Origin of the sequence: Providencia sp. PROV032, assembly GCF_028484875.1 — a bacterium.
GTDB classification, from domain to species: Bacteria; Pseudomonadota; Gammaproteobacteria; order Enterobacterales; family Enterobacteriaceae; genus Providencia; species Providencia rettgeri_E.
Window position 1 is genome coordinate 57,672 of record NZ_JAMPSX010000003.1, and the last position, 57,671, is coordinate 115,342.

48 protein-coding genes (2 of these 48 cut by a window edge) are annotated in these 57,671 nt (G+C 40.0%); 30 read left to right on the top strand and 18 right to left on the bottom strand.

Annotated elements, in window-relative coordinates; genetic code table 11:
- Both ttrC and ttrB read right to left on the bottom strand, forming a co-directional pair.
- Positions 1-781, bottom strand: partial view of a tetrathionate reductase subunit TtrC gene (gene ttrC, locus PSF42_RS01700; RefSeq protein ID WP_125890770.1) — the 5' portion only. The gene continues 266 nt to the left of window position 1, outside the view; only the first 781 of its 1,047 coding nucleotides appear in the window; the start codon lies at positions 779-781; the stop codon falls past the left edge of the window.
- Complete coding sequence (gene ttrB / locus PSF42_RS01705; RefSeq protein ID WP_036957869.1) at positions 763-1,500, bottom strand: tetrathionate reductase subunit TtrB; 738 nt, start codon at positions 1,498-1,500, stop codon at positions 763-765. The genes ttrC and ttrB overlap by 19 nt, the downstream gene beginning before the upstream one ends.
- Positions 1,501-1,754: 254 nt before the next feature.
- Here ttrB and ttrS point away from each other — a divergent pair, with 254 nt between their 5' ends.
- The 10 genes from ttrS to PSF42_RS01755 all read left to right on the top strand — a co-directional run bounded on the left by ttrS (position 1,755) and on the right by PSF42_RS01755 (position 13,869).
- Positions 1,755-3,512, top strand: coding sequence for a tetrathionate respiration histidine kinase TtrS (gene ttrS / locus PSF42_RS01710; protein WP_272679346.1), 1,758 nt, complete (start codon positions 1,755-1,757; stop codon positions 3,510-3,512).
- Positions 3,513-3,638: 126 nt separating this feature from the next.
- A complete protein-coding gene (gene ttrR / locus PSF42_RS01715) occupies positions 3,639-4,235 on the top strand; it encodes a tetrathionate respiration response regulator TtrR (protein ID WP_272679347.1) in 597 nt (198 codons plus the stop codon).
- 57 nt (positions 4,236-4,292) lie between these two features.
- Positions 4,293-5,237 (top strand): Kdo(2)-lipid IV(A) acyltransferase, encoded by a 945-nt coding sequence (locus PSF42_RS01720; protein WP_125890767.1) that lies wholly within the window; start codon positions 4,293-4,295, stop codon positions 5,235-5,237.
- Between the two features lie 210 nt (positions 5,238-5,447).
- Entirely contained in the window at positions 5,448-6,674 is a 1,227-nt protein-coding gene (gene mdtG, locus PSF42_RS01725) for a multidrug efflux MFS transporter MdtG (RefSeq protein WP_272679348.1), read from the top strand.
- A 383-nt stretch (positions 6,675-7,057) separates the two neighbouring features.
- Positions 7,058-8,587: a peptide MFS transporter gene (locus PSF42_RS01730; RefSeq protein ID WP_213914106.1), complete on the top strand. Its 1,530-nt coding sequence runs from the start codon at positions 7,058-7,060 to the stop codon at positions 8,585-8,587.
- Between the two features lie 155 nt (positions 8,588-8,742).
- Positions 8,743-9,531, top strand: a complete 789-nt coding sequence (locus tag PSF42_RS01735) for a PhzF family phenazine biosynthesis protein (RefSeq protein WP_248468129.1) — start codon at positions 8,743-8,745, stop codon at positions 9,529-9,531.
- Between the two features lie 271 nt (positions 9,532-9,802).
- A complete protein-coding gene (locus PSF42_RS01740) occupies positions 9,803-11,221 on the top strand; it encodes an NAD(P)/FAD-dependent oxidoreductase (RefSeq protein WP_125890763.1) in 1,419 nt (472 codons plus the stop codon).
- 484 nt (positions 11,222-11,705) lie between these two features.
- Positions 11,706-12,113: an acyl-CoA thioesterase gene (locus PSF42_RS01745; protein ID WP_004255881.1), complete on the top strand. Its 408-nt coding sequence runs from the start codon at positions 11,706-11,708 to the stop codon at positions 12,111-12,113.
- Between the two features lie 549 nt (positions 12,114-12,662).
- The gene (locus PSF42_RS01750) at positions 12,663-13,232 is read left to right on the top strand and encodes a tetratricopeptide repeat protein (protein ID WP_125890762.1); all 570 of its coding nucleotides are present in this window, start codon (positions 12,663-12,665) and stop codon (positions 13,230-13,232) included.
- 199 nt (positions 13,233-13,431) lie between these two features.
- Positions 13,432-13,869, top strand: a complete 438-nt coding sequence (locus PSF42_RS01755) for a universal stress protein (RefSeq protein ID WP_125890761.1) — start codon at positions 13,432-13,434, stop codon at positions 13,867-13,869.
- Positions 13,870-14,075: 206 nt separating this feature from the next.
- Here PSF42_RS01755 and PSF42_RS01760 read toward each other — a convergent pair whose 3' ends face one another.
- Complete coding sequence (locus PSF42_RS01760) at positions 14,076-14,540, bottom strand: GNAT family N-acetyltransferase (RefSeq protein ID WP_125890760.1); 465 nt, start codon at positions 14,538-14,540, stop codon at positions 14,076-14,078.
- 108 nt (positions 14,541-14,648) lie between these two features.
- Positions 14,649-15,902, bottom strand: a complete 1,254-nt coding sequence (agp, locus tag PSF42_RS01765; protein WP_125890759.1) for a bifunctional glucose-1-phosphatase/inositol phosphatase — start codon at positions 15,900-15,902, stop codon at positions 14,649-14,651.
- Between the two features lie 220 nt (positions 15,903-16,122).
- Here agp and PSF42_RS01770 point away from each other — a divergent pair, with 220 nt between their 5' ends.
- Both PSF42_RS01770 and PSF42_RS01775 read left to right on the top strand, forming a co-directional pair.
- A complete protein-coding gene (locus PSF42_RS01770; protein WP_125890758.1) occupies positions 16,123-16,563 on the top strand; it encodes a GNAT family N-acetyltransferase in 441 nt (146 codons plus the stop codon).
- Between the two features lie 2 nt (positions 16,564-16,565).
- A complete protein-coding gene (locus PSF42_RS01775) occupies positions 16,566-17,114 on the top strand; it encodes a GNAT family N-acetyltransferase (RefSeq protein WP_272679349.1) in 549 nt (182 codons plus the stop codon).
- Between the two features lie 104 nt (positions 17,115-17,218).
- On the opposite strand, the gene fdnI is transcribed toward PSF42_RS01775, so the two are convergent.
- From fdnI to PSF42_RS01795, 4 genes are all read right to left on the bottom strand, one after another.
- Entirely contained in the window at positions 17,219-17,875 is a 657-nt protein-coding gene (fdnI, locus tag PSF42_RS01780) for a formate dehydrogenase-N subunit gamma (RefSeq protein ID WP_125890756.1), read from the bottom strand.
- Positions 17,868-18,755 carry a formate dehydrogenase subunit beta gene (gene fdxH, locus PSF42_RS01785; protein WP_004909723.1) on the bottom strand — a complete coding sequence of 296 codons (888 nt, stop codon included), beginning with the start codon at positions 18,753-18,755 and terminating at the stop codon, positions 17,868-17,870. Before fdxH ends, fdnI begins: the two co-directional genes overlap by 8 nt.
- A gap of 10 nt (positions 18,756-18,765) precedes the next feature.
- A complete protein-coding gene (gene fdnG, locus PSF42_RS01790; protein ID WP_213914111.1) occupies positions 18,766-21,813 on the bottom strand; it encodes a formate dehydrogenase-N subunit alpha in 3,048 nt (1,015 codons plus the stop codon).
- A gap of 369 nt (positions 21,814-22,182) precedes the next feature.
- Positions 22,183-22,506, bottom strand: a complete 324-nt coding sequence (locus PSF42_RS01795; RefSeq protein ID WP_125890753.1) for a YnfA family protein — start codon at positions 22,504-22,506, stop codon at positions 22,183-22,185.
- 42 nt (positions 22,507-22,548) lie between these two features.
- Here PSF42_RS01795 and PSF42_RS20790 point away from each other — a divergent pair, with 42 nt between their 5' ends.
- A complete protein-coding gene (locus PSF42_RS20790) occupies positions 22,549-22,692 on the top strand; it encodes a helix-turn-helix domain-containing protein (RefSeq protein WP_442959217.1) in 144 nt (47 codons plus the stop codon).
- Positions 22,693-22,742: 50 nt separating this feature from the next.
- Here PSF42_RS20790 and PSF42_RS01800 read toward each other — a convergent pair whose 3' ends face one another.
- The 5 genes from PSF42_RS01800 to PSF42_RS01820 form a co-directional block, all read right to left on the bottom strand.
- A complete protein-coding gene (locus tag PSF42_RS01800) occupies positions 22,743-23,171 on the bottom strand; it encodes a TOBE domain-containing protein (RefSeq protein ID WP_213914114.1) in 429 nt (142 codons plus the stop codon).
- Between the two features lie 65 nt (positions 23,172-23,236).
- The gene (locus PSF42_RS01805; protein ID WP_272679350.1) at positions 23,237-24,130 is read right to left on the bottom strand and encodes a pirin family protein; all 894 of its coding nucleotides are present in this window, start codon (positions 24,128-24,130) and stop codon (positions 23,237-23,239) included.
- 32 nt (positions 24,131-24,162) lie between these two features.
- The gene (locus PSF42_RS01810) at positions 24,163-24,438 is read right to left on the bottom strand and encodes a GNAT family N-acetyltransferase (protein ID WP_213914128.1); all 276 of its coding nucleotides are present in this window, start codon (positions 24,436-24,438) and stop codon (positions 24,163-24,165) included.
- Between the two features lie 206 nt (positions 24,439-24,644).
- Positions 24,645-25,328 (bottom strand): hypothetical protein, encoded by a 684-nt coding sequence (locus PSF42_RS01815; protein WP_213914116.1) that lies wholly within the window; start codon positions 25,326-25,328, stop codon positions 24,645-24,647.
- 501 nt (positions 25,329-25,829) lie between these two features.
- Complete coding sequence (locus PSF42_RS01820) at positions 25,830-27,053, bottom strand: hypothetical protein (RefSeq protein ID WP_125890747.1); 1,224 nt, start codon at positions 27,051-27,053, stop codon at positions 25,830-25,832.
- A gap of 1,166 nt (positions 27,054-28,219) precedes the next feature.
- Here PSF42_RS01820 and tssB point away from each other — a divergent pair.
- From tssB to PSF42_RS01900, 16 genes are read left to right on the top strand one after another with little or no spacing between them, the layout of a single operon-like run.
- Positions 28,220-28,720: a type VI secretion system contractile sheath small subunit gene (gene tssB / locus PSF42_RS01825; protein ID WP_125890746.1), complete on the top strand. Its 501-nt coding sequence runs from the start codon at positions 28,220-28,222 to the stop codon at positions 28,718-28,720.
- 20 nt (positions 28,721-28,740) lie between these two features.
- A complete protein-coding gene (gene tssC / locus PSF42_RS01830) occupies positions 28,741-30,219 on the top strand; it encodes a type VI secretion system contractile sheath large subunit (RefSeq protein ID WP_096864201.1) in 1,479 nt (492 codons plus the stop codon).
- Positions 30,220-30,224: 5 nt separating this feature from the next.
- Complete coding sequence (gene tssE / locus PSF42_RS01835; protein ID WP_125890745.1) at positions 30,225-30,656, top strand: type VI secretion system baseplate subunit TssE; 432 nt, start codon at positions 30,225-30,227, stop codon at positions 30,654-30,656.
- A 7-nt stretch (positions 30,657-30,663) separates the two neighbouring features.
- Positions 30,664-32,439, top strand: a complete 1,776-nt coding sequence (gene tssF / locus PSF42_RS01840) for a type VI secretion system baseplate subunit TssF (protein ID WP_125890744.1) — start codon at positions 30,664-30,666, stop codon at positions 32,437-32,439.
- Positions 32,403-33,440: a type VI secretion system baseplate subunit TssG gene (gene tssG / locus PSF42_RS01845; protein ID WP_125890743.1), complete on the top strand. Its 1,038-nt coding sequence runs from the start codon at positions 32,403-32,405 to the stop codon at positions 33,438-33,440. The genes tssF and tssG overlap by 37 nt, the downstream gene beginning before the upstream one ends.
- 5 nt (positions 33,441-33,445) lie before the next feature.
- The gene (gene tagH / locus PSF42_RS01850) at positions 33,446-34,711 is read left to right on the top strand and encodes a type VI secretion system-associated FHA domain protein TagH (protein ID WP_213914120.1); all 1,266 of its coding nucleotides are present in this window, start codon (positions 33,446-33,448) and stop codon (positions 34,709-34,711) included.
- A 1-nt stretch (position 34,712) separates the two neighbouring features.
- The gene (gene tssJ, locus PSF42_RS01855; protein ID WP_125890742.1) at positions 34,713-35,264 is read left to right on the top strand and encodes a type VI secretion system lipoprotein TssJ; all 552 of its coding nucleotides are present in this window, start codon (positions 34,713-34,715) and stop codon (positions 35,262-35,264) included.
- A gap of 1 nt (position 35,265) precedes the next feature.
- Positions 35,266-36,624: a type VI secretion system baseplate subunit TssK gene (tssK, locus tag PSF42_RS01860; RefSeq protein WP_185746842.1), complete on the top strand. Its 1,359-nt coding sequence runs from the start codon at positions 35,266-35,268 to the stop codon at positions 36,622-36,624.
- Complete coding sequence (gene icmH, locus PSF42_RS01865; protein ID WP_125890740.1) at positions 36,617-37,372, top strand: type IVB secretion system protein IcmH/DotU; 756 nt, start codon at positions 36,617-36,619, stop codon at positions 37,370-37,372. Before tssK ends, icmH begins: the two co-directional genes overlap by 8 nt.
- An 8-nt stretch (positions 37,373-37,380) precedes the next feature.
- Complete coding sequence (gene tssH, locus PSF42_RS01870) at positions 37,381-40,002, top strand: type VI secretion system ATPase TssH (RefSeq protein ID WP_125890739.1); 2,622 nt, start codon at positions 37,381-37,383, stop codon at positions 40,000-40,002.
- A complete protein-coding gene (locus tag PSF42_RS01875; protein ID WP_125890738.1) occupies positions 39,999-40,787 on the top strand; it encodes a helix-turn-helix domain-containing protein in 789 nt (262 codons plus the stop codon). The genes tssH and PSF42_RS01875 overlap by 4 nt, the downstream gene beginning before the upstream one ends.
- Before the next feature lies 1 nt (position 40,788).
- Entirely contained in the window at positions 40,789-41,439 is a 651-nt protein-coding gene (vasI, locus tag PSF42_RS01880) for a type VI secretion system-associated protein VasI (protein ID WP_272679351.1), read from the top strand.
- Between the two features lie 5 nt (positions 41,440-41,444).
- Positions 41,445-42,893: a type VI secretion system protein TssA gene (tssA, locus tag PSF42_RS01885; RefSeq protein ID WP_272679352.1), complete on the top strand. Its 1,449-nt coding sequence runs from the start codon at positions 41,445-41,447 to the stop codon at positions 42,891-42,893.
- On the top strand, positions 42,893-46,441 hold the full coding sequence (gene tssM, locus PSF42_RS01890) for a type VI secretion system membrane subunit TssM (protein ID WP_125890735.1): 3,549 nt from the start codon (positions 42,893-42,895) through the stop codon (positions 46,439-46,441). Before tssA ends, tssM begins: the two co-directional genes overlap by 1 nt.
- 45 nt (positions 46,442-46,486) lie before the next feature.
- Complete coding sequence (locus PSF42_RS01895) at positions 46,487-47,830, top strand: VasL domain-containing protein (protein ID WP_254879908.1); 1,344 nt, start codon at positions 46,487-46,489, stop codon at positions 47,828-47,830.
- Positions 47,823-49,559, top strand: a complete 1,737-nt coding sequence (locus PSF42_RS01900; protein WP_125890734.1) for a type VI secretion system baseplate subunit TssF — start codon at positions 47,823-47,825, stop codon at positions 49,557-49,559. Before PSF42_RS01895 ends, PSF42_RS01900 begins: the two co-directional genes overlap by 8 nt.
- Before the next feature lie 402 nt (positions 49,560-49,961).
- On the opposite strand, the gene PSF42_RS01905 is transcribed toward PSF42_RS01900, so the two are convergent.
- Entirely contained in the window at positions 49,962-50,924 is a 963-nt protein-coding gene (locus tag PSF42_RS01905; RefSeq protein WP_272679353.1) for a hypothetical protein, read from the bottom strand.
- 3 nt (positions 50,925-50,927) lie between these two features.
- Positions 50,928-51,422, bottom strand: coding sequence for an HNH/endonuclease VII fold toxin-2 domain-containing protein (locus PSF42_RS01910; protein WP_272679354.1), 495 nt, complete (start codon positions 51,420-51,422; stop codon positions 50,928-50,930).
- 107 nt (positions 51,423-51,529) lie between these two features.
- On the opposite strand from PSF42_RS01910, the gene PSF42_RS01915 reads away from it, so the two are divergent.
- Positions 51,530-51,739: a hypothetical protein gene (locus PSF42_RS01915; protein WP_336313764.1), complete on the top strand. Its 210-nt coding sequence runs from the start codon at positions 51,530-51,532 to the stop codon at positions 51,737-51,739.
- A gap of 63 nt (positions 51,740-51,802) precedes the next feature.
- On the opposite strand, the gene PSF42_RS01920 is transcribed toward PSF42_RS01915, so the two are convergent.
- The 3 genes in view from PSF42_RS01920 to PSF42_RS01930 are tightly spaced (each overlapping or abutting the next) and all read right to left on the bottom strand, a layout consistent with a single transcriptional unit that may run on beyond the window.
- Positions 51,803-52,165, bottom strand: a complete 363-nt coding sequence (locus PSF42_RS01920; RefSeq protein ID WP_272679356.1) for a hypothetical protein — start codon at positions 52,163-52,165, stop codon at positions 51,803-51,805.
- Entirely contained in the window at positions 52,162-57,168 is a 5,007-nt protein-coding gene (locus PSF42_RS01925; RefSeq protein WP_272679357.1) for a glycohydrolase toxin TNT-related protein, read from the bottom strand. The genes PSF42_RS01920 and PSF42_RS01925 overlap by 4 nt, the downstream gene beginning before the upstream one ends.
- Positions 57,158-57,671: the final stretch of a DUF2169 family type VI secretion system accessory protein gene (locus tag PSF42_RS01930; protein WP_125892727.1), read on the bottom strand. Its footprint extends 545 nt past the window's final position; 514 of the gene's 1,059 nt are visible here — the last part of the coding sequence; the start codon falls outside the window, past its right edge; the stop codon is at positions 57,158-57,160. Before PSF42_RS01930 ends, PSF42_RS01925 begins: the two co-directional genes overlap by 11 nt.

Consider the following 57,671-nt stretch of genomic DNA (forward strand, 5'->3'; position numbering starts at 1 on the left):
CGGACATCGCAAAAGTGATTACCCACAATGCACAAACGCCCATCAGCATCCACCACCCAGGGCTTGCAGTATCTAACTGTTGGCGTACAGCAATACCTGAGGTGGTATCACCTGAGAGCCATAGCGCAAAACACACAGCGAATAGCAATAATGTCACCACTTGGAAGCGAGCTAAGCGGTTTTGATATTGAGGTTCACGGCGTGCACCTAGACTAATCAAAGCAGGTAAGACTTGCAGAGCACTCAGGAACATCAATACTGGGATCCACCAGCTATACCAAATTGGACGTGCATTTAACACTGAAGCTTCACGGCCGGTATATAACAATAGGCCGATGGCTGAAAGTGCGGCTAGCAAGGCAACCCAACGCGTTGCTTTGAATTCTTTTTTCCAAATCAGTTTCACCACTAATGCAACAAAATATAAACCAATAAATGTGGTGAATAATGGTAGCAACACAGAACCCCACCACATCCAAGACCATATTGTTGGATGTGCGTAGAAATGCCATACCCTTGCGGTTTGATGTAAATCTGCGGTTAATGCTAACGGTGCAGTGATACCCATCGTGATAGCAATAAATACAGCAATCATCTCTAAGCGGCTGTTTTCAGGTTTGTTTCTCCAATGAAGATAGCAAGCGTACAGTACCGCACAAGACGCAATTCCAATGAAGAAGAAATATTGTACCGCCCAAGGAAGCCAGAAGAACTCTTGTGGCTGAGCCATAATTTCTGAAATATAAGTCACTTGGCCATTCATCAGAACACCTCCTGCCATAATGCGGGCTGCCCTTTGCCTTGCAGCGGCTGAACGAATGCATCATCTAAACCAATATAGAAAACTTGTGGTAAGGTGCCACTTTCCGGTTTGAGTACTTTGATTTCAGCCTCGTGCTCCGTCAGCATTTTACGAATTGTACTGTTAGGATCTTTTAAATCCCCAATAATACGTGCGCCACCCACACAGGATTCAACACAAGCTGGCAATAAGCCCACTTCTAAGCGGTGAGCGCAGAATGTGCATTTATCCGCAGTTTGGGTAGAGTGGTTGATAAAACGCGCATCGTATGGACAGGCTTGCACACAATAAGCACAGCCAACACAGCGTTCGTTATCAACGACAACAATGCCGTCTTCCCGCTGGAAAGTCGCTTGAACTGGACACACCGGAACACAAGGCGGGTTATCACAGTGGTTACATAAACGGGGTAACAACACATTAGTGAACCCTTCTTCGCCTTTCACTGCGACTTGATATTGATTCACTGTCGTTCTAAATTGACCTTGTGGCGTTTGGTTTTCAACCGAGCAGCTTACTGTGCATGACTGACAACCGATACAGCGGCGCAAATCAATCAACATTCCATAACGTTTTTCTGGGTTGCCTTCTCGGCGTGTTGGGGAAAAATTGAGCCCTGCTTCTGCAATGGGAATTAATGATGCCCCTGCAGTTACGGCTCCAATTTGTTGTAGAAATTTTCGTTTACTCAGATCCATAATTGGCTCCAGTATTGACATTGCTAATGCGAAAATAAAAGTTATTAATCAATATGTTATTTGTATTACATGCGTTATTGACAATGGGTACAGTCTCGTTAAGATAACCATTGAAATTGTTATTTCTCTTTAAACCAGTTGGGTTACCTTGATAGAACTTGTAGTGCCATTGTAAGAAGAGTGGAGCCACTGCCCTATTGTGGTTTACCACATACCCGTAGCTAAATTGATCTAACGCAACGAATAACTCAAATATGTTAAAAAAATCGTCTAGGCCGTTGTATCACATACTGTTAATCATGCTACTGACGTGGTCTTTGCCGGCAATTTCGGCCCAGTGGACTATTGGGGTATTAGCCTTACGCGGCCCAAGCTCTACTCAATCTCATTGGCAGCCTTTGATTGATACACTCAATGAATCAATTCCTGGGGAGCGTTTTACATTACAGCCCCTCAATTTAGATGAGATGAAAGAGGCGATTTCCAATCGTAAGATTGATTTTTTGCTGACGAACCCTGCCCAATTTATTCAGTTAGATAACCGCTATCATTTACGTTGGTTGCTCTCCCTTCGCTCAGACGTGGAGCCCAACAGCACAACGCGTAATGTTATTGGCAGCTTAATATTAGTTCGTAAAGATAGTGATATTTCAGACGTTAAAAACCTAATAGGCAAAAAAGTCGGAGCAATTTCACCTGATGCTTTTGGTGGCTATTTGTTAGGTTACAAAGTGTTAAGGGATATGGGATACGACGCAGCCAAAGACTTTAAAATGCAATTTTTAGGCTTCCCTGCAGATGCATTATTATACGCTCTGCGTGATGATTCATTATCCGCTGCTATAGTTCCTGTCTGTTTATTAGAAAACATGCATAGCGAAGGGTTGATTGATAAAACACAATTTCTCCCATTAATTCAACATCCAAGCTCTCTCTCTTGTTTAACTAGCACAGAACTGTATCCAAATTGGTCTTTTGCCGCCTTAAGCGAAGTTCCAGACAATTTGGTCGACAAAGTGACCAAAACATTATTATCAACAGATAACGCTGCTATGCGTTGGGGAGCTCCAGCATCGGTGACTCAAGTCGAAACCTTGCTCAGAGACGTTAACCAACATCCACAACAGCGCCAGATTTGGCAGGATATCGTCAGTTGGACGATTCAAAACCAAATCACTATCAGCCTTGTCGCCTTATTTTTCGTTTTACTGGGTATTAACCATGTTTGGATTGCCTTTTTGGTCAGGCGCCGCAGCCGCCAATTAGAAGAAGCACATGACCGCTTACGAGAGCAAGAAGCTAATTTACAAAAGGCGCAGCGGTTAAATATTTTGGGGGAAATGGCTTCTGGATTTGCCCATGAATTGAACCAACCGCTGTCTGCAATCCGCCATTATGCCCAAGGGTGTATTCTACGCCTGACTAAAGAGTCTGAAAGCCATCCATTAATTAGCGCATTAACTAAAATCGACGACCAAGCTCAACGTGGGGCCGACATCATTCGTAACTTACGTCTCTGGGCGGGTAAACCGGGCCATGACCCCGCAGTCGCATTAAGCCCACAATCAGTTAAACAGGCTATTAACCATATTTGGCAATTATTGCGCGCAGACCAGCACTACCCCAATTCGAGGTTAATTTTACCTGAAACCCCTGACATCACCCTGATGTTGCCAGACACATTACTTGAGCAATTGCTCTCCAATTTAATCAGTAACAGTTTACAGGCAGGCGCAACCCTACTGCGTTTTGAGTTTCATTTTTCACAGCAGCATTTTTTACTTGTTCTGCAGGATAATGCGGGAGGAATGCCTTCCGAGCAATTAGAGCAAGGTATCACGCCATTTGCTACGACTAAAAAAGAAGGTTTAGGGTTGGGTTTGGTGATCTGCCAGCGTTTGATCCAAAGCCAAGGTGGGGATATTCGTATCGAAAACAACCTGAGTGATGATGGGTTGCGTGGCTTAATGGTGACTCTTATTTTCAATTATCACAATAAAATCGTGGATTAAGCATGTTTTGCCACGTAATTGATAACATTCATATTAACTATATGTGACAATGGCTTCATTACGATAATCAATGCTCATCATATAAAGCACCCTATTTTGTCACCCTCTACACGACGAGGTATATGTATGCCAGTGATCCATCTCGTGGATGATGACCCCGATGTAACGGATGCCTGCCAATTCTTACTTGAAACATTGGGCTATAGCGTCACTGTTTGGAATGATAGTGAAATATTTATCCAAAATGCAGCACTACACCAAGAGGGGGTGGTGTTATTGGATATGCGAATGCCAAAGTTAGATGGCCGGCAAGTTCACCAATACCTTAGAGAGCAGCAAAGCACATTAGCCGTGATATTTTTGTCTGGCCATGGCGATATCCCAATGGCGGTGGAACAAGTGAAACTCGGTGCTGTCGATTTTCTACAAAAACCTATAGATAGCCATCTGCTTGCCAAAACATTAAAACAAGCTCAATCACAAACCACCAAAGCCACTGAAAGGTATTTACTTCAGCAGCGCTACGAAACACTCACTCCTCGAGAAAAAGATATCTGTGGTTATGTGTTGCAAGGCTTAATTAACCGTGAAATTGCTGAGGCGGCCTGTGTTTCTGTGCGTACTGTTGAAGTTCATCGGTCCCGAGTCATGGAAAAAATGGCAGTTCGTAACTTAGCTGAGTTAATGAGCACCATGCAGGCAATTAACGCTTTAAACGAATAATTTGATATAGTTTAAGCATGCCTTTTATTAATTTATGACTAATATATTCGGATAACAATGATACTAGCTCCAAAATTTCAAAAACGGTTTCTCCACCCTCGTTACTGGCTAACTTGGCTAGGTATTGGCGTATTATATCTTCTTGTATTATTGCCTTATCCTGTCATTTATTGGATGGGAACGCGTTTAGGGTTATTTTCCAAGCGCTTTTTGAAAAAGCGAGTGAAAGTCGCAGAGCGCAATTTGCAATTATGTTTTCCAGACATGAGCGAGCAAGAGCGGCAACGCTGTGTCGACAAAAACTTTGAATCTGTTGGGATGGGCTTATTTGAAACGGGCATGGCTTGGTTTTGGCCTGATTGGCGCGTTCGTCGTTGGGTCAACGTCATTGGGGAAGAAAATGCGGCTGCTGCCCGACAAACAGGTAGAGGCATTATTGCCCTCGGCGTTCACTTTTTGACCTTGGAAATTGGTGCGCGTGCCTTTGGCATGTTAAACCCGGGGATCGGTGTATATCGCGCCAATGATAATGACCTGCTTGATTGGCTACAAACCCGTGGGCGGTTACGCTCCAACAAATATATGTTGGATCGCAAAGATATGAAAGGCATGGTGCGCGACTTAAAAAATGGGGAAATTTTGTGGTATGCCCCAGATCATGACTACGGCCCTCGCAATAGTACATTTGCACCGTTATTTGCTGTAGAAAATGCGGCCACGACCAATGGTTCACAAATTATTTTGCGTCTTGCTTCTCCTTTAGTGGTGCCCTTTACCCCAAGGCGCTTGCCTAACGGTAAAGGTTATGAATTAATCATTCAACCTGCCATTGATGATTTCCCAATTGAAGATAATGTAGCTACCGCAACCATGATGAACCAAATTATCGAAAAAGAGATCCTCAGAGCACCAGAACAATATATGTGGCTACATCGTCGTTTTAAAACACGTCCTGACGGCGAGCCTTCGCTATACGGGGATTTAGACAAAATCCATCATTAATTATTAACGTAATCAGATAAATTATGGCGTGATTTTTCAACTGTTTTTTTATGATGCTTTTCTTGCTGTTTTTCATACTGTTTTCCCTAAATAATCTGGTCTACAGCTAGGCGGCAAAATGAAGATATCCCGAGAAGCATACATAAACATGGGACTTGGAGAGCTGAATGAAGCCAACACTGCTGTAGAACTGAATATAACGGGAAAATTATGACGGGAAAAACAGAGTATTGGAAACGTAACCTATACGTCGTGTGGTTTGGCTGTTTTTTAACAGGCGCCGCCTTTAGCCTGATCATGCCTTTTCTCCCTCTCTATATTGAAGAACTTGGCGTCAAAGACCATGCTTCTCTGAATTTATGGACTGGCGCCGTTTTTAGTATCACTTTCTTATTTTCTGCTATTGCCGCTCCTTTTTGGGGACGATTATCCGATCGCAAGGGTCGAAAATTAATGCTATTGCGATCCGCGCTAGGTATGGCGATTGTCATGGTGTTAATTGGCTTTGCGCAGAATATTTGGCAATTATTAGCCTTAAGAGCCATATTAGGTTTATTGGGCGGTTTTGTTCCTAATGCTAACGCGCTGATTGCCACTCAAGTTCCCGTGAAAAAAAGTGGTTGGGCTATGGGGGTTCTTGCAACTGGTGCGGTCAGTGGCGCTCTTATTGGCCCACTCATTGGCGGTTTTCTTGCTGACCAATATGGCTTACGCCCCGTCTTTTTTATTACCGCAACAGTACTGTTTATCTGCTTTTTTGTCACACTTTTTTATGTCAGAGAACGCTTTACACCGGTTTCGCGCAAAGATGCATTAACGAGCAAACAAGTTTTTGCCTCTTTACGTAATAAAAATTTAGTCATCAGCCTCTTTTTTACCACCATGATTATTCAAGCTGCAATGGGCTCAATCAACCCTGTCATCACGCTTTATGTACGTGACTTATCCGTTTCCCTCGAAAACTTAGCATTTGTCAGTGGTGTGATAGCCTCCATTCCTGGTGTGGCAGCTTTAATCAGTGCGCCCATGTTAGGTAAACTCAGTGACCGAATAGGCCCTGAAAAAGTGTTACTTGCCGTTCTCGGCGCGTCTATTTTTGTGTTATTTCCAATGGGGCTAGTCAGTAGCTATTGGGAGTTAGGCTTTCTCCGGTTTATGCTTGGAGCCCTAAATGCGGCCTTATTACCGGCAGTGCAAACGTTAATTATCTATAATATTTCCCACCAAGTAACCGGACGTATTTTCAGCTATAACCAAGCATTACGAGACGTTGGAAACGTGACAGGACCATTAATGGGTTCTTTTGTCGCCGCAACTTATGGCTTTAGGGCCGTATTCTTTTTCACTGCAGCATTAGTTCTCTTCAACTTAATCTATTCGTGGCTAGTCATCCGGCGTCAATCTGATGGATTGCGAGCCACCCCTACCGACCAATAAACGTCTTGCTATTTTTTACACAAAAACCTGATGGTTTATAGGCTTTATTGTCTCACCTTGTCTAAAATCCAAATATAACAACCATAATTAATTGATTTAAAACAACTTAATCGATTCAAAACTCTTTCTTTTATTGTCAACTAAAATCCTGTATCTTCCCCTAGCTTATCGTGAGAAATGAGAGTGATATCGACTTTTCACCTTAAAAATACACCTTTTACAATAAATTCATTCTGTATATGGGTGATTCTATAATAATGTATGTTAAAAATATGTTTCATATATTCATGTTAACATATCAATAACAATTGACACTCGAGCGCACGGCTTGGTGTTTTATATCATGCACAACCTCTCAAGAGAGTATTTATGGGAGTTCACAGATGAATAATTCTGCGACTAAAACAAAAACTTTTTTTGGGCATCCATACCCATTGAGTTCACTTTTCCTCACAGAAATGTGGGAACGTTTCTCTTTTTACGGAGTTAGGCCGTTACTTATCCTATTTATGAGTGCGGCATTATTACAAGGCGGGATGGAATTACCTATTGAGCAAGCTTCCGCTATTGTTGGTATTTTTGCGGGCGGGGTTTATATCACCTCATTACCCGGCGGTTGGTTAGCCGATAACTGGTTAGGCCAACGTCGCGCTGTTTGGTATGGCTCATTAATCATTGCTTTTGGGCATTTGTCTATCGCAATGTCTGCGTTTTTATCAAATACTTTCTTTTTCGTTGGATTATTACTCATCGTATTGGGTACAGGGCTATTTAAAACCTGTATTACCGTGATGGTAGGAACCCTGTATAAGAAAGAAGATACACGTCGTGATGGCGGTTTCTCTCTGTTCTATATGGGAATTAACATGGGGTCATTTATTGCCCCGTTAATTATTGGTCCACTTCATGAAAAGTATGGTTGGCATTTAGGTTTTGGCCTTGGTGGCTTAGGCATGTTAATTGCGCTGTTAATCTTCCGTTTTTACGCCATTCCTCAAATGCGTCGCTATGATAAAGAAGTTGGCCTTGATTCCACTTGGAACCGTCCAACAGTTGAGCGTAAAAACGTGGGGAAATGGGTGACCTTTGCCATGGTGTTATTAGCCATACTGGTTGTCTTGATTGATAATGGTACGATCCCATTTAATGCCTCAATAATCGCGAAAAGCTCTGCTTATGTTATCTCGACCTGTGTGGGCATCTATTTCTTATTTATGTTCTTCCTTGGTGGCTTAACCAGCAGTGAACGTTCTCGATTACTAGCTTGCTTAATTTTACTGGTTGCAGCCGCCTTTTTCTGGTCAGCCTTTGAGCAAAAGCCCACTTCATTTAATATCTTTGCTCGTGACTATACTGACCGTCAAATGGGTAGTTTTGAAATCCCAACCATTTGGTTCCAATCAATCAATGCGCTGTTCATTATATTGTTAGCGCCAGTATTTAGCTGGTTCTGGCCTTCGCTGGCTAAACGTAATATGAACCCGAGCAGTATGACCAAGTTCGTCATCGGTATTTTATTTGCTGCGGGTGGCTTTGCCATCATGATGGTTGCCGCAAATCAAGTATTGGCAACGCAAAGTGGCGTATCTCCGTTTTGGCTAGTGGGCAGTATTTTGCTACTGACATTAGGGGAGCTGTGCTTAAGCCCTATCGGGTTAGCAACAATGACCTTACTTGCGCCACAAAAAATGCGCGGCCAAGTGATGGGCTTATGGTTCTGTGCGAGCGCATTGGGTAACCTTGCAGCGGGCATCATGGGTGGGAACATCCGTAAAGACCAATTAGATTCCATGCCTGAGCTTTTCTCTCACGTCTCTATTGCGCTGGTTATCTGCGCTATTGTATTGGCAGCGTTGATTATCCCTGTTAGAAAAATGCTTAAAAATGCAGATAAAAATGAAGCAAGTGCTTAATAACGGTCATTAATTGACCTCTATCCGGTAGCAGTTCACTCGCTACCGGACCTCCCCTGCATCATTATCCCCCTAATAATTTGCTTATTATATTTCATAGAATAGGCGCTATACTGCTCTCTCACCGTCCCATAATAACTTTAGGAAATCATTCAATGAGCCTATCCGCCCCTATTTACTATGTTGATGCCTTCACTGATACCCTTTTTCGCGGTAATCCTGCAGCGGTTGTATTACTCGATAACTGGCTACCAGATGAACAGCTCATTGCCATTGCCGCAGAAGTGAATTTATCAGAAACCGCATTTTTAGTCGGTCGTCATATCCGATGGTTCACCCCTAAAGTTGAAGTAAAACTGTGTGGTCATGCAACACTTGCCGCAGCCTTTGTGTTAAATCATGTGCGCCAACAAGATATTCATCCTTTAATATTTAACTCTCTATCTGGTGAGCTAGTTGTGACGCAAAATGGCCCAGGATTTACTCTAGATTTCCCAATATTAGGATCCGTACAAAGCGACCCAAACCAGTACCCACAACTCGCCGACATCCTTGGCGTTAAAATCAAAGAGCTTTGGATAGCGAAAGACCGTTACCTGTGTTTTCTTGAAAGTGCACAGCACGTTCAAGACTGTCAGCCGGACATGTTAAAACTTTCGCAGCTTTCTCTGCCTGGATTAGCAATTACAGCAGAAAGTGCTAATGGCGATTGTGACTTTGTTTCTCGCTATTTTGCTCCTGCAAAAGGGGTAGATGAAGACCCTGTAACAGGTACCTCACATTGTGCTATTGCACCAATTTGGGCAGACCGGCTGAATAAATTGCAGTTAGTTGGCCAACAAATTTCATCACGCGGAGGGGTAGTTCAATGTGATCTGACCGCTGAACGAATAAAGTTAACAGGTAAAGCCGTCTTATTTCTAACAGGTGAAATCCACATTTAACCTTACAAATCAAATTAGTATAAAAAATCATTTTTTTCTCTGCCTCCTCCTCTATCTAAATACTACTAGCGCTATTATTTTTCTTGAAAATAGTGGCGCCTATTTTATATCCCCAAAAAAAATATTTAACATTTCATTAAATATTTTAATTTCAAAGCAATTTGGTTTACAATTATAATTATTATTAAAGATATAATTACAATTATAAATATTTCTAATTGAAGCTTTGGTCAATTGTTAGAAACTCATTCGATATAAGGAACTTAATAAGATGGCTATTACTAGAAGAAAATTTTTGATTGGTGGTGGTGTTGTTGCCGTTGCCGCAGGGGCCGGAATTTTAACTCCAATGTTAACGCGTGAAGGCCGTTTCGTGCCTGGCAAACCGCGACATGGTTTTGTGGAAGGAACTGAAGGTTCTCTACCGCAACAAGCTGACGTCGTTGTTATTGGTGCTGGAATTTTGGGGATCATGACCGCAATTGAACTAGTTGGACGCGGTTTAGATGTTGTTATTGTTGAAAAAGGTAATATCGCAGGCGAACAATCATCCCGCTTCTACGGCCAAGTTATCACGTATAAAATGCCAGATGAAACTTTCTTACTACACCACTTAGGGAAACAGCGTTGGAGAGAGATGAACGCGAAAGTTGGTGCAGATACCAGCTATCGTACTCAAGGCCGCGTTGAAGTGCCATTCGATGAAGAAGATCTTGTCAATGTTAGAGAGTGGATTGATACTCGCAGTAAAAACGTCGGTTCAGATATTCCGTTCAAAACACGTATTATCGAAGGTGCTGAGCTCAATCAACGTTTGAATGGTGCACAATCTAAATGGACTATCGCTGGTTTTGAAGAAGACTCTGGTAGCTTAGATGCTGAAATTGCAACCTTTGTTATGGCTGATTACGCGAAAAAATTAGGTATAAAAATTTATACTAACTGTGCAGCTAGAGGCTTAGAAACCCAAGCAGGTGTCATTTCTGATGTCGTCACCGAGAAAGGGGCTATTAAGACTTCGCGTGTTGTTGTCGCTGGTGGCGTATGGTCAAGGCTGTTTATGCAAAACTTAGGTGTTGATGTCCCAACACTACCCGCTTATCAATCTCAACAACTGATCACCGGGTCACCGACTGCACCGGGGGGTAACGTTGCCTTACCTGGCAATATTTTCTTCCGTGAACAAGCTGACGGCACCTACGCAACATCTCCACGTGTAATTGTTGCCCCTGTTGTTAAAGATTCCTTCGTTTATGGTTATAAATACATTCCATTGCTGTCTATGCCTGATTTCCCTGTGCATATTTCATTAAATGAGCAGTTAATTAATTCATTTACTGAACCAACCAGCTGGAAATTGGACGAAATTTCACCATTCGAAAAACACCGAAATATGACGGCACTGCCTGATTTACCTGAGTTGAATGCATCATTTGAGAAACTAAAAACTGAATTCCCTGCATTTAAGGATTCTAAACTCATTGACCAATGGAGTGGTGCAATGGCCATCGCACCAGATGAGCATCCAATTATTTCTCAAGTTAATGAATATCCGGGTCTTGTCATTAATACCGCGACAGGTTGGGGAATGACTGAAAGCCCAGTTTCTTCTGAACTTACCGCTGACTTGTTACTGGGTAAAGAGCCATCATTGAATGTTAAACCATTTAGCCTGTACAGATTCAGCTAAATTGGCTTGAAATATTTACCCACAAAAACCCTTCATATTGAAGGGTTTTTTATTACTTATAGTGGCTTTATTTCTCATCATTCGAAACTTAAATCAAATTAAGTAGTTATGAGTAAATGACTATTGGCAATTGCTATTTCACTATTAAGTACTACGATTTCCACTGAAAAAGTTATACCGTAAAGCAATTAAAGGACATGATTGCTGGTAACAATGCAAAAACAATTCGCATAAGTGCCGAATATTTAGATAACTAACTCTGCTTTTATTGCTATTGCTGGGAAATAAAAGATTCATAGTCTAATTCTCAAGCTGTAATCTCCCTCCACTTGACTAAATACGGATATCTAAAAAACTTTTCCAACTGGAACGATTCACGTCACATTTATTGCTGAATTAATTTGAAAGGAGTATTACACTTAGCATCTAACATTATTGCTTTTAACAATTACTAACATACTAAGTAACACTTGTAAGGTAGACCATGAGTTCCATCGCTGACGATGTCATCGCACAAAAAATAGAGCAATCCATTTCTCGCGTCTCTAAAGTCGTATTTCCAACGACAACTAACCATCATAGTACCCTGTTCGGTGGTACAGCCCTAGCTTGGATGGATGAGGTTTCATTTATTACCGCAACGCGTTTTAGCCGTAAGCGTTTAGTGACCGTATCAACTGAAAAAATTAATTTCACCCATCCAATCCCTTCAGGCACGATTGTTGAGTTGGTAGGTAAAGTCATTCGAGTCGGAAGAACCAGTTTAACGGTTAATGTATCCATTTTTTTAGAGGATATGTATTCTGATGGTCGTGAAGAAGTGATACATGGCCAATTTAATTTTGTCGCCATTGATGATAACGGTAAACCGACGCCATTATTCGAGTCATAAGCTTTTTTAAACCATCAACAGGTCGTTTTTTATCATCTTGTTAAGGTGTGTATTCGGTAAGTTCCAATTCACACCTATCTAATAGAATATGTGTCACGCCTTATTTTATTTACTTTCTTCACCTTAGATGTGTTTTATGTCGATAATTTATTAATATTAAATACTTTTAAAAATAATCGTCTAAAATGCAACTTATCAATTAATATTTCATCCACTTATACTTTTGTCTGCTCATACTACTTTCAATCATTTTTTATTAATATCTTGTAACAACAGATACATAACATTACTAAAAGACATTAAACTTCATACTCAAATATATTGTATTTTTTATTATATATTGATATTTTTCAATTAAAATCGTAGAGTATGGGTAGTTACTAATTACCCTAAAAATGCGTAAAGACACATAGTATATCGCTTGTTTTATATTACGCATTTTGATGTGAATTTTCTTTATATAATATGCTTTACTTTGTTGACAATAAATCTCATTGAGACATCGTATTAATAACAGAAATAAATAACGCTAATATAAGATATCAAATCATGCTTAGAATTCTCTCATTTATTATTTTATGTGCCTTTTCAATTAACCTAAGTGTCGCTGCAGTTCCCAAAGAAGCTATCAAACGTATCGAGCAAGAGGCACAAAAAGGGGACATAAAAGCACAAGTCATGTTAGGGATTGGCTATTACCTTGGAAATGAGCTTAAACAGGACTATGGTAAAGCAAAAAAATGGCTAACAATGGCGTCGAATAAGGGCAACTCTGATGCTCAGTTGTTTTTAGGTGATATGTATTTAAATGGTAATGGTGTTGAAGCCAACCTTGAAACGGCCATGGACTTATTCGAAAAATCAGCGAATAAAGGCAATGTTGAAGCCCAAAACTATATGGGGCAATTTTACTATCAAGGTATTGGTGTAAAACAAAATTATATTATTGCGTTTGAATGGTTCAAAAAATCAGCCGATAAAAAATTCCCACCAGCACAATACCAAGTCGGTAAGATGCTAGAAAGTGGTGAAGGCGTTGAAATAAATGAGAAATCCGCGGCCGAATATTTAGCTCAAGCCTGCAAAGCTGGCTTAAAAGAAGCTTGCGTAAAAAAATAAACCTATCCTAATATTCCCTGCATTTTGCCTGATATTATTCATTGTAATGGCATCAGGCCTCTCTCTTTTTTTGATGAAAAATCTTATTACGGCTACTTGCTCACACCCTTTGGGCAATAAATCCATTACTATTAATAATCAAATTCACAATGTATGATATTGTTCTAAACTTATAATATAAAAGAAAAAGGGAGATATTATGTACAAGACAATTTTAGTTCCTATCGATGTAACCGAAGATGCTCTCACTAACTTATTAGTGCCTCATGTTAATTCGCTACAAAAATTGAATGATGCAACAGTACACTTTCTTGCTGTAACCGCACCAATTTCAAATTATTTACGCTACGGTGGCACTATCCTACCAGGGGACTTCCCTGATGACGAAAAACAAGCTGAAATTATTCTTGCCGAGTTAAAAGAAAAAATTAAATTATTTGATATCCCTGCAGATAAGATCAAGGCAAAAGCAACCGTCGGTTCAGTTAGAGACGAAATTCTCGCGACAGCAGAAGATATTAACGCTGATATTATTTTACTCGGTTCACGCCGCCCAAGTATGTCAACCTATTTACTTGGTTCGAATGCCGCTTCAGTAGTTCGCTATGCGAAAACTAGCGTATTAGTGGTTAGATAATCAGGATTAAAGCGACATTTTCAGCTAAACCAACGTATTTTACAAATAAAAGGTTTAGTCTTAATGATTGTTACAAAAAACAGCAAAGACATACACTTTATAAGGCTATTTGCCCGCTGATTTAGGGTAAATTAAAGGCTCATAAACATTTTCGTGATTTTCACGCCCTGCTTTTTAGCAGGGTTTTTTTATGCAACAAAACGGGTTCAATGGCTTAATCTAAAACGCTTAAAAGGAATACCGTCAAAATCAACAATAGCCTCTTCAATAAAACCATAACGCAAAATCGCTGATATTCTCTTACGCGTTAGCGGTAAGTGAATTGTAACGGACTCAACCTTCAGTGATGTAAAAGCTTTATGAATGATATTATCAACAATGTATTTTCCCTTTCCCCAAAACTTGGGATGTAAAACTAACGCTAAATCCGCGTCACCCGCTTCATTTTGTAACCCTCCCCAGCCTGCAAACTGACCATCAATCATAATGGCCCATACGCCATAGCCATGTTGCTCCCAATGCTGCTCTTTTCCTGCAACCCACTCATGACAGGCTTGCTCATCAAAAAGACAGCTACCTAATGGCATATGTTCAAGCACAGCTGGATGCGTATTTAATGCGATAAGATCTGCGATAGCAATTTGCTTTAGTTGAAGAAATTGAATAGGCATAGTGACTAATTTGTCCACATAAGATGTTAATAAACCAAATATATAATGTGGCTATCTTCCCAAAAAATGGTGCCCCACTCAAGTTAGTAGGGCATCAATATAGCGTGATTACTGTTCTAAGGCTGTCGCCATGACTTTCTGGAAATCTTCCCAAGAACAATAGCCGCTTTTATCTATTGGGCACCCTTTTAGTTCTAATGTGACATGCTTAGGAGGTGTTTGTAATGATAAATACGCGTTATCCCTAAGCTGATCAGAGGTTTGGTAAACATATTCTACTTTCATGAAATCTTTATTAGCTTGCTTATCCGTCCAGCGTTGGAATACTAATTTCCCCCCAATCGGGGTATGCTCATACTGCTCTGGTAATTGATATGGCTTAAAATCCATTGCTGACATCAATGACGCAATATTCGAATCATGGCCGACTAAGAATATAAATTTTGCAGTTTCTCCTTTATCGACAGAAACAAAGCCTTTATCAATATAATTCAGTATTGGATGAGCCACATTCTTAGCAATAATTTTTGGTGTAAACAACGTTTCTTGGTAAGCATTTTTTAACGTATTCAGTTTTTTCCATTTTTCAGGGGTATTCACCAGTCCCCAAGCCACATCATTAGCCGGAAAACCTTCATAATATTGCAGATCAATAGCGTCTACAGCTGAATTTGCAATTTTTAATGGGCCACTGACGCCCGGTTCTTTTTCTGCTTCAATAATAAAACTATTTTTTTGGCTGTTTAAATTACACAGTTTATCTGTTTTACATTTTTGGGAGTCTTTAATATTCAGAACCGCATCCAATTCATCATAACCCGCTGTAAGCGATAACCCGTTAAAATATTGCTCCATCTCCGCGAGTGCCTTTTGCTTAAATTCAGGGGAGTCATTCGTAATAATGGGGTTAAAAACAGGATCCATTTTGCCAATTTCAGGCTGATGATGAATACTCACCTTGCACCCAGGAAATGCACCTGCTGCAAAAAATTGGGCGGTTGCTATCGTTCTTTGTAGACTATTCGTATAAAGGTACACATCTTCATTACTCGTTGGGCACAGTTCATCTGCAAGTAATTTATTTTGATCGATCCATTCTCTAAAATAATGCCCCATATAGACTTCAAGTGCGCCGCCTTTCGTTGTGAGATAGCCACTTTGTGCATCCCAAGCTGGCCATTTTTTATCAGTCACTTCAGTAAGAATACCGGTATTTACGATAGGAGTACGTAAATTATGGCGGCTAAGGACTAAAACTTGGTCCAAAATCATATCTGATCCGCTGCCTGTATTCGCGAATACAGGTGCAATTGGTGTTAATAGTGCCGTAGATAAACAAAGAGTTAATAATTTATATTTCATTAAGATACCCCTACGATTAAATTAACAAAGAAAAGTACTTTTATCGCTATATTCAATAATTGGCGAAAAAATTACGCCGTAGCTAGTCTAATAATGAAGTAGTTAGCTTTTTTTTCTGCGATAAATATCTCAAAAACAACCTTAACGTAAATTTAAAATAAGCGATTGACATAAAAAAAACAAAAGCTAGGATTTCCAGTTAATACATGGAGATAATATAATGATAGTCCAAAGTGCTACGCGTGCACACGATGATGATATTATTCGTGTTTGGGAGTCTTCAGTTAGAGCAACCCACCATTTTTTAACTGAAGAAAAAATTGCAGAGCTGAAAGTTGCTATCAAACAGCTTTATTTACCACATTTAGCTGTTTTTGTGGCATTCGATAGCACAGGTAATATGACCGGTTTTCTAGGCTGTGATAAACACCGCCTTGAAATGTTGTTTATTTCCCAAGAAAATAGAGGCCAAGGTACTGGGAAAAAACTCCTTCAATATGCCATTGACACGTTAGGCATTACTGAACTGGACGTTAATGAACAAAACCCTCAAGCTATCGGCTTCTATCAGCACATGGGTTTTACACAATACGCACGTTCTGAACTCGATGGCGAAGGTAATCCGTTCCCTATTCTCCATATGCGCCTTAATAAAAAATAATCATGAAAATCATTGAATTAGAAACTGAACGTTTACGGCTACGTGGGTGGCAAGAAGAAGATAAACAGCCACTTTACCAAATGAATAGCCACCCCGATGTCATGCGCTACTTTCCTTCAGTGCTAAACGAACAGCAAAATGCACAGTTTATGGAAACCATCATAGATAAATTCGCTCAACAAGGGGGATGGGGACTATGGGCTGTAGAATTAAAATCCAACCAACAATTCATTGGGTTTATCGGTTTGAATATTCCCGCCGCTAATTTACCTTTTTCCCCTTGTGTCGAATTAAGTTGGCGCTTGTTGCCGGCATATTGGCATCAAGGCTATGCGACGGAAGGAGCCCATGCAGCAATTAAGTTTGCATTTGACCAACTAAAACTAGAAGAGATCGTTGCGTTCACCGCGGTGGTCAATTCACCATCAGAGTCTGTTATGAAAAGACTTGGAATGATAAAACTCCCCAATAACTTTTATCACCCAGCACTCCCTGATGGCCACTGGTTGCAAGAACACGTGCTATATCGATTAACGGCTGACAACCGTTAGTTTGCCACAATGAAATTGCTCACAATTCAAGCTTATTTCCCCCAATAAAAAAACCGCTGCCATGCTTAGTCACACAACAGCGGTTTCGTTAACCTAAAAATAAATTATTTTTTACTTTCAGCTTCGGCTTTGGCTTCTTTCGCTTCAACATCACGGTACCAACGAGGGTGATGTTTTCTCGCCCAACGGCGGCTAACTTTCCCTTCGATCATTCCATTAATTGAGCCTTTAACCCAAAATGCCATGTACATATGAATTAAAATGGCATGGATCAAGACAATCGCAGCAACAGCATGGATCAACAGCCCCCAACGCACCATCCACATTGGGAATAAATGCGCAAAATAAGGGCGCCAAATAATAATCCCCGTGACCAAGAGCACAAAAATTAGGCTCATGATACTCCAGAACATCATTTTTTGACCGGCGTTATATTTACCGACATCTGCCACTTCATGTTCATTACCTTTGAGTACTTCAACAATATTTTTAATCCAAGGTAAGTCTTTCTTATCTGGAATATTGTGTTTTACAAAGCGCACAAACATAAACATCAGCACGACGAAAATCAACACACCAAAGAAAGGATGTAAAATCCGTCCCATTTGTGGCGTACCAAAGGTTTCCGTCAACCATTTCAATGTTGGGAAAAATAACGCGATCCCCGACAAAGCAACCAAGAAGAAGCTGATGACAACTGTCCAGTGACATGCGCGGTCAATAAACTTAGTCCGCACAATCATTTTGCTTTTCTTACTCATGGTCATCTTTCTCCTCTTCATCACTCACTTCTTTGTTTGGACCAATTCCCACATAGTGGAAAATCAACCCTGCAAAGGTCGCGATAAATCCAACGACAGAAAGTGGTTTCAAGATGCCCTGCCACAGATTGATTGGTGTATCAATTTGTGGGTCTTTAGGCAGGCCATGATACAGTTCAGGTTTGTCAGCATGGTGAAGCACATAAACAACATGCGTACCACCCACACCTTCAGGATCATAAATTCCCGCTTGCGCATAACCCCGATTTTGTAATTTTGTTACGCGCTCTGCACCGTATTCCAACATCTCTTTTTTCGTACCGAAACGGATAGCGCCCGTTGGACACGTTTTCACACAAGCCGGCTCTTGGCCAACACTCACCCTATCAACACACAAGGTACACTTGTACACTCGATTATCTTTCGGGTTTAATCGAGGAATGTTGAATGGACAACCTGCGATACAATAGCCACAACCAATACAGTGCTCTGATTGGAAATCCACAATACCATTTGCGTACTGAATGATTGCTCCTGCTGATGGGCAAGATTTCAAGCACCCAGGATCGGTACAGTGCATACAGCCATCTTTACGGATCAGCCATTCTAGCTTGCCCATTTCAGTGGTTTCGCTAAAACGCATCACCGTCCACGATTTTGCACTTAAATCGGTTGGGTTATCATAAACCCCAACGCAGTGACCAACTTCGTCACGGATATCATTCCACTCAGAACATGCCACCTGACAAGCTTTACAGCCGATACAGGATGACACATCGATGAGCTTACAGACTTCAAGCTTATCATCACGCGCTTGTGGCGGAGGCGTAATGCTATTGGTCGCGGAACGTTTAATAATGTCTTGAGATTGCATGGACATGTTCCCTCCCTTACGCCTTCTCAATGTTAACTAAGAATGCCTTATACTCAGGTGTCTGAGAGTTAGCATCGCCGACAGACGGCGTTAACGTATTGGTGATAAACCCTTTTTGAGTCGCGCCTTCAAAGCCCCAGTGAATCGGTAATCCAACAGTTTCAATTGGTTTCCCATCCACCATCAGCGTTTGTAATCGAGGAGTGACAACCGCAACTGCTTTGATAAACCCACGCTTACTACTGACTTTGACCTTATCGCCTAACGCAATTCCTTTGGCTTTCGCTAGTGTTTCGCTGATTTCAACAAATTGCTCTGGTTGAGCAATCGCGTTCAAGCGAGCATGCTTGGTCCATGTGTGGAAATGCTCTGTTAAGCGGTACGTGGTTCCCACATAAGGGAAATCTTTGTGGTCGCCAAGACGTTTCTTGTCTTCATCAAAAATTCGCGCTGCTGGGTTAGAAACCACATTCGGGTGCAACGGGTTAGTGCCAAGTGGCGTTTCAAATGGCTCATAATGCTCAGGGAATGGCCCTTCTGCCATCTTATCGATAGCAAATAAACGACCTAAACCTTCTGGCTGCATGATGAATGGCCCTGTTCCTACTTCAGGTGCAGACGCATTAAAGTCAGGAATATCATTACCGACCCATTTTTTACCATTCCACTCGATAAGCACGCGGTCTTTATTCCACGGTTTACCTTGGGTATCACAAGACGCACGGTTATAAATCACACGGCGGTTCAGAGGCCATGCCCATGCCCAGCCCAATGTGTTACCGATACCGGATGGGTCGCTATTATCACGATTTGCCATCTGGTTGCCTTTCTCAGTCCAGCTACCGGTGTAAATCCAGCAAGAAGAGGCGGTTGAACCATCGGCACGCAATAAAGCAAATGAGCTAAGTAATTCACCTTTTTTCGCTTGTAAGTTGCCGTCGGCATCATAAAGATCAACCAGTGCAACACCGTTGTTTTCTTTTGCCACTTCTTCTGATTCAGGATGGAATTGTTGTTTATAATTCCATTTCATTTGCATCAGAGGATCTTGGCCTTGGCCACCTTCTTTCTCATACAATTCACGGATCTTATACAGAATTCCGGTCAAGATTTGGCCATCATTACGTGCTTCGCCTGGGGCATCTGCGGCTTGCCAGTGCCATTGTAACCAACGGCCTGAGTTTGCTATCGAGCCATCTTCTTCCGCAAAACAGGTCGATGGTAAACGGAACACTTCGGTTTGAATCGAAGCGGTATCAACGTCATTCATCTCACCGTGATTTTGCCAGAAATTAGCCGTTTCAGTGACTAATGGGTCTACAACAATCAGGTATTTCAGTTTACTGAGGCAGCTAACCACTTTATTCTTATCTGGGAATGAAGCCACTGGGTTAAAACCTTGACAGATATAGCCAGTCACTTGGTTTTTGCTCATCATGTCAAAATACTTCATCACATCATAAGCTTGGTCCCATTTAGGTAACCAGTCATAACCCCATTGGTTTTCTGCTTGCGCTGAATCACCATAAAAAGACTTCATCAAACTCACGAAGAATTTAGGGTAATTACTCCAGAAATTCACCTGATTCGGCAATGTCGCTTTTGGTGTATTCGCAGTCAAATAGCTATCAATGTCTTGATGCTTTTCAGAAGGCAGCGTCAAGTAACCCGGTAAACTGGTTGATAGTAACCCTAAATCGGTTAAGCCTTGAATATTCGAGTGCCCGCGCAATGCGTTCACACCACCACCCGCAACCCCCATGTTACCAAGCAGTAACTGGATCATGGCCATAGTTCGAATGTTTTGTGCGCCAACAGTATGTTGTGTCCAGCCTAATGCATACAGGAAAGTCCCAGCTTTATCTGCCGCACTTGTTGTGGCTAAAATTTCACAAACTTTCAAGAAATCGGCTTTTGGCGTTCCACAAATTTGCTCAACGATATCAGGCGTATAGCGTGATACGTGTTTGTGAAGTAAATTCCACACACAACGCGGGTCTTGTAATGTGTCATCACGTAATGCGTGACCATTTTCATCGAACTTATAGTTCCAGCTGGTTTTGTCGTAACTACGCTTATCAGCGTCATAACCACTGAATAAGCCATCGTTAAAGTCAAAATCATCTCTAACAATCAACGAAGCATTGGTATAGTTCTGAACATATTCCGCATTGATTTTTTGGTTTTCAATCAGATACAGTAAAACACCCGATAAGAAGGTAATATCGGTTCCTGAACGGATCGGCACATAATGGTCAGCAACTGATGCAGTACGCGTAAAACGCGGGTCTATGACAATCAGTGTGGCATCATTGTTATTTTTCGCTTCAATTGCCCAGCGGAACCCAACAGGGTGTGCTTCCGCAGCATTACCGCCCATAACGACGACAACATCGGCATTTTTGATATCAACCCAGTGGTTGGTCATCGCACCGCGACCAAATGTTGGAGCAAGACTTGCTACCGTTGGTCCGTGTCAGACACGCGCTTGGTTATCAACCGCTAGCATTCCTAGCGATCTGGCGAATTTTTGCGTCAACATTCCCGTTTCATTACTGGCAGCTGATGCACAAAGCATCCCTGTTGATAACCAACGGTTTACAGTTGTTCCTTCCGCATTCTTTTCAACGAAATTCGCATCACGGTCATCTTTCATTAAGCGTGCAATGCGTGTGAAAGCATCATTCCAACTAATGCGTTCCCATTTATCAGAGCCTGGTGCTCTATATTCTGGATAACGTAAACGATTTTCGCTTTGGATATAGTCGAGTAGGCCGGCCCCTTTAGGGCATAAAGCACCACGGTTTACCGGGTGGTCTGAGTCACCTTCGACATGGAATATCGCGGATTTAGCATTCATGGCACCATCGCCCATGCTATATATTAGTAATCCACAACCGACAGAACAGTAAGTACAAGTATTACGCGTCTCTTTAGAGCGAAGTAATTTATATTCACGTACATTAGCTATTGCCATTCCAGGCATAAAACCTAACGCAGCTACAGTTGTACCTGCCATCCCGCCAGCGCAGATTTTAAAAAACTTTCTGCGACTAACGTTCATTGCTACCTCTTTATATTTTTTGTATAAATCGATGAGAGAATAGCAGCCTAATATGATTAGATATTGCCTAAAATCAATGAAAGTGAAAATAAAAGTTTAATTAATATTAACTGAGTAGTTAAACATCAATTAAAATTACTACCAATAGAGTATTTATTGTTAAATTGACTTGGATCAAATGTTACATTTGAAAACATTTTAGTTAAATTACATTTTAATTAACATTTTTCAAAAAAACAAATCTCAAATTTAATTTGAAATACAAATATGGATTTATCCTTTGTTTAATAAAATTAATATAACGGAATAATATTAAAGTCACCTTAAAATAAATAATCCATTCTTTAAGGTGACAATATAACGTTTCTTCTATTTCCAACCGCTAATAATGATCCCTGCCCCTAGAAGTACAACAAGTGCACCAACCCAGTCAGTCACGGTAAGAGAGACACCATCAACCACTTTCAGCCAAATTAATGCGGTGACAATATATATCCCGCCATAAGTTGCATAAATTCGTCCGCTCGCTTCTGGGTGTAATGTCAGCAACCAAACAAACAGCATTAAACTTAAGGCTGCAGGAATTAATAACCAAGACCCACCTTGTTTTTTCATCCAAAGATAAGGAAAGTAACAACCTGCGATTTCAGCCAACGCTGTGATAAAAAACAAACCAATAATTTTTATCGACATAAAAAACCACTCAAGATAAAGCCCATAAATTTCACCTTTAAATTGGAAAGTCGCAATTCATTAGCCGCCATGCTTGGTGTGTCTGTCAGGCAACTAAACCGCACATTAATAAAACTAGTTGAAGGTAAGCTTATTGAGCTTAAAGATAAAAAAATTAAAATTATTAACCTAGAAAAGATTAACTGACTGAAAGTGAATTACAAAAGGCTGCCATAACAGCCTTTCAACAATTTTGACTACTTCTTAGTTGCCAAAATAACACTAGAAGCTTTAATAATGGCTGTCACTTTACTTTTAACATTTAATCCCAACTCTACGGTACTATTATTTGTTACCACTGCAGATAATAAAGTTCCTGCGTTGGTTTTTAAATTTACCACAGAATTAACGCTGCCTTTTTCAATGGACTCAATCACGCCATCAAATTGATTACGAGCTGAGAAATTATACTCTTCAGCATTAGAAACAAGTACAACCCAAGGTGCTTTTATTACTGCCGTTGCCAGTTTACCTTTTTCTAAACCCAGTTGTTGGGTGCTGTTTTTAGTAATCACTGCCGCAATACTTTCACCATTACCTAAATCGAGTATAATTTCATCATTTACTGAGCCCATGACAATAGACTCAACAACACCTGAAAGTTGGTTTCTTGCAGAAATAGCCATTAAACATCTCCTATACCTAATAGAATACGACTTCAATAAGATTATTTTTTAGTAACTTAAACTGATTATGGCATAATTGGAGCAGGTGTTGGCTCGCGCCTATCATTAAAAACACCCCCAAAACGAGAGCTTCCTTGGTTCCATTCCTCAACTGCAGCTTGAATATCAGCTTTAGTTCGACCAATAAAATTCCACCACATCAGCACTGATTCATTTAAAGGCTCGCCACCCAGTAATAGAATATGGCTATCTGTGGCGAGTTCTACAGAAATTTTAGTTATATTTTTGCCTAAATAAACTAATTCATTACTATTAACTTGTTGCCCTTCAATAACAACACCGCCACTTACAACAAAAATACCGTATTCAAATTCAGAGCGTAACGTTAAAATTTGTCGCGCGGTTTTCTTCGCAATAATATCGAGTCCAATCAACGGAGAAAATGTTAAGGTTGGTGCTTTATAAGTTCCATATTCCCCAACGAGTAAATTGAAGTGTGTTTCGCCTTCAGACCAACGTGGCAACGTAGGATAGTGGTCAAAACGGGGGGCAATATCTTTAACTGCTTCAGGTAAAGCAATCCACAATTGTACCGCATGTAACTGGCGACTTTCTCCATGGGTATCTTCAGAATGGCTGATCCCATAACCCGCAGTCATTAAATTGACCTGCCCTGGTCGAATAACCTGTTCATAGCCAAGGCTGTCCCGGTGTAATACTTCACCTTCAATCATCCAAGTGAATGTTTGTAAAGCCGTATGAGGGTGAGGTGATACCTTCATCCCCTCTGAATCACCTTTAAAAACTGTAGGCCCTGCATGGTCAAGAAAACACCAAGCACCGATTAATCTCCGTTCTCTTGTGGGTAAAACTCGTGCAACAGGAAGCCCCCCAACATCTTTTGAACGTGCTGTAATTAACTGTAAATCAGGTATTTTATCATCATGTTGAATACTCATGCTTACCTCATCTCATCAGTAACTAACAAATATTATTGGCGGATATCACTGTATTCAGGTGTTCTATCGAATATTGCTTTTGCAAAAGGACATAATGGGATAATTTTTCGCCCTTCTTCTCTCATTCGCTCAACAACCTTAGCAACTAATCGCTTTGCAATTCCCTGTCCTTTTAAGCTTTCATCAACCACTGTATGATCAATAATCACTAAGTCATCACCAGTATAAACAAAAGTTATCTCGGCAAGGCGCGTTTGCTTGTCATCAGATAAAATAAAAAAGCTATTGTGATCGGATTGGATATTCATCATAAATAACGCCTCTAAGTTAAATCCATTTGATTTAGAGTATGTGAGGTATGCTGAAAAGACAATATTCTTCAATTGCCGATGTGATCCAAATATTTTGAAGTTAGAATAAGAATAAAGTGAGAAAATATGCTGCGACAGCGCTTAACTAGAGGCTAATTTAGTTTAACGCTGTTTTTTCAACTAACTCATTAATATAATACACATTAATTGTCAGAAAAATTACTTATCACCGTATAGGTTAATGAATTTTCTGAACTATCAATGACTTTTAATTTCACGTTTCTATAGGAAATAATATCGCTATGTTTAAGATTATACTGAATGTTATCTCCAAACCCTTGATTCTCAATATTTGAACCTATTTTCTGATAACTCACATCGACAATCTTGTCATTTATCCCATTGAAAATTAAGGCTTGTTCAAATGAATTACCATCCGAATTATTTAGTTTTACCTGTTCGACTTGTGCTTTATCACTACAAACAGCGACATTCACATCTGTCACGATACAGATTTCATTAGGACCAGACCCTTTTTTAATTAACAGTGAATTCCACGGTTGCCCTAAAACCTCAACGACGACCGAGCCAGAATCAACGATTTGGTCTGGCATATAAAAATCGCCTTTATCACTTGAACCCACTTTCTTGAATACACCGGGGATAATTTTGTAAGCCAAATCTATCTGTACTGGGTTTAGTACTTTAATTCCATCTATTTTACTAATATTGCCTTCTCTTACTAAGGGTTGCCCTACAGTAATATGATTGACCTGGCCTATTTTAGGTTCACTGATTTTTTGTGAGTCAGGAACATAGTTATACTCAGTTACCGCACATCCAGATAAAGAAGCAATACAAAAAGCAGGAATTAATAATTTATTCATCTTGATAAATCCATGGAGTTAAGATGCTAAATAATATATTTATAAAACAGTTACAACAAGTTACTATTTATATCCTCTGATACACATCAAACCTTTGGTTCATCACTCCGTTTGAATTTTTCTCTACTTATATTGAATACTAAAAAATACTGTAACTATTCCGTCTTATTCATATTTAAATTAATAAAATGTTATAAACGAAGCATTAATAGTTATAAATACAAAAAACAACCATTTTACAGATGAATAACCCACCTTATGATATATTAATAATACAAGCGATTATTTTTAATACACATCTGCATTTTAATCAAAGAAAGCCACTCGAAGAAGAACTACGCGAATTAGAGCAATTACCCATGAAGCCACCGTAACTGGATGAGTAATAATTAGCCTTAAAACAATCAAAATATATTCATGACTTATTAAAATAACAGTTCGGCAATAATTTTAAAAAATCCGCCGAAGCGGATATTTCCATTTAAATTGAAAGTAAAGTGATTACTCTAAGAAAAATGAAACATCAATGCTTCCTTGATATCTTCCTGCTTTGATATTTCCATTATGACAAAGGTTGAAATATAATGTTTCTTTAGCACTACTATTTGACATAGTCCCTAACTTAACACGGTCATAATAGGGAATAGCATCATTATTTCCATTTCTGCAAATATCTGAGGAGGATATAGTTCTTGAGGTTACAATATATGGTCTTTCTGTTGAATCAGCCGTATTTCCACTAAGTGAATCCAAAGCCATCCCAGCCAAATTTGTATCTGAAGTATTTCCAGCACTACTTTGCCCATGTAGTTGCTGATTAGCGGAAACAACCATCAAAAGTTTACCAGCCGTTATACAATTAACATTTATACTTGCAGGCCTAGTTTCAAGTAATTGGTTCTGTTTCCGGCCTGCCATTTGATTACTAAAAATAATATTAGTTGTGGTAACAGGCGCTACAGTACAAGAGTCTAATGCCTCAACACTTAAACTTTCGTTATCTAAAAAGAAAGGGTATAAAAAAAACCATCCTGAATTACTTCTATATAATTCACCTTTATGTCCAAAAGCAATAGACTCACCAGGTAATAAAGAGTACCTACCTTTAACTACCGTGGCATTGCCGCCAGAAACGGAACTTGCATAAGCAGAGAGACTTGAAATGCTCACTTGGGTAAGGCCATCATTTCGTTTAGCGTTTGGATAAAAATAGTTTGGTCTATCTACACCACCACTTTCAAGAGCCCACGTCAAAATACCAGTTGGTACAAGATTTCCTGATACTTGTTTCGATTCTTTTAAGACTGCAGATTTTGTTACATCACTACCATAATACCCTTTAAATCTTGCAGTTACTGTGCCATTAAATAGCAATACAATAATTCGAGAGCTATCGTTCTCATTGACTAATCTAATTCCATACCCTGAATTATATTCAGCGAAAGAACCACCATTTGTAGTCATAAATTTTATATAGTCATTTACTTTCGGCAGCATAGGATAATTAACATTTGGATCTGTTGGAGCGGTAGATTCTATCGGATGCGAATTATTATCAAACACCCTTACTGATGGGTATATTTCGCCTAAATAGCCAGTTTGGCCGGCTCTTACTGTTAATTTATCTGCAGCCCCTGCTGATAAAGATATTCCAAACAATAGGATAGCGGTTAACCGTCTAGCTACTCGTTGGTAACACATTAAATTTGGTTGTTCTATTTTCATAATAATGCTTACGCCCAGAATACGTTTTTCTAAAAATACAAGACACTCATTCTCTATCAAGTATTATCATTATTTTACATGGTGGCCCATCTATACCTTATGTAAATTCAATTAGGATCATACCTCATTACTCTATATATGGGTGTTAAATTCACACTATAAATGTAACAATGTATTACTCCAAATGTGGGTTAATTTAAAATTAGACACTGAAAGCTTAGATATTTTAAAGATAATATAAACTCTAAAAATTACAATCCTTATCGCTAAATTCTGTCATAAAGCTAGAATCGTGGCATTGTCCACTCCACCCAACGAGGTAGATTTTATGGTGTAAATAATGTAAATGGTACTCATATGCAATGGTTTACTGTAAATATCCTCATTGCTTTTGGTATGCTAGAGAATGTTACTCATTTGTTCCTGACTCTTGGGAAGTTGGTGAAACACTTTTCGTTGAATGGCAAGTAATAAATGACCCACTTATAATAAAGAATTGAGTTTGCAGAATCAATTTCACCCACTATTCCTCCATCGGACCAAATCGATTTATTTAGAAAAAAATAAGATTTCCCCTCTCTATCAATGTAGGAGTCTTTAGATAAAAGACCTAATGAATGTCATATAAACCTGCAATAAGATAAATCCAGTTTTTATTGGGTAACATTAAATAGGTAATAATATTAAATCACTCAACACAAATGTGTAAATATGTAACACATTGTAAGCATATTAATTCCGCATCACAGACTTTTTATACTTATTCCATTGATTCACATACATTGTGATGTTAAAAATACTTATAGCCAATACTGTAAGAATACAAATAATAGTCATATAAACTGCGGGCACACATTAAATGATTAGCGGCAGCAATAAATACCAAAAATAAATACAAATAGAGTGAATTTATAAAATCAACATCACCAAATTATATTTAGATAACAATTTACTTGTTGATCCTAAGTTAAATTTGTATATCATAAAAAGCTGAAAAAAATAAAATATACAAATTGGCAGTTTAAACACCTTACTGGGAAAAAAAATCTTAACACAGAATTCATTCTGTGTAGGGAAATGTATGCTCTAAATTTATTATTAATTTAGGCATTTTAATTTATGGAATGAAGAAGTTATCGTATACTCATACAAGGAGATTCACTTAAATGAGTAAGAAAAATCTCGGTAGTGTTGCCCCTAAAGAAAGAATTAATATCAAATATACACCTAATACAGGTGGAGCTCAGGCTGAAGTTGAACTTCCCTTAAATATGCTGATAGTGGGAGATATGACAGGTAAAACTGAAGAGACCCCCATAGAAGAACGAAAAGCAATTTCAATTAATCAAAACAATTTCAATTCAGTTATGGAAAGTGCGGGTATTAATTTAAATATCAACGTCCGTAATACCCTTGAAAATACTAATGATTCTGAGCTTAATGTCAATCTTGATGTGAAATCACTACAAGATTTTTCACCCGATAGTATTGCTCGCCAAGTGCCAGAATTAAATAAACTTCTTGAATTACGAGAAGCTTTAGTTGCATTAAAAGGTCCTCTAGGCAATGTCCCTGCTTTTAGAAAGCGTCTTCAAGAATTACTTGAGAACAAAGAAACACGCGAACAACTTCTAAAAGAACTCGATATTGCCGCTAATCAAAAATAATGTTTATAGAGGATTATTTCATGTCACTAAATACTGAAGCTCTAGGCCAACAAGCCCCAGCATCTAATGGCTCTCTTCTAGATGAAATCATGGCTCAGTCACGTATGTCACCTGAGACTGAAGCGTATGATATTGCAAAGCAAGGCGTTGCCGCTTTCATCAGTAATCTTTTCGCTAATGAATCAGAAGATCAACAAATCAATAGATTATTAATTGATAAAATGCTGGTTGAACTTGATAACAAACTAAGCGCCCAAGTTGATGAAATTATTCACGCACCTAAATTTCAAGAAATTGAAGCATCATGGCGCTCCCTGAAGTTACTTGTTGACCGTACTGATTTTAGAGAAAACATCAAAATCAATATTCTTCATGCAACAAAAGAAGAGTTATTAGAAGACTTTGAGTTCTCTCCTGAAATCGTTCAGTCTGGTTTTTATCAGCACGTTTATTCTTCTGGTTATGGGCAATTTGGTGGTGAGCCCGTCGCAGCAATTGTTGGGAACTATGCATTTAACAACACCGCGCCTGATATGAAGTTAATGCAATATGTCAGCACTGTCGGAGCGATGGCACATGCACCATTCTTATCATCTGTTTCCCCTAATTTCTTCGGCATTAACAGTTATGCTGAATTACCGGCAATTAAAGACCTTAAATCTGTTTTCGAAGGCCCTGCTCATACGAAGTGGCGCTCTCTGAGAGAAGCAGAGGATTCGCGTTACTTAGGATTGACGGCACCACGTTTCTTATTACGCTTACCTTACTCCCCAACAGAAAACCCAGTGAAAATGTTTAACTATTCCGAAAATGTTAAACAAGACCATGAGCACTACTTATGGGGTAATACCGCATTCTTACTCGCAAGCTGCATCAATGATAGTTTCGCACAATACCGTTGGTGCCCAAATATTATTGGCCCACAAAGTGGCGGTACCGTCAATGACCTCCCTGTACACATTTTTGAAGCGATGGGTGAATTACAAACTAAAATACCAACTGAAGTTTTAGTTACTGATCGTCGAGAATTTGAACTGGCAGAAGAAGGTTTTATTACCCTAACAATGCGTAAAGGAAGTGATAACGCGGCTTTCTTCTCTGCAAACTCAGTTCAAAAAGCCAAAACCTTCCCAAATACCCCTGAGGGTAAAATGGCAGAAACTAACTATAAGTTAGGAACCCAGCTGCCATACATGTTTATTATCAACCGATTAGCTCATTACATTAAAGTGCTACAACGTGAGCAAATTGGCTCATGGAAAGAGCGACAAGATCTTGAACGTGAACTGAATATCTGGCTTAAACAGTATGTAGCGGACCAAGAAAACCCACCAGCAGATGTTCGTAGTAAGCGCCCTCTTCGTTCAGCTGAAATTAAAGTGCTTGATGTTGAAGGTGATCCGGGTTGGTATCAAGTCGCAATTCAAGTTCGCCCTCACTTTAAATATATGGGTGCAAACTTTGAACTATCACTTGTTGGTCGCCTTGATAAAGAATAGCGGAGATGTCATTTAATCACGGCTGGTCCCCTAACAGCGGAGCCAGCTTATTCGATCGAATTAAGAGGAAAAATGCGAGTTTTTCCTCTCGTTCACGTACAAATACACTCATTGAATCAATTAAACAAAATTTAAATTATGTCCTGAATAGTCGGCCGAATGGTTGCCAAGGCTCACCATGTTTAGGGATACCTGATTTAAATGATGCGACTCAATCTGCGGTTGATTTTAAAGCCGAATTAGAGAATAGCATTGCAAGTTGCATCCTCACTTATGAACCTAGGATCACAAGTGTTGATGTGCAATTCATTGAAAATGATGCAGATAGTTTATCTTTACAATTCAGTATTAATGCTTGTATTGATTTAGATGACCAAAAGCAGCTCATTGAATTCAATATGTATTTGGATAGCAATCGTAGATACCAGTTAAAGTAGCACTCTTATGTCATCAAAAAACTATTTTACGAATGAATCAGAATACTTAAATGATTTAGCAGAACAAGTTGCGCAAGAAAAGCCGCAACTTGTCAATTTGTTATCTAATAAAATTCAAGATCCTGATAGTGCCCGTATTATCGACGGGCTATCGTATTTATCAGGTAATTTACGGCAACAAATAGATAGGCAATTTCCTGAATTAACTAATAGCTTAGCAAATATGCTATGGCCTAATTACGCACGTCCTGTACCTAGCATGACAATTGTTGAATACCAACCTAATTATGCAGAATGCCAACATGCGATAAAAATTTCAGCGGGCCAATTCTTTAATGCAATACCTATTTATGTACAAAATGAAAATACCAACCAAGAAACTTTATTTCAATGTCGATTTAGTCAAAGTCGTGACCTCTGGTTAATACCAGCGAAAATTACGCAAACCTTACAAAGAACAACCGCCATTGAAATAACATTTGAGTTGGATGAAATACAACCTCTCGCAAACATTGGTTTAAATAAATTATGTTTTTATTTAAATGGTTCTGCATTTACAACAAATCAGCTTTATTTTTTATTAAGCCAGCATATACAGAATACCTCACTAATCACAGATGAGCATGTATTACCACTTAACCAGTTTGCAGTGAAACCTGTTGGTTTTCAAAAACAGGATGCATTACTCCCTTATCCAAAAAATAGTTATGATGGTTACCGCATCTTACAAGAGTTTTTCTGTTTTCCTGAAGCCTTTCTATTTTTGGATATTCAAGGAATGGATGACATTCCCTTAGCTATCCAAACCAAGCAATTTAAACTTGTTATTAACTTTGATAAAGAAATCCCCGATGGGGTTATTCTTCATAACGATAGTATTAAACTGAATTGTACTCCCATCGTGAATTTATTCCGTGCTGACAGTGAAGCAATCAATCTCACAGGAAAAGATGAGGAATATGTATTAAGTCCTAATTACCAATACGCCCACTGTTTTGATATTTTTTCCATTAATGAAGTTTATGGATTACGCTATCCATCTGAAGGTAAAGCTTACCCGGTCACCTATACCCCATTTGAAAGCTTTTATCATCAGAACCATCACGAGCAAAATGATGGATATTATCGTTTAAAGGTAACCCAAAAAGAGCGTACCTATGGCTATGCCCATCGGCTTTCTTTTGTTCGTCAACACGAACACCAATTACAGCAATGTGACGAAACGGTTTCGATTTCACTCAATTGTACTAATCGCTATATCGCCTCCCAATTATCCACGCGATCAATTGACTTAGATAATTCATTCATACCTTATGGGGCTTTATCAGCTAAAAACTTATTCAAGCCAACAGTTCCCTTATATCCCCTACTTGATAAAACGCTGTATTGGTCTGAGCTAACGAATTTATCCCTAAACTATCAATCTTTATTGAATCTAGATTCATTAAAAAAAATATTGCAACTTTATGATTTACCTTCAGTTTATGACAAACAGACCGCAAGGCAATCCCAAAAACGTTTGGATGCATTAGTTGATTTACATTCAGAGCATATCGAACGTATCTACAAAGGACTGCCAGTTCGTGGATTAAAAACAACCTTAGTCGTACGTCAGAACGCGTTTCTTTCTGAAGGAAGCTTGTTCTTATTTTGTACTGTTATTGCTCAATTTTTTAGGCTGTATACCAGCATTAATATGTTTCATGAATTAGAAGTTCTTAACCTTGATAATAAGGAAATTTATCAGTGGCCAGCACAAATCAACCAGCACATACTGAAATAATCGATCGCTGGCTGGAACAAGCTGGCTCATCGGTTACAGAGTATAACTTTTATCAACTTGTTGAATTATTAAACAAAATGATTCATCAAGACATGGATATCACTCGTGATAATAGCGATATTATTCACTTTAAATCACACTCTAATGTCGCATTTCCAACGAGAGATATCGTGTCTTTTGAAAAGAATGCCACTCATCAGTATGAGCTAGAGGTTGCTTTTCTCGGGCTGCAAGGAAGCCAGTCGCCACTTCCTGGCTATTACCTTGATGAATTTGCTTGGGAAGATGCGCAGCAAATTCCAGGGATCTCTGATTTTTTAAATATCTTTAATCATCGATTGCTCTCTCTGCTCTATCGTATCTGGCGAAAATACCGCTATTACATTTGTTTTGAAAATGAAGGCCAAGATTCATTTTCCCAGTATATGTTTTCTCTCGTAGGATTAGGGAATGGGGCTAACCGTGGACGGATTAAAATCAATCACAGCAAAATGCTCGCTTATGCTGGCCTTTTAGCGAGCCCCAGCCGTTCAGCAGATGTCATTAGTAGCCTAATATCTCATTGTTTTGACTTAGAAAATGTAAATGTTATTGAGTGGGAAACCCGTCGTGTCCCTATCCCGGAATCACAGCAAAATAAGTTAGGCATTATTTCTCATCAACCTGGGCAAAAATCTCAACCTCGAATGTTATTAGGTGAAAATTTTAGTCTTGGGTCTCACATAGATGATTGCAATGGAAAATGCACTATAGAAATCAGTGGATTAACTATAGAACGTTATATGCGTTTTTTACCTAATGGTAGTGATTTCGCTCCTCTCGTTGCCTTCGTTTCATACATTTTTCATGAGCAATTAGCTTGGGATTTACGTCTTAGTATCGCAGAGAATCAAGCTGAAGGTTTCTGTTTAGGTAAAAAAAATCACAACCAATTAGGCTGGCAAAGCTTTTTAGGTAAACCCGCTAAAAAACCAAATATCACCATTACGGTATTGGAATAAAAGACATGGATAAACATCAGCCAATAATTTCATTTAGTATAACGAATAGTGAACAGCTAGAAAGTGGTTATCTTCCGAGCGCAACCTTGACTCAACATGGTGGCCTAATAGGTAGTGGCAATCAATGTGACTGGAAAATTCAAGATGCTGATGGTGCTATCTCTGCCTGTCAGTTTACTGTTTTCTGGAAAGATCAGCATTTTTGCTTAAAAGTAAACTCAGACTCTGTTTACATTAATCACGCAATTATTCCTATACATCTTGATGCCGTGAAACTTGCCCAAGGAGACCAAATCAGAGTGGGCAAACTGGTTATTACAACCAATATTAGTTTAACTGGGCAGCCAGTACAAAATATGATGGTAGCAACACCTCAATCGATTGTTGCAAAAGATCATAATCCTTTAGATTCATTATTTGATATTGATACGGTCAATAATGAAAACAAAGAATCCCCATTTGTTCCAACTGTTCAAGGTGCTTTCACGGCGGATCCCTTACAAGCGCTAGAAAATGAAAATCTCAGTTTAATTTCTAAGAGTCAATCCGTCGTCTCTGAACCTTCTTTATTGAGTAGCCCACTCTCTTATTCACCTACCCTTGCGATATCTGATAATCAAGAGAATACCATGGTACAAGAATTTATTGATTTACCCAAAATTACACCTTTCGAAGATGAACACATGACCGATATTGATCATGTGGCCGTTAACCCTCTCATGCATGGTTTAGGTGTCCATCTTAATTTAGCTAGCTCTCAACAAGCTAATGACTTTCTCATCGAGCTCGGTAAAACAATGAAAGCTGCTGTTGAAGGTTTACTCGCTTTGCAGCAACAGCAGGAGAGTTTACAAGATAAGCAACTCCGCCCTATTGAAGATAATCCGCTACGTCTAAACAGTAGTTATGAAGATACGATGAAATTGATGTTTACAGATGAACGTAGCCCTGTTCACCTTTCAGCACCTTCCGCCGTCACTGAAAGTTTGCACAATATGCAGTTGCATTACCATGCAAATCAAGAAGCGATATCGACTGCTTTAGCAACAATGCTTGCGGCTTTTTCTCCAGAACATTTATTAAACCGTTTTTCCCAATATCGACGTGCTTCAGATAATACGCCAATGACTGATGGCTGGGCATGGGAAATGTACAGCAACTACTACAAAGAGCTTTCTTCATCTCGGCAGCAGGGTTTTGAAAAATTATTCTATGAAGTTTATTCCCATGCTTATGACCGAGCATTAAGAAAAGGCATAGAGGAAGCTTAAAATGCAGCTTAGGACTTTTTCAGTGTTATTGCTATTTGCCTCATTTTTCATTTTGAGTGGGTGTAGTAAATCGCTACAAACAGCGTCAAAAGTGGGGCAAATTCTATTAGACCCGTCTATTCCCGTTGGCTATCCAAAAGATCAGCCATCCACGGTTGCTTTAACCATCCTCGCCGAGCCCTATATTAACCCTAATCAGGAAGGTGAAGCTGCACCGATAAATATCCAAATTGTTTATCTTAATGAAGATTCTTTATTTGGTTCTTTAGATCATGACCAGATAGAAGCTAAAGATGGGGACTTAGAGAAAGTGCTGAAGAAAAATTATATTGATCACCAAGATTACACTATCTTGCCTGGCCAATATAAGCCCTTCCCGACGATGACGCTGCAGGCATCTAATCGTTATATCGGCATTATTGCCTATTATTCAGACCCTGATAATGCCGAATGGAAAAAAATAGTCAAAGCCCGAGGTAAGGGACGCCATTACTTTATTTTAGCTCACATTAGAGAAAACGAAATCGAATTTAGACAAGAAGAGGATGATTAATATGTCGACTAAAAATAGAGTAATTTGGCGTGAAGGGCTATTTATCAAACCTCAGCATTTCCAGCAACAACAACGTCATCAAGATTACGTTACAGAAAGTATTCTCAAAAATTTTATTTCTCATTTTTGGGGATTCAGTCACTTATCTTTAAGTAACGATTTATATTCTTTAGGCCGTATTGGTATTAAGGAAGCATCTGGTGTTATGCCTGACGGTACCATTTTTTCTTTTCCTAACCAAGACTTGTCACCTCAACCAATTGATATACAAAACATTACCGACAGTGATAGTAATATTATTTATCTCGCCTTTCCTTTGACTAATGGAAACGTCAACGAAATATCAAACGAGCATAATGGGAGTCGTTTACTTTCACGTTATAGCGAATGTATAGAAAATGTTCGTGATTTACATACAGAAAATGGCGATTTAAGCACTATCCATGTTGCACAACTAAACCCCATCCTTAAACAAGGTAAAAGTGGCTTAGATGCCTACGTGGCACTGCCTATATGCCGCATTAGAGAGCGTAATGCCAACGGAAGCATAACGCTTGATGACGATTATATTCCAAGCCTTTTGAATATTCGAGCATCGCTATTACTAAATGAATTTCTCACTGAGATTGAAGGTACTTTGTATGAACGGGGTAAGCAAATTGCCTCCCGAATTGGCGCCCCTGGCCAGCAAGGTGTCGCGGATGTCGCTGAATTTATGATGCTACAAGTACTCAACCGTAGCTATCCTCTTTATTCGCACTATGCGCAAGAACCGGTTATTCATCCTGAAAAACTCTTTCGGGATTTATTAGAACTTTGTGGTGAGCTACAAACATTCACGAATTCGTCACGCTTACCCGATACCATTGCAAAATATAAACACTTTGATTTAACAAATAGCTTTCTCCCATTAATAAAAAATATCCGTGAAGCATTGAGTGTTGTCTTGACGCCTCGAGCAATTCCTATTCCGTTACAGATCCAAGAACACGGTATTCGAGTGGCCACTATTCATGACAAACAACTGCTCCAAAAAGCTGAGTTTATTATTGCAGTTAAGTCGCAGATGCCTCAGGAACAATTACGCAAACAGTTCCCACAACAAACTAAAGTAACAACGGTAAATAACATTCGTAGCTTGGTCAGTGTTCAAATACCGGGGGTTCCTTTATCTCCCCTTTCAACCGCCCCACGACAATTACCTTATCATTCCGGGTATAACTACTTCCATTTTGATCAACAAGGTAATGAATGGAAAGGGATCCAACAGGATGGCAACATCGCATTCCACGTCTCTGGGAATTTCCCTGATTTAGATATTCAGTTATGGGCAATAAGAGATGGAGCACTCTATGACTGATAATGTTTTGCTTAATCATGATGTTGATAGTGGTATTTCGCAAAAGAATTACCAAATCCCACTTAGGGGTAACAACATTAATCCAATGATTGATGCTGCAACACCTCTTTTAGGTATGGTTTTACGAATGAAAGCGATGTCTGAAACACCACTTTCAGAAAAACTTTACCAGCAAGTGGTCATGGACATCACTTCGATTGAACAACAATTACAAATACAAGGTTACGAGCCTGGGGCCATTGTTTCGTTCCGCTATGTCTTGTGCACTTTCATTGATGAAACAGCTCTTGGATTGGGCTGGGATCAAGAAAATGGCTGGGTAAAACAGTCACTACTTGTTCACTTTCATAATGAGTCTTGGGGGGGCGAAAAGGTCTTTATTTTAATTGAAAGATTACTAGGTGAACCCAAACGTTACCTCGACCTCATTGAGTTTATCTACCTTTGTCTCTGTCTTGGATACCGTGGTCGTTACAAAGTATCTGCGGGTCAGAATGATGAATTTAATCATTTACTTAGACGCTTACAGAAACAAATACAACAACTTAAAGGTGATCCAAAACCAGTTGTTCTCTTTGAGAAAGGCGATAACAAGCAGAGCCGCTACCGTTTAGGTAAACGGTTAGGTATGCGTTACATCATCATTGGTACTGCAATATTTGCGTTCATTATTTATCAAATATATTCATCCCAACTGAATTACCAAACACTCAGTATTGTGGAACAACTTAATACTTTACTCGGCTAGGGCGCACTATGATCCAAATTGATCTCTCAACACTTGTAAACCGATTACACCCGATTGCTAAGCATGCGTTAGAAAGCGCAGCAGCCTACTGTGTAAGTCATCAACAGCCTGAAATTACGATTGCTCAGTTTCTTCAGAAACTCATTGAGACACCATTAACTGACATTCGCCTAATCAGCCAGAAGAGTACTTTGGATATTAATAAGTTGTCTGAATTATTAGATATTCAAATTCCACCTCATCAAGCCATAACACAGAGCTACCCGAGTTTCTCCCCATTATTAGTGGAGTGGATGAAAGACAGTTGGTTACTTGCATCGACGGAATTCAACCACAGTGAACTTCGCTCAGGCGTTCTCTTTCTGACATTATTACAAATGCCATTGCGTTACCTCCCAAAGCCTGTTGCAGACATGCTTTCGCAAGTAAACCGGGAGCAACTAAAACTCAGTTTTGATAAGTGGACAGAAGGGTCTGCTGAATCACCTTTTGACGAACAAGCACCTCAAAATAACGGCAAAATCGCGTCGGACTCATTGTTAGCAAAATTTACGCAAAACATGACCGAACAAGCTCGAAATAATGAACTTGACCCTGTTTTATGTCGCGATCATGAAATCGACCTTATGATTGATATCCTTTGCCGTCGCCGAAAAAATAACCCTGTTGTTGTTGGGGAACCTGGAGTCGGAAAAAGCGCGCTTATTGAAGGCCTCGCATTACGTATTATCGCCGGTGAAATCCCTGAAAAATTAATAGGGTGTGAACTTCTAACCTTAGATTTAGGTGCATTACAAGCCGGTGCAGCGGTTAAAGGCGAATTTGAGAAACGTTTTAAAGGCATCATGCAAGAAGTCTCTCAATCTCCTCATCCAATAATTCTATTCATCGATGAAGCACACACATTAATTGGGGCTGGTAACCAACAAGGTGGCCTCGATGTTTCTAATTTATTAAAGCCAGCGTTAGCGCGTGGTGAATTGAGAACAATCGCCGCAACCACTTGGAGCGAATATAAAAAATATTTCGAAAAAGATGCTGCATTAGCTCGCCGTTTTCAGTTAGTTCAAGTCAAAGAGCCAACATCTGCGGACGCAATTATCATTATGCGTGGTTTACGTTCTATTTATGAAAAAGCACATCATGTTTTTATTGATGATGAGGCTCTTAGAGCCAGTGCTGAACTGAGTGAACGTTATATTTCAGGACGCCAATTACCCGATAAAGCCATTGATGTATTAGATACCGCGTGTGCAAGAGCAGCGATCAATTTATCTTCACCACCAAAAATGCTCTCTTCATTAAAAACAGATCTCCAGCAAATAGAGATGGAGACAGTGATATTAAAAAGAGAACATCATCTTGGCTTGGATAATCACTCAGAGCGCCTTGAGGAATTAGCATCAAAAGCAAATGCGATTGAGCAAAAAGCTTCCGATATACAACAAGCATGGGAACAACAACAAGCGCTTGTTTCACAAATTATAACTTTGCGCTCAACATTATTAGACGATGAAAATACCGAGCTCCAGTCCGAAGAGGCTCGTCATTCAGATGAACTGAAACAGGAATTGCAAACATTAGACCAGCAACTTGCACAGCTGCATGAAACACACTTACTCGTTTCACCACACGTCGATAAAAAGCAAATTGCAGCTGTCATCGCAGAATGGACAGGTGTGCCGCTAAATCGATTATCACAAGATGCTTTATCTATTGTTACCGATCTTCCTACCTACTTAGAAGAAAGCATTAAAGGGCAATCATTAGCAATACAGTGCTTACACAAACATTTGTTAACGGCACGCGCTGATTTACGCCGACCAGGTCGCCCTTTAGGTGCATTTTTATTGGCAGGGCCAAGTGGTGTCGGTAAAACAGAAACCGTGATCCAAATTGCCCAATTAATGTTTGGTGGAACCCAATACCTAACGACCATCAATATGTCTGAGTTTCAAGAGAAACACACGGTATCTCGTCTCATCGGTTCACCTCCTGGTTATGTCGGCTATGGTGAGGGCGGAATATTAACAGAAGCTATTCGTCAAAAACCTTATTCTGTTGTTCTACTTGATGAAGTCGAGAAAGCGCATCCAGACGTTCTAAACTTGTTTTATCAAGCATTTGATAAAGGCGAGATAGCGGATGGTGAAGGACGAGTTATTGACTGCAAAAATATCGCATTCTTCCTAACATCTAATTTAGGTGACCATGTGATTAGCGCTTATGCGGACAAGCCAGATGAGCTGCAAGATGCACTTTATCCTGAGCTCACCACATTTTTTAAACCCGCGCTACTGGCCCGCATGGAAGTTGTCCCTTATTTACCTCTTTCGACTGCTATTTTACGACAAATTGTTGATAGTAAGCTGATGCGTCTTATGCTCTTATTGAAACAACGTTTTAATGCAAAAATTCAGTTAGAAGAAAACGTCCCTAGTGAAATTTTACGTCGAGCTTCTCGCGCGGAAAATGGCGCACGTATCTTAGAATCAATTATTGATGGTGCTTTATTGCCGCCTCTTTCTTTGTTACTTCTTCAGTTCAGTGCCCGTAATGAAACCATCTCCCATATTCGTTTAACAACGGAAAATGGTGAATTTATTGCGGAGGTTAACAAAGAAAAATGAAAGCAAGACTAAAAAATGCCCTTGCTCTTCTTGAGTGCCATGACATAGAAGCGCTAGCCGTTCAATTTTTGACATATAGTTTTTCGCGCAGCGCATTCAGCGGGCTAATTATTTCATTGGTCAATAAAACCGAAAATAGATTAGAAAGCTGGAACATTGACCACTCACTCCAAGTTCAAAGCCATTTTTTAGACACTGATATTACTGATGCCGATCACCCTTTAATACAACTTGTATTAAAGGGGGAACCCACATTTTGGAAGAATTTACAGCAAGGTAGCTATATTAATAACGCGTCATTACGTGATTTTATTTCGCAACTTCCAGTCAATACTGGGCTGTATAGCTTACCACTGCATGATCTGAACCATAAACCATGCGGCGCCATTATTCTTTTAGGGCAGGCAAAAGAGTTGGAAAATTTCGAACAGGGCATTTTCCCTATTTATTGTGAGCTCTTTCATCAGCAATTAAAACGCATTCTTGAATTGGCAAATACGCAACAAAAAATTTCTCACTTGCAATATCTCAATCAGTTGCAGAAGGAAAAGGAAGTCAGCCTCAATGAGGCCTTAAACATATTAACGGCATCAATCACAAGCATGGAACCAACAACAAATAATCCAAATAATATTAACGACTTAGAAGCTGCCGTAGAGGGCTATGAAAAAGAAATTTTATTAAACAAGCGGCGAGAGCTAAAGGGAGATATCAACGCAATGGCAGAACACCTCAACATATCTAAGCGTGCGCTGATATATAAATTGAAGAAGTACGGAGTATAAAATGAAAATACTGAAACTCTTTTTTTGCTCTTTGATGCCAGTTTTCTTCACTTTGTCTGGAAAAGCTGAAAGCAATATCAGCCAGAAGATCGCTGAAGAACTCACCCAGTGTCGTCTAGAATCTTCTCAGCTTATTCGCTTAGATTGCTATGACAAAATAGCGCAGTCCTCTACGCCTGCGGCCAATACTTCACCTAATATCGCTCAAATGGGAAAAACTTGGCGCCAAGCTTATGAACACGAAATGAAACGTGTCGAAAATAGTGCGGGTTTCTTAGTCTCAATACCTGAAGATGGTGATTACCCCGTCATTATGACCATTCCAGCCATTGGTTTTCAGCCTCCTCGTCCTGTTCTCATGTTGAGTTGCATCGACAACATTACCCGTATGCAAATTATTTTACCCAATAAACAAGATGCAGGCAGTGTCATGGTCTCAACCGATAGAACGCAATTCACTGCAGAATGGTTTTTACGTGAAAATGGCTATGTATTGGAATCAAGCCGTGGTTTACCTGGCATAGATGAAATCAAGCGTTTATTAAATGGCGAAAAATTGACCTTGAAATTAACGAATAACGAAAAACTAACGTTCAATATTTCAGGGATGTCCCAAGAAATTAAACCATTAAGAGCCGCTTGCCACTGGTAAAAATAATGACAAACAATACCCCTTATTCTTGGAAAGAACAGTTGCTTGCCCATCTTGATGAGCAGCTGGTGTGTCGTGCTGTGAACGATAGTGACCCCGACTGGGAGTATATCGATAGTGAAATGATAAAATTCGGCTCTCTTAGTCACAGCCAATTAGATGTTAAAGAAATTCAACGTCGGTGTTTGCGGTTGCTTGAAACACAGACAAAAGATTTCCGCTTAATCGTTCACTTATTACGTACCTTACAGCATGCTGGTGAACCTAAAGAGTTAGTTTTAGCAGCGCAGATCCTTTCTGATTTTACGCGCCAGTATTGGCATGTCTGCTATCCAACGAATATTAAGCTCAAGGTACGTCTAGCTAACCAAATTCTAAAACGCTTCGAATCAGTGAACGATATTTTTTGCCGTTCTGCTAATAGCAAAATGCGTGATGATATTCTGGGATCTTTTGCCTATTTAGCTCAATTTTGGCATGAACAGAGCCCCGAACTTTCTGAACAAGTTGATGCATTGAGTCGAGGTTATCAACGAATTGAAGAAAGCGAACAGCCCATCGTGTTAGCTTCAGCGCCAAAAGAAGCCGCAAGACCTATTACAGAAGCTGTACAACCACCAGCAAATAGCCTTGTCATGCCAGCAATCAATATAAATCAACATGACGAAAGACAATGGAAGCAAACGCTACTCCAAATTTCAGAGATTATTTGTTTGCAAATACCTGAAAGTTCAATTGGTTATCGCTTACGACGCTATGCTATCTGGCATTCCATTACAATGCTGCCTCAAGCCGATCGTCAAGGTAAAACCCCATTAGCGCCGGTTTCGATGGATCGCATAATGGATTACAGAGCCCAACTTTCTCAACCATCAAACTCCCTATTAAATAATATAGAGCAAAGCTTATCACTATCGCCTTATTGGCTAGAAGGCCACATGCTTGCAGCACAAGCAGCAGCTAAACTGGGTTATTCAGAAGTCGCGGATGGTATCTCAGAGGAGTTACGTCTTTTTTTAGCTCGCCTTCCAAATCTCGTCAATTTGCATTTTTCTGATATGAGCCCTTTCGTCCCCGACAGTGTGAAAGAATGGTTAGAAGATTGTCGCCAAACAGAGAGTGGCCAATTATCTCATTCAAATACCACATTATTACAGCAAGATGTTTTACTGTGCTATGAACAACAAGGGCTTGAAGCCGCATTGAAACTCATTGAGTCAAGCCTTGTCACTGCAATAGAGCCTAGAGATAAATTTTATGGGCAATTATTGTCAGCGCAACTATTCGAGCTCTCAGGAATGGGCTATATGGCGGCCCACTTATATCAGCAACTTTATACCGCTACTTTACACATTTCACTCGAGGATTGGGAACCCAGCCTCGTAAGACAACTCGTTCAAAAAACAGACAAAACACAAGAAACAACAATGACTATGGATAGGGATCTACAATAATGAAATTACCGTTTTTCTCCATTTCAAACATAACCAATTCGGTAAAAAAACTGTTTTTTGCTGATAGGCCAAAAATTGCCTCCTTTTTCCTATTTTTATTAGCGTTACTCCCTGCTCTCGTCATTGTGTGGATTTGGTGGTGGGGGCCGACATTCACTTATCAAGACTCAAAGCCATTTAGTACACTCACCTCACGCTGGCTTGCTACGTTAATTATTATTTTGCTTGTTGTCAGTTGGATAGGTTTAGTTACATGGCGTCGAGTAAAAAAACTTGAAGCCTTAAAACTCGATGTTGAGTTAACCGTTGTTGATCCCGTTAGGCAGGATATAGACTTCCAAAATCGTTATTTAGACTATTGGAAATCTCAATTTACGCGCCACCTAAATGGCCATACTAAGGCCGTTTATTTACGCCCTTGGTATTTTGTTTTAGGTGCAAACCAAAGCGGAAAACATAGCTTATTAAAAAACGCGCTAAATCCATTGGATATCGCGCCAAGTGACAATATCGTTAATGAACAAAAGCTGCCTTTAAATATTGAGTGCTTGTTGACGGATAATGCCGTTCTTTTCGTTCCTAACGGCAAACTATTGACTCAACCAAATGAACATCATGAAAAACCTCAGCTCTATCATCGGTTGTGGGAAGAGTTACTTAATTGGATAAAGACTAATCGTTCAAGACAACCCATGAACGGGATTATTTTAACGGTAGATACCTTATCTCTACTCACCAATACGAAAGAACAAAATAGCCAATTAATTGCTGACCTGCAAATGCGTATTGAAGAAATTAGAATGACTTTTAATAGTCAACTACCATTATATATCGTATTAACGAAGCTAGATTTATTACGTGGTTTCGATTCAATGTACCAGTCATTGGATGCGCAACAACGTAACCAAGTACTGGGGGTTTCTTTCGATCTTAAATCTCAAAAAGATTGGAAGACGGGTTTAACGCATTTCTGGTTACAGTGGGTTAGCCAAATGAATAGCGCACTACCAGAAATGATGCTACAACGAGCAGAAGGTAACCAACGTAGTGATTTATTCAGCTTTGTACGTCAAATAGAAGGGTTACAGAGCCACGTTATAACATTAATTAATGCACTGTTGATTAATAACGAGCAACATAATATTTGTTTAAGGGGCGTTTATCTCACCTCTGCATTGCAGATTGGCCAAATAGACGATGTCTTTAGCCAAACGGCATCCGTGCAATACCATTTACCAACAGCCCCACTAACAACTTGGCCAATCAATGATAGCCACCCTTATTTTACACATAATTTATTTGATCAAGTCCTCTTCAGTGAGCCGAATTTAGCCGCTGAAAATCAATATTGGGTCAAAAAGCACCGTTCTCGCCTCTTAGTCACAACACTGGCCAGTTTTGCTGGTTTAATTGCACTTTGGAGTGGTTGGAACCACTATTATGATAAAAACTACCGCGCCGGTGAGAGTGTGCTTAATGAGGTTAAAGCATTCAGAACGATAGATAATAACGTCCAAAAAGATACTGATGGTAGCTTACAACTTCCTGTCCTCAACCCATTACGTGAAGCGACACTTGCCTATGGGAACCACCGCGATAAAAATGTGCTATTTTCTGATATGGGACTGTATCAAGGCCAAAAAGTCGGCCCACAAGTTGAGCAAGTTTATCTGCAATTACTGACCGAGCGTTTCTTACCTGCAATTATGTCAGGGCTTTTAATTGAGCTTAATAATGCAGATAAGGGCAGTGAAGATAAACTCGAAATTTTACGTATTATGCGCATGTTAGAAGACAAAACAGGGCGTAATAATGGCATGGTTGAAGACTTTATGGCGAATTATTGGAGCCATCTATTCACTGGGCAACGTGAAAAACAAATGCTATTAAAAGCACACTTACGTTATGCACTTGAACACACTGATTGGAAAGCGGAACGAGACAACGGTCTGATGACTGCGATTAAGGCCTTCACGCCTTTTGCGACCCCCATTAAAAATGCCCAGAAAGAACTCAGTGTGTTATCGCTTTATCAACGTGTGTACCAGGCGTTACGGTTAAAAGCCAACCAAGAACTTTCAGCACCTTTAAATTTGCAATATCAAATAGGCCCAAGTTTTAATACTGTTTTTACCGCGATTGATGAGGATAAATTAGAAATCCCACAGTTTTTAACACGTTCAGGATTATTAAACTATTTTATTCGCCAAAATGACAAATTAGTTGAACTTACGTTGCTCGATGCTTGGGTGCTCAATCTCACATCAAATACCCAATATAGTGAGAATGACCGTAAAGAAATTCAACGTCAAATCAGTGAGCAATATATCAGTGATTATATCGCTCAATGGCGTAACGGAATGAGTAATTTAGAAATTCGTGAATTTGACTCAATCCAAGATGAAATCATCGCACTTGAACAAATCATCAGCGGAGAACAGCCTTTACGTCGTGCCTTACAAGTTTTGCGTGATAATACGGTCATTCCATCAATTGATGCAAGTTTACCTATTGAGAAACAAAAAAGCTTGATGGCAGAACCTTCTTACCGTTTATTAACTCGTTTAGATAGAGAATTTACACCCCAAACGGAAATACTGGTCAGTAATCAAGGAGAAAACTTACAAAATCTTAATCAAAAATTGAATGATTTGCATCGATATTTGTTGGGAATACAAAACTCTCCAGTACCGGGTAAAGCGGCACTTAAAGCCGTATCCATGAGACTCAATGATAATAATAAAGATGCCATATTTGAACTATCACAAATGGCTAAAACATTGCCTGAACCGCTCAATCGTTGGGTAGATGAAATCGCTGAGCAAGCTTGGAATGTTGTCCAGAAAGAAGCTATTCGACATATGGAAGTTGAATGGAATGAAAATGTTGTAAAACAATATAATACCTATATTGCGGGTCGCTATCCGTTTAATCCAAACTCAAAACAAGATGTTCCATTAAGTGAGTTTGAACGTTTCTTTAAACCTAATGGCACACTCGATAGCTTCTATCAACAGAACTTACGTTTATTTGTTGAAAATAACTTAGTCGATAATCGGGATAGTCAATCGCTGATCCGCTCTGATGTTTTAGCGCAAATTGAAACTGCAAATCGCATAAGAGAAACCTTTTTTAATGCACAAGGTAATTTAGAAGCACAATTTGCAGTTGAACCGCTTTCATTAAGTGGCAATAAACGTCGTAGTATCTTAAACCTTGACGGTCAGCTCATTGATTATGCTCATAGCCGTAGCCATGTCACGCATCTCGTTTGGCCAAACTCGATGCGCTCAAATATTGAAAGCAAACTGACTCTGGTTCCTCTTTCTGGTGATAAATCACCTCGTTCTGTTAGTTTCTCGGGGCCATGGGCACAAATGCGTCTGGTCGATAGTGCAAAGTTAATGAATATCAAATCTAATTCATTCGATATTCGCTTCACGATTGATAGTGGGGATATGACTTATCGAGTTCTGGTTGATGAGTCTAATAATCCTTTCTTCGGTGGATTATTCACAAAATTCCGTTTACCTGAAACCCTTTACTAATGTGATTGCCTCCACTTTATGTGGGGGCATAGGATATTCAACGAGATGAAATCAGAACATTTAGTCATTAAAATCGGGAACTCCCCTTTAGATACTCCTGAATTTATTGCTCTTAAAACAGAATTTAACAAGTTAAGTCATCCTGCACGCCCAGAGGTTAGTTGGACACTCATTGAGTCACTTTGTTTATCTCTCTTTAAAAATCATGGTATTGACCTACAAAGCGGGGCTTATTACACAATTGCACGGTTACAACGCCATGGACTCAGTGGCTTTACTGAAGGCTGTGAATTATTAGCGAGTGTTATTGTGACTCATTGGGATGCGTTATGGCCTGAAAAACCGAATCAACGAACAGAAGCACTCAACTGGTTTAATACAAAGGCTAGCGCCCTGCTCCGCCAGCAAACCTATGAAACAAAAGACCTCCGTTTGGTTTACCGCTCAGAACGCGCACTACAATTAATCATTGATAAACTGGCTAAAACAACGTGGGAAAAACTACCTAAAATTGAAAACTTGTTATGGTTCTTTCAAAACTTAGCCAAACAGCTTGAAAAGCAGGAAGAATATGCAAAACAGAATACATCCGAATCTGTCACGCTCCCGCCTTTAGTGTATATCCAACAACCCGCTAAACAGGTAGAACAACCATCACCAACATTTATTTTTGAACCCCCTGAGCCCGCATCGACATTAACAGTAACAACTAAAAAAATGAGCGCTACCCGTGGTTTTATATGGGGTTGTGTGCTCAGTAGTGTACTCTTTTTAGTCTGTGGATTTAGCGCCTATGTGTATTTTAAACATGAGATGGAGGCTATAACGTCCATTCCTGAAGGTGCTGTTGCCAAATGGTTATTTAAACCCGACATAAATACCTATGAATATCATTTAGCTTTGCTTGAAAAGCGTTCACCTCTCGCTAATTTAAAACTGATCGAGAACATGCAAGAAAAAGCAAAATCTTATTGGCCTGCGGATGCTGATCAGGCTTACTTCAGCCGAAATTGGCAAAACCAATATGAGACGCGTTTAGAAAATATGCCTATTAATGATAGTTGGTCTGAAACAGCGATGTTATTACAGCAACTTTCAAATAAAATTATTCAACAAGAAAAAAACCGAGGTAGTTTTACATTATCCTATTTAAAAACCGCCATCTATGACATTCAAAAGCAGCACAATAAGGTGGAGCCTATTGAGGAAAAGCTTCGTCAATTATCACTACAAATTAAAAATGGGCAGCCAGTTTCCCCTGCCACACTCATCAATATTGATAATAAAATTAATGGATTATTAGCTCGTTACTATGAATTACAAAAACAAGCAGAGCAAAAAGGTTTAAAACCCAGCTCATATTCATCTTTTGGATTAAGTCATGAGTGAAATAAAATATATTAAAGAAAAGCAATACTTACAAAAGCTATTCAGTGAATATGCCGATAAGAAACCACATTTAGCAGATGTGTTAGATCCTCAAGATCCACAAACGAGTTATCTATTGGAAGGATTTGCTTTTTTGTCTGCACGTTTACAAGATAAAATTGATGATGCATTTCCTGAAATCACATTACCTCTACTGCAACGGCTTGATTCCCAAGCGATAAAAGGGCTTCCATCGACGACTATTGTACAAATTGACCAAAATGAATTGCTTTCTTTTCCAGTAGAGATAAATAAAGACCATCTTGTCTTAGGTAATAATGGGGCTCGTTTTAGCTTTTGTCATGATCTCGTCGTGACACCCTATAGTCTTCTTGATAGGAAAATTATTCAACACCCAAATCGCTCATGTATTTCGCTTGAAATACAGTATCGAGGTGAAACTAAATTTCATTCAACAAGTTCACTTGATATTTTTTTAGGAGCCAATAAAAAAACATCAGAAATCTTATTACTCGCATTTAGCCAGTATTTTGAAAAAATTGAAGTCATCCATAATCATATTCGCTATGAGGGTGATCCACTTAATTACGCTTTCGAACCCAAAATTGGAAAGCCCTATAAAATTTTTCCGCAAGAAAATGTATCACTCAGTGCTCCACAGCAATTATTAGAAGGCCTTTATTTACCTCATGTTCATCATTTTGTTGAGCTCAATATTCCCCAAGTTGTCACTGAGTTAGATTGGGAGCAAGAAAGGCGTTTTACAGTTAACATCTATTTAAATCAACAGCTTCCTTTGACACAAGAGGAATGTGAAAATAGCTTTTATTTAAATTGTGCTCCTGCAATAGATACCGAAGCACAACACACCCTGCTAATTGATTTTAAAGAAAATAAATCAAGTTATTTACTTCCTATCCCTAGCCATCACTACTTGGCTGACCTCTTTGAAATCCAACTTTCACTTGAGCCACATGAACAAGAGAGAGGCATATATTGTCATTTTTATCCTACGACAGAATTGACGGCATCTTCACGCCTTATGCCTCAATACCATAAAACCCTTTTTTACTCCTTAACGATGGAGAAAAATATCACGGGACATACCCTTTATTATTTAAATTTTTTTGATAATAAAGGCGCCCCTATGGTAACACCGCCCAGCTTACATTTTTCATGTATTTATACAGGCTTTGAACGTAACCAAAAAAACGAAATTGGCTTATTAAACCAACACAGTGAAAAAATGCCTGACGGAATTAAAACGGGAAATATCACGTTATTGTCACCTTGCTATCCTCCTATCGTCAATAACCATCATTTTTGGCAATTACTATCCCACTACAGTGCTAATGCCTCAATGCTAATGTCGTTAGAAAGCATAAAACACCTAATTGCTGATTATATTCTCTATCGAGATACTGATAGGCAAGTGACACGAAAATGTGAGCGACTATTGTCTGGGCTCATTGAGCTGAAAACACATTTATATGACCATATATTAAAAGGTAAACCTTACCGGTGTTTATCTTTATCTCTACTACTTGATAACGCCCAATATGAAAGCGAAGGTGAGGCCTTTGTATTTACCACTCATCTCTATCACTTTTTTCCATTTTGCCTATCTGAAAATATGTTATTAGAGATGTCTGTGACACTGAATGATGAGAAAAAAACAATGTGGCATTTATCTCCATCCCCCCTAAAAGGACATAAGTCAATGATTTAATTATCTCTCTTAATGAGTAACTAATTAAAGTATCCCAAAGACTATCTCAATATAGTAAAGGGGAGCATAAAAAGTGTGGCGCAAAAACGCTTCAATTGCATCCCCGCCCTATGAACTTATAAGGCAGCGTTGCCTGCTTTTAAAGTTTCAAGGTTGCAGTGATTCGCTGTTGTAAAGGGCTAATAATCCTATCTCTGTTTAATGACTAGAATTCATAAAGCCCATCTCACTACAGCGAAGGTATTCTTGCACAAACTCATTATTCAGCTCGCAATCACAAGAACTCAGTCTATTATTTAATTTATGTTATTTCAGTGAATATATTATTGTAAGTAGCAACATTATTTTAAATAAACTTGATTGTGGGTGTAATTATTTTTCTTAATTCTAATCATATTTTTATTAACTATAAGGCCTAACAATCTTATGCCATGCCGTTCCATCATACAGATCTACACTATAATCACCCGCTACCACTAAAATGCCGTCACGCACATCCATATGGCCAGACAGAAGAACGCTTTCATCACCATCCATCGGGCGCACCATCTCGTGACCGTCCCAACATTGCAAACGGTAGTCATCACAAGCCCAGACTTTATCTTCAAACCAGCGCAATTGATTCAGTAAAATCGTCGAGCCACCGTGGTACAATTTTTCCCATTGGAATTGACGGCCACGCCATAGGCTGCCGCCTTCGCCACCGATATACACATAGCCATCTGGAGCACATAGCACAGCACTTAGTTGTTCATTGGACGGGAAACCACAAGGGATCCATATTTCGCCGTTATAATGCCAGACATCCCCTTCACCACCGACGGCATACATATCTTGCTCTGAAAAACCATCAAGATCCGTGAATCCCATATCGGTATCTGTTTCTCCACCTGGAATACCTTTTTGAAGTCGCACCCATTTTCCAATGTCGACACGTTTATAAATTTCACGTGCAGAGCCGACATAATAGGCATAACCTTCAATGCATTTGATATTTTTAGGGTTTGCGTAGTCACCTTCCATGATTTTTTCTAAAGGAAAGTCATCTCCGCTGCCAACACACTGGACATTTCCATCATCCCCCCTTTCAGCAATCATTCCTTGTTCTAGAGGTTTTAAACAAACACCTATTTTCGGATTATCGAAACCAGTAATACTTAAGCTTCCAGTCGGAGTTTGAGGGGTATCTAAATAGATGGCTAATAGCCTACTTGGAATTTCACTATTCCATAAGTTTCTAGCCTGTTCATACGGAATATCTTTGCGCAAACATAGGTATACTATATTTTTATCCCTTACCGCACAGCCTGTTATAATCCAGCCTTTTAAAAGTCCTTTCCAATCATTTTCTTTTATATATGTCATAAGTTACCTATCTACTTGATTATCTTTTATTTCATTACCTCGAGAGTCTTTTGCTGGCAATCGCGCATTCTTACACATCGGCAAGTAATAGCCCTTAAGTTGTTCTCTTATGCAATGACTAGAACAGTTGGCATACGGAAACGTTTTTTTGTGGGAACGTACTGCCGCCTCAATCGCCTGATCCATACTCAGGGTATTATTATCTAATTTATTATTTTTAGCTAAGCGGCTAAGTTCATCATCCATCGCCGTATGAATACGCCCATGGCTGCCACCATGCCAAGATGTCCCCTCAACACAAACTGTAGGGGCAATCGCTTCATCATAATTTGGACAGGCGTCTTTTATCATATTTGAATAAATTAAATGATGCCCCGTTTGCCCTTTGCAACACCCGTCGTTGTTGGCCGGCTCAGTTTTACTCCCTCTCGCTTCCTTGATGGAATATTTTGAATAGGGCACTAAATGGCATTTTCGTGCCCGTGCACACTTTTTCATTTGCCCCTCTTTCGCTGCTCTTTCAGGCTGTTATTGGGCTTAAGGATTAACTGACTCGAACCCCTGAGTGTGGCGTAATTTAGCTGCGAAGCTGACCACCGCCCGCAATTCACCTTAAAGGGCAGTGGCTAAAAGACGCAGTTTTTGAGACAGGCTTCACCTTTACCGTGAAGATTTTAAACGGCTGTTGGGTATTGATACCCGACAGCAAAGATATCCGAGCAATGAAACAGCAAAACCAACAACAGCAAGCGCAGCTAACCGCCATACGGCATACGATGCGCGAGCTGGTAGTAGAGTATACAAGAGGCTCTTAAAAACGAAGAATCTAGCTCGACAGTTATTAGTTCAGCCCATTAACATTATTTATTGCTTATCATTTATATACACATAGCAATAAGAATTATTTGATATCTAGCTGGCTGGTATTCACCACTAGCAATAATTCTTAATATTTTTTTTGAGTCTGAATTACATTCATGCATATCATAATATATGGGTAAAAAGTTATAATTGTAAGAATCACTAGTTGATGATAATGGAGATACTTTTATTTTTTTCATCTTCAACAAGATAGCATTTTTTACTTCTTCATCTAACAGTCTAAATGGTTTTAAATTTAAAATATCAATTATTATGTTTTCATGGCATAGAGGGCATTTGAAACTATGAGGCAAATCATAAAAATCATCTTCAAAACCGTCGTAAATAATTTTCTGTATATTTTTTATTTTATAAATCATGGCAGCCTCTTCAAATATCCTTGAGTAATCAAATCATCTATTCCATCTGTGAACTTGTATTGAGCTCCCATTCCGGGTTGACCAAACCAGGGTATTGCAGGTCCCATGTCAGCAGGAAGTGGTTTGACGACTTCATATACAGTATAAGGTCTATTTATGTCGCCAGCAGGTAATGCTCTAACTTCAAATGGAGCACCCGCTTGAGCTACATATGTCCCTTTATCATTAAATACACCGTTAACCATTCTTCCTCCATAGCGGTCAACTTGCATGCCAGGTTGTAGGGTTGTTCTAGTTATGCTGACAAAACCTCCATTAGGAGGCCATGCTCCTGGCGGCATCATTTTTTCTAATGCAACCCAATCTTGGTTTTTCCAAAGTTGATAGGCTTTAGCTGCCTCTGTTCGGCTACTAAATTGTCCTTTCGATCTGCTTTGGAAATCATTCCAAGTATTAATAGACGGACAACCCGCCAACCCAAACGGATCTACCCAACCTGTCGGACAGTGCACATACCCATACGGATTCACTCCACCCAGTAGCCCTATTGGGTCAGGGGAGATATATTGCCCGTTGTCCTTATCATAATAGCGGAAGCGGTTGTAATACAACCCCGTCTCTCGGTCTTCATATTGACCTACAAAACGGAAGTGGCACTCCGTATAATTGGGGTCATTGTCAGCAAGCCCATCGCGGGATTGCCAAAACTGCATCTGCCCCCATGTGTTCAGCCGCCCCGCCCAAGTGGCTTTCCCCGCTTCCGTGAAAATTTCTCGTGGTGTGCCTTGGTGGTCAGTCACCACATAGTGTAATTTGCCATTTTGATAACGCGCGGTCGGTGTGATACTGCCCGGCTCGTACAACCATTGCACTTGCGAGTCATAAGCGATTGTCCCATCCGCATAAATCGGCGTCTCTTCCACCATTTGGTCTCCCGACCATAAATAGTGCCATGCTGCCACTTTCGGCTTAAGTTGGGGAAACTGAGGATCGATATGAGCTGCTTGACTATCGACTACTTTAGTTTTGCTCAGCCGTCGACCAAACGCATCGTAAGTGTAACGCCAGCAGTCTCCTTTCGGGGTAAAACAGGCCGTCAGTTGGTTTTGAGTGTTCCACAGATAGCGCCATTCTTTTGGCCGATATCCATGCTCATAAACAACTTTTTTCTCTAACCGCCCGTTGACATCGTAGTGGTAAAGCTGATAGCCCCTTGCCGTATCTCGCCGTGTGACGCGCCCCGCTTGTTGTTGCTGAAATAACTGCAACATCGCCCCTTGCGCATCCGACGGCAATGTCATGTGCTCGGTGAGGTTTAAGTTCGCATCATAAAGGAACTTTTCATCACGATTGCCAATTTGGTTACTGTATTGGGTTTCGGTGATTTGGTCGTTCGCGTTATACCGATAGGTGGTCTGCTTCCAACGGTCATCTTCAATACGCACCACATTGTGTGCACGGTCGTATTGATAAGAACGATGCACATCAGTACAAAATGGCGGCTGATGCGGATTCTGTTGCAGTGATTGCAAGAAGTTTTCACTGCCACACCCCGCCCGTTGATGGGCGAGTAACCCGGTGGCGGTGTAATGGCTTGAATTGGCGAACCCCGCCTCACTGCGGCGAAGGTACTCTTGCCCGACCGCATTGTAGCTATATTGCAGCGGCGCGTGCTGGTTGATTTGTAGTGAGGTTAATTCACCGAGTTGCCCAAAGGCATAATGAAGTTCACGGTCACCGAAAGTGGTACGCGCTAACGTCGAATGGTCGCTGTCCCAATCATGTTTGATTTCTTGACCATTGATTCGCTCACACGTTAAACGCCCCTGCGCATCATATTCAAATTCAACCACTGAATCGGGGTTGGTGGCTTTCACCAATTGCAAACGTGCGTTGTACTCATAGGTCGTGGTCGATAAACATTTATTTTCAACGCCATTATCCAGCCATTCACTTTGTTCAACAACCAACCCAGATACATCATAACGCCAACGTAATTCGTGTTGGTCTGGATAACGTGTTGCTATTCGGCGACCTAACTGATCATAACGGTGCTCTTGCACTCGCCCTGTAAAGTCGGTTTCACGAATAATTTGCCCCGCGCGGTCACGCTCGTAGGTGTATTTATCCCCTGTAGCGTTAATCACCGCTTTTAAACGCGTCAAAGAGTCATATTCAAAACGGACTTCTGTACCGTCTGGACGTACCATCGCCAGCAGTAAATCAAAGGGGCCATAACGATAACGGGTGATTTTACCTTCACCGTCTGTGACAGCAACCACACGGCGTTCGCTGTCATATTCAATGTATTGATGCGCGTCATCCGGCAGCAAAATATCGCTGACGCTACCATTGACGCCTGCATGCTCTGAACTGTAACGATAGCGGGTAGTGTGTTTTAGAGCATCGGTATATTCTTGCAAGCGCCCCAGCTCATCAAACTGATAGTCAGTGCTGTTTTGGTACGGGTTGGTTGTTTTGATTAGTTGATGGCTATCATTGTATTCATACTGCCATTGCGCCCCGTTGGGGTGAATGGCTTTGAGCAGCTCACCGTGTTGGCTGTATTCGTAGGCTTGAATGTGACCTTGAGGGTCGGTGAGGGTCGTTAGGTTGCCTTGGGTGTCGTAATCAAGCAGCCATTTTTCTCCCGATGGCGACGTGTAGGAAATCAATTGCCCCATCTCATTATAGTCATAATAAACATGACGCCCATCAGGAAGGAACAGGTAAGCCAATTGGCCATCAAAATGATAGCCATACTCTGTCTTCTCACCTAATGAATTGATTTCTGATATTTTTTGACGCTGCTTCCACTGCGTATGGGTTTCACGCCAAAGAGGGTCAATCGCCCGAGTAACTAGATTATCTTCATTATAATAATAGCGTGAATAGCCGCCCTCACCATCAATGTAGGTGGTCATTCGTTGGGTATCATCATAGATAAAACGATCATGCCAATACCCTGAAGAGGAGTGAGTAGTAATGACACGGCCTTTATCATCATAAGTGAGTGTTAATTCAGTTTGATCGGTATCCCCCCACTGAACCATTAAGCCATCAGTGGTATAGCGGTGCCAAAGGCGATTTTGTTGATAGGCATCACACTCCGATAAATACCCCTGGGGATCATACGCACACACGGCAAAAACATGCTGCTCATCTTTCTGTTTGCCTCCAATGATGCGCTGCAATTGACCTTTTTGATATTCAAGCTCTAAAAGGAAGCCATCATTTCTTCTTATTTCGGCTAACTGGTGAGTGTCATTATAAATAAAATGAATGCTATTTTGGTTCCGATCCGTGATAGCACTTAAGCGGCGATAGTCACCGTCAATGTGAGCAAAAGATAAGGTATGTTGCTGTATGCTATCAAAAATCGTCAATGATTCATTTTTAGACCCCGCCAACAAATAATGCGGTGCGTGAGTATTTCGGGAGCGAACGGTATTTTCTTTAGCAATAAAATCAAATTGAGCTCCATCGCTGTCTTTAAAAATAATTTTGTTGTTGTCAATTCGTAAACAACGTGACCATTCATCAGTCCATTTTGGACCGAAAAGACCACTGGCAGCAGATGTTGACTGATATGTTCGATGCAAGATAATGGGTAATAACCCGGGAATACGAACAACTTGCCACTGCTGAATAAAATCCCCTGTTGCAACATTAACAGGTTCACCTTTACATGTTGCGCCAGCAGTACAAGTCCCCCCTACATCATCACTTTTCTTCGGTGCGGGGTTTTCAGCTTTCACATCGGTATTTTTAGGTGTCGCTGATGGTTTTTCAGCTGCAGCTTCAACCTTCGGTGAAATACGGGGCCCTGGCGCAGGTAATGCTCGTTCCGCATCTTTCGCAATATCAGTGATTGTTTGAACTGATTTTTCAGCAACTTGCGCCTCTTTTGCGGCAATAGCGGCTTCAGCAGCTCTAAGTTCCTTCAGAGTTGTAATACCTTTTGAGGTGTCCGCCACCGCATCAAGAGCCCTAGCCCCTTTAATGGCATTTACACCTTCCCCAGCTTTACCTACCGTACCTGCTTTGCTCGCAGGGAATAATATTGTCGCAATTTCTAATATTCCTCGGGACACGATCTCCGCTTTATCACTGGTGCCTTTATCCCATTTATTCTCCAAACGCTCCATCGCGTCACTCACTGCTTTTTTGGTATTTTCCCATGCCTCTTTAGCACTCTCAGACATACTTTCTTGGCAAACATTGCCTAAACGAGTATTTTCGAGAAGGATTAAAGCATCTAGTGTATTTTCAGCATTTTTAACCATTTGAATGGGGTTTATTGGGATAGCATCAGACATATGTACTAAACCGATACCCGTGTCTTTCACAAGCCCTAGCGTAGCCCGCCTTGCTCCATCTCTAACATCCCGATAAAAATTAAACGCATCCCCCGCCCATCCCCATCCTTCAACAGGCTCAGACCGAATACTGTCAATTTTCTCATCAAGATATTTATCTGCCTGATTAACCGCATTCTCTTTTGCAACTATTGCTTGACTGACAAAGCTTTGCTGTAGCGCTTCTTTTTCCGTGACCAAGTTTCGTAATAAATCAGAAATTACTGGAGGGTCATTACAGGGTATTTTATTACTTTCAACGGGATTACCAGGGGACGCTTCATTCGTGATTAATGTCCCTAACGTATTTTTATTGTTCATGGCGACAAGCGAACCATGCATCGCTGCTGGCTGCCCCTCAATACGTACGGAAGTACTGCCCGTCAGTATTATGCAGTCACCACTCCCTTGAGATGTGCCAGACATCACTCCTGAGCCCGCATTACTTTGAGAGCCTGCAATGATAGAGCCCACATTTAACGTGAGAGCCCCCCTAGCTCTAACGGATGTTGCAAATTTTTTGATATGATTGAGGCTTTGATAGCTATCAAACGGCACTACGGCATTGCCCACCTTGCAAACATCAGGCGCACTACTGACTGCTTTAAAACCGCCTTCTGCATCACCTATGTGTTTATCCGACATGACATGCTCCTTTTGTCTGCGAAGGGACAACAACTGAAATGACAGCTTGTTTTATGGGGTATTCAGCAGGAATGCGCACCCGACGAACGACCGAAATAAATCGGTTATCAAGGTCAATGGTTAACGTGTCGAGTAAAGGTGTAACAGGAAACAACTCCCCCTCAATATCCTGAAGCAATACAAGGTACTGGTAATCGGGCAAAGCTGTGACGACCGTTGAAGATTCGGGTAACAATCCTTCCAATAAAATGGGTTCATTACCCGCTAAAAAACCGGGGTAACGTAAATGGACAGGTGCAGAGTTAAAAAATTGCTCATCAAAATCATCAGGATAAAAAGGGAACCGCGTTTCTTCCCAATGTTTATCATAGGTTCCAGCATACTCAAGACGCCCCATCCACCAACGGGATACTGGGCCAGAACCCAATGTTAATTGCTCTTCATTAATGACGTGATGTTCTCTTGGTGTCGTTATAGTGTCCTCAATAATTTGCGGAGCTGGA

Excerpts from the sequence above, each read along its gene's own strand:
- ttrB (WP_036957869.1), bottom strand. The coding sequence starts at position 1,500 with ATGGATCTGAGTAAACGAAAATTTCTACAACAAATTGGAGCCGTAACT.
- ttrS (WP_272679346.1), top strand. The coding sequence starts at position 1,755 with ATGTTAAAAAAATCGTCTAGGCCGTTGTATCACATACTGTTAATCATG.
- ttrR (WP_272679347.1), top strand. The coding sequence starts at position 3,639 with ATGCCAGTGATCCATCTCGTGGATGATGACCCCGATGTAACGGATGCC.
- PSF42_RS01720 (WP_125890767.1), top strand. The coding sequence starts at position 4,293 with ATGATACTAGCTCCAAAATTTCAAAAACGGTTTCTCCACCCTCGTTAC.
- mdtG (WP_272679348.1), top strand. The coding sequence starts at position 5,448 with ATGACGGGAAAAACAGAGTATTGGAAACGTAACCTATACGTCGTGTGG.
- PSF42_RS01730 (WP_213914106.1), top strand. The coding sequence starts at position 7,058 with ATGAATAATTCTGCGACTAAAACAAAAACTTTTTTTGGGCATCCATAC.
- PSF42_RS01735 (WP_248468129.1), top strand. The coding sequence starts at position 8,743 with ATGAGCCTATCCGCCCCTATTTACTATGTTGATGCCTTCACTGATACC.
- PSF42_RS01740 (WP_125890763.1), top strand. The coding sequence starts at position 9,803 with ATGGCTATTACTAGAAGAAAATTTTTGATTGGTGGTGGTGTTGTTGCC.
- PSF42_RS01745 (WP_004255881.1), top strand. The coding sequence starts at position 11,706 with ATGAGTTCCATCGCTGACGATGTCATCGCACAAAAAATAGAGCAATCC.
- PSF42_RS01750 (WP_125890762.1), top strand. The coding sequence starts at position 12,663 with ATGCTTAGAATTCTCTCATTTATTATTTTATGTGCCTTTTCAATTAAC.
- PSF42_RS01755 (WP_125890761.1), top strand. The coding sequence starts at position 13,432 with ATGTACAAGACAATTTTAGTTCCTATCGATGTAACCGAAGATGCTCTC.
- PSF42_RS01760 (WP_125890760.1), bottom strand. The coding sequence starts at position 14,540 with ATGCCTATTCAATTTCTTCAACTAAAGCAAATTGCTATCGCAGATCTT.
- agp (WP_125890759.1), bottom strand. The coding sequence starts at position 15,902 with ATGAAATATAAATTATTAACTCTTTGTTTATCTACGGCACTATTAACA.
- PSF42_RS01770 (WP_125890758.1), top strand. The coding sequence starts at position 16,123 with ATGATAGTCCAAAGTGCTACGCGTGCACACGATGATGATATTATTCGT.
- PSF42_RS01775 (WP_272679349.1), top strand. The coding sequence starts at position 16,566 with ATGAAAATCATTGAATTAGAAACTGAACGTTTACGGCTACGTGGGTGG.
- fdnI (WP_125890756.1), bottom strand. The coding sequence starts at position 17,875 with ATGAGTAAGAAAAGCAAAATGATTGTGCGGACTAAGTTTATTGACCGC.
- fdxH (WP_004909723.1), bottom strand. The coding sequence starts at position 18,755 with ATGTCCATGCAATCTCAAGACATTATTAAACGTTCCGCGACCAATAGC.
- PSF42_RS01795 (WP_125890753.1), bottom strand. The coding sequence starts at position 22,506 with ATGTCGATAAAAATTATTGGTTTGTTTTTTATCACAGCGTTGGCTGAA.
- PSF42_RS01800 (WP_213914114.1), bottom strand. The coding sequence starts at position 23,171 with ATGGCTATTTCTGCAAGAAACCAACTTTCAGGTGTTGTTGAGTCTATT.
- PSF42_RS01805 (WP_272679350.1), bottom strand. The coding sequence starts at position 24,130 with ATGAGTATTCAACATGATGATAAAATACCTGATTTACAGTTAATTACA.
- PSF42_RS01810 (WP_213914128.1), bottom strand. The coding sequence starts at position 24,438 with ATGAATATCCAATCCGATCACAATAGCTTTTTTATTTTATCTGATGAC.
- PSF42_RS01815 (WP_213914116.1), bottom strand. The coding sequence starts at position 25,328 with ATGAATAAATTATTAATTCCTGCTTTTTGTATTGCTTCTTTATCTGGA.
- PSF42_RS01820 (WP_125890747.1), bottom strand. The coding sequence starts at position 27,053 with ATGAAAATAGAACAACCAAATTTAATGTGTTACCAACGAGTAGCTAGA.
- tssB (WP_125890746.1), top strand. The coding sequence starts at position 28,220 with ATGAGTAAGAAAAATCTCGGTAGTGTTGCCCCTAAAGAAAGAATTAAT.
- tssC (WP_096864201.1), top strand. The coding sequence starts at position 28,741 with ATGTCACTAAATACTGAAGCTCTAGGCCAACAAGCCCCAGCATCTAAT.
- tssE (WP_125890745.1), top strand. The coding sequence starts at position 30,225 with ATGTCATTTAATCACGGCTGGTCCCCTAACAGCGGAGCCAGCTTATTC.
- tssF (WP_125890744.1), top strand. The coding sequence starts at position 30,664 with ATGTCATCAAAAAACTATTTTACGAATGAATCAGAATACTTAAATGAT.
- tagH (WP_213914120.1), top strand. The coding sequence starts at position 33,446 with ATGGATAAACATCAGCCAATAATTTCATTTAGTATAACGAATAGTGAA.
- tssJ (WP_125890742.1), top strand. The coding sequence starts at position 34,713 with ATGCAGCTTAGGACTTTTTCAGTGTTATTGCTATTTGCCTCATTTTTC.
- tssK (WP_185746842.1), top strand. The coding sequence starts at position 35,266 with ATGTCGACTAAAAATAGAGTAATTTGGCGTGAAGGGCTATTTATCAAA.
- icmH (WP_125890740.1), top strand. The coding sequence starts at position 36,617 with ATGACTGATAATGTTTTGCTTAATCATGATGTTGATAGTGGTATTTCG.
- tssH (WP_125890739.1), top strand. The coding sequence starts at position 37,381 with ATGATCCAAATTGATCTCTCAACACTTGTAAACCGATTACACCCGATT.
- PSF42_RS01875 (WP_125890738.1), top strand. The coding sequence starts at position 39,999 with ATGAAAGCAAGACTAAAAAATGCCCTTGCTCTTCTTGAGTGCCATGAC.
- vasI (WP_272679351.1), top strand. The coding sequence starts at position 40,789 with ATGAAAATACTGAAACTCTTTTTTTGCTCTTTGATGCCAGTTTTCTTC.
- tssA (WP_272679352.1), top strand. The coding sequence starts at position 41,445 with ATGACAAACAATACCCCTTATTCTTGGAAAGAACAGTTGCTTGCCCAT.
- tssM (WP_125890735.1), top strand. The coding sequence starts at position 42,893 with ATGAAATTACCGTTTTTCTCCATTTCAAACATAACCAATTCGGTAAAA.
- PSF42_RS01895 (WP_254879908.1), top strand. The coding sequence starts at position 46,487 with ATGAAATCAGAACATTTAGTCATTAAAATCGGGAACTCCCCTTTAGAT.
- PSF42_RS01900 (WP_125890734.1), top strand. The coding sequence starts at position 47,823 with ATGAGTGAAATAAAATATATTAAAGAAAAGCAATACTTACAAAAGCTA.
- PSF42_RS01905 (WP_272679353.1), bottom strand. The coding sequence starts at position 50,924 with ATGACATATATAAAAGAAAATGATTGGAAAGGACTTTTAAAAGGCTGG.
- PSF42_RS01910 (WP_272679354.1), bottom strand. The coding sequence starts at position 51,422 with ATGAAAAAGTGTGCACGGGCACGAAAATGCCATTTAGTGCCCTATTCA.
- PSF42_RS01920 (WP_272679356.1), bottom strand. The coding sequence starts at position 52,165 with ATGATTTATAAAATAAAAAATATACAGAAAATTATTTACGACGGTTTT.
- PSF42_RS01925 (WP_272679357.1), bottom strand. The coding sequence starts at position 57,168 with ATGTCGGATAAACACATAGGTGATGCAGAAGGCGGTTTTAAAGCAGTC.